Source organism: Lacticaseibacillus hulanensis (assembly GCF_004010095.1).
Taxonomy (GTDB): Bacteria; Bacillota; Bacilli; order Lactobacillales; family Lactobacillaceae; genus Lacticaseibacillus; species Lacticaseibacillus hulanensis.
The window spans coordinates 1-41628 of sequence record NZ_RRYD01000028.1 but is presented as its reverse complement, the minus strand read 5'-3'; the positions used below and the strand labels follow the sequence as shown (position 1 = coordinate 41628).

At 52.1% G+C, this 41628-nt stretch carries 37 protein-coding genes, 1 tRNA gene and 3 pseudogenes; 5 read left to right on the top strand and 36 right to left on the bottom strand.

Features of this window, described 5'->3' with window-relative positions; all coding sequences use genetic code 11:
* Positions 1-212: 212 nt before the first annotated feature.
* The 15 genes and pseudogenes from EKN00_RS08040 to EKN00_RS11095 form a co-directional block, all read right to left on the bottom strand.
* Positions 213-1268 carry a GGDEF domain-containing protein gene (locus EKN00_RS08040; RefSeq protein WP_164848074.1) on the bottom strand — a complete coding sequence of 352 codons (1056 nt, stop codon included), beginning with the start codon at positions 1266-1268 and terminating at the stop codon, positions 213-215.
* A gap of 347 nt (positions 1269-1615) precedes the next feature.
* The gene (locus EKN00_RS08035; protein ID WP_127849618.1) at positions 1616-2158 is read right to left on the bottom strand and encodes a GNAT family N-acetyltransferase; all 543 of its coding nucleotides are present in this window, start codon (positions 2156-2158) and stop codon (positions 1616-1618) included.
* Positions 2159-2313: 155 nt separating this feature from the next.
* Positions 2314-4824: pseudogene (locus EKN00_RS08030) on the bottom strand (M1 family metallopeptidase); the annotation flags it as partial.
* A 349-nt stretch (positions 4825-5173) separates the two neighbouring features.
* Complete coding sequence (locus EKN00_RS08025) at positions 5174-7756, bottom strand: hypothetical protein (protein WP_127849617.1); 2583 nt, start codon at positions 7754-7756, stop codon at positions 5174-5176.
* 18 nt (positions 7757-7774) lie between these two features.
* Positions 7775-8788 (bottom strand): DUF3324 domain-containing protein, encoded by a 1014-nt coding sequence (locus EKN00_RS08020; RefSeq protein ID WP_127849616.1) that lies wholly within the window; start codon positions 8786-8788, stop codon positions 7775-7777.
* A 304-nt stretch (positions 8789-9092) separates the two neighbouring features.
* Positions 9093-9593 (bottom strand): hypothetical protein, encoded by a 501-nt coding sequence (locus EKN00_RS08015; protein WP_127849615.1) that lies wholly within the window; start codon positions 9591-9593, stop codon positions 9093-9095.
* A 59-nt stretch (positions 9594-9652) separates the two neighbouring features.
* Positions 9653-10459 carry an HAD family hydrolase gene (locus tag EKN00_RS08010; protein WP_127849614.1) on the bottom strand — a complete coding sequence of 269 codons (807 nt, stop codon included), beginning with the start codon at positions 10457-10459 and terminating at the stop codon, positions 9653-9655.
* 256 nt (positions 10460-10715) lie between these two features.
* A complete protein-coding gene (locus EKN00_RS08005; RefSeq protein WP_127849613.1) occupies positions 10716-11660 on the bottom strand; it encodes a nucleoside hydrolase in 945 nt (314 codons plus the stop codon).
* Positions 11661-11783: 123 nt separating this feature from the next.
* On the bottom strand, positions 11784-12938 hold the full coding sequence (locus EKN00_RS08000) for a GGDEF domain-containing protein (RefSeq protein WP_127849612.1): 1155 nt from the start codon (positions 12936-12938) through the stop codon (positions 11784-11786).
* Between the two features lie 242 nt (positions 12939-13180).
* Positions 13181-14116: an ATP-binding cassette domain-containing protein gene (locus EKN00_RS07995; protein WP_127849611.1), complete on the bottom strand. Its 936-nt coding sequence runs from the start codon at positions 14114-14116 to the stop codon at positions 13181-13183.
* The gene (locus EKN00_RS07990; RefSeq protein WP_127849610.1) at positions 14113-15198 is read right to left on the bottom strand and encodes an ABC transporter ATP-binding protein; all 1086 of its coding nucleotides are present in this window, start codon (positions 15196-15198) and stop codon (positions 14113-14115) included. Before EKN00_RS07990 ends, EKN00_RS07995 begins: the two co-directional genes overlap by 4 nt.
* 186 nt (positions 15199-15384) lie before the next feature.
* The gene (gene oppC, locus EKN00_RS07985; RefSeq protein ID WP_241559475.1) at positions 15385-16347 is read right to left on the bottom strand and encodes an oligopeptide ABC transporter permease OppC; all 963 of its coding nucleotides are present in this window, start codon (positions 16345-16347) and stop codon (positions 15385-15387) included.
* A 1-nt stretch (position 16348) separates the two neighbouring features.
* A complete protein-coding gene (locus tag EKN00_RS07980; RefSeq protein WP_127849609.1) occupies positions 16349-17845 on the bottom strand; it encodes an ABC transporter permease in 1497 nt (498 codons plus the stop codon).
* Between the two features lie 232 nt (positions 17846-18077).
* Positions 18078-20054, bottom strand: coding sequence for a peptide ABC transporter substrate-binding protein (locus EKN00_RS07975; protein ID WP_206611272.1), 1977 nt, complete (start codon positions 20052-20054; stop codon positions 18078-18080).
* 727 nt (positions 20055-20781) lie between these two features.
* Positions 20782-20904, bottom strand: coding sequence for a hypothetical protein (locus EKN00_RS11095; RefSeq protein ID WP_277749631.1), 123 nt, complete (start codon positions 20902-20904; stop codon positions 20782-20784).
* A gap of 165 nt (positions 20905-21069) precedes the next feature.
* Between EKN00_RS11095 and EKN00_RS07970 the strand changes: the two genes are divergently transcribed.
* Entirely contained in the window at positions 21070-21894 is an 825-nt protein-coding gene (locus EKN00_RS07970; protein ID WP_127849608.1) for an NAD(P)H-hydrate dehydratase, read from the top strand.
* 242 nt (positions 21895-22136) lie between these two features.
* On the opposite strand, the gene EKN00_RS07965 is transcribed toward EKN00_RS07970, so the two are convergent.
* Together EKN00_RS07965 and EKN00_RS07960 are read right to left on the bottom strand one after the other, a co-directional pair.
* On the bottom strand, positions 22137-24203 hold the full coding sequence (locus tag EKN00_RS07965) for a hypothetical protein (protein WP_127849607.1): 2067 nt from the start codon (positions 24201-24203) through the stop codon (positions 22137-22139).
* Positions 24204-24373: 170 nt separating this feature from the next.
* Positions 24374-24457: transfer RNA gene (locus EKN00_RS07960), tRNA-Leu, on the bottom strand.
* A 183-nt stretch (positions 24458-24640) separates the two neighbouring features.
* On the opposite strand from EKN00_RS07960, the gene EKN00_RS07955 reads away from it, so the two are divergent.
* From EKN00_RS07955 to EKN00_RS07945, 3 genes are read left to right on the top strand one after another with little or no spacing between them, the layout of a single operon-like run.
* Positions 24641-25948 carry a Y-family DNA polymerase gene (locus EKN00_RS07955; protein WP_127849606.1) on the top strand — a complete coding sequence of 436 codons (1308 nt, stop codon included), beginning with the start codon at positions 24641-24643 and terminating at the stop codon, positions 25946-25948.
* The gene (locus EKN00_RS07950) at positions 25941-26288 is read left to right on the top strand and encodes an acetyl-CoA carboxylase (protein ID WP_127849605.1); all 348 of its coding nucleotides are present in this window, start codon (positions 25941-25943) and stop codon (positions 26286-26288) included. The genes EKN00_RS07955 and EKN00_RS07950 overlap by 8 nt, the downstream gene beginning before the upstream one ends.
* A complete protein-coding gene (locus tag EKN00_RS07945) occupies positions 26285-26656 on the top strand; it encodes a hypothetical protein (protein WP_127849604.1) in 372 nt (123 codons plus the stop codon). Before EKN00_RS07950 ends, EKN00_RS07945 begins: the two co-directional genes overlap by 4 nt.
* A gap of 58 nt (positions 26657-26714) precedes the next feature.
* Here the strand turns inward: EKN00_RS07945 and EKN00_RS07940 are convergent, their stop codons facing one another.
* Complete coding sequence (locus EKN00_RS07940; RefSeq protein ID WP_127849603.1) at positions 26715-26900, bottom strand: hypothetical protein; 186 nt, start codon at positions 26898-26900, stop codon at positions 26715-26717.
* Positions 26901-27070: 170 nt separating this feature from the next.
* Entirely contained in the window at positions 27071-27892 is an 822-nt protein-coding gene (locus EKN00_RS07935) for a Cof-type HAD-IIB family hydrolase (RefSeq protein ID WP_127849602.1), read from the bottom strand.
* Between the two features lie 281 nt (positions 27893-28173).
* On the opposite strand from EKN00_RS07935, the gene EKN00_RS07930 reads away from it, so the two are divergent.
* Positions 28174-28836, top strand: coding sequence for a histidine phosphatase family protein (locus EKN00_RS07930; RefSeq protein ID WP_127849601.1), 663 nt, complete (start codon positions 28174-28176; stop codon positions 28834-28836).
* An 84-nt stretch (positions 28837-28920) separates the two neighbouring features.
* On the opposite strand, the gene EKN00_RS07925 is transcribed toward EKN00_RS07930, so the two are convergent.
* The 17 genes and pseudogenes from EKN00_RS07925 to EKN00_RS07840 all read right to left on the bottom strand — a co-directional run bounded on the left by EKN00_RS07925 (position 28921) and on the right by EKN00_RS07840 (position 41267).
* The gene (locus tag EKN00_RS07925) at positions 28921-30570 is read right to left on the bottom strand and encodes a phosphoenolpyruvate carboxykinase (ATP) (protein ID WP_127849600.1); all 1650 of its coding nucleotides are present in this window, start codon (positions 30568-30570) and stop codon (positions 28921-28923) included.
* A gap of 296 nt (positions 30571-30866) precedes the next feature.
* Positions 30867-31181, bottom strand: a complete 315-nt coding sequence (locus EKN00_RS07920) for a hypothetical protein (RefSeq protein WP_127849599.1) — start codon at positions 31179-31181, stop codon at positions 30867-30869.
* Between the two features lie 237 nt (positions 31182-31418).
* Positions 31419-32108: a 50S ribosomal protein L1 gene (gene rplA / locus EKN00_RS07915; protein ID WP_127849598.1), complete on the bottom strand. Its 690-nt coding sequence runs from the start codon at positions 32106-32108 to the stop codon at positions 31419-31421.
* Positions 32109-32203: 95 nt separating this feature from the next.
* Positions 32204-32629 (bottom strand): 50S ribosomal protein L11, encoded by a 426-nt coding sequence (rplK, locus tag EKN00_RS07910; RefSeq protein ID WP_127849597.1) that lies wholly within the window; start codon positions 32627-32629, stop codon positions 32204-32206.
* A 221-nt stretch (positions 32630-32850) separates the two neighbouring features.
* Entirely contained in the window at positions 32851-33174 is a 324-nt protein-coding gene (locus tag EKN00_RS07905; RefSeq protein ID WP_127849596.1) for a DMT family transporter, read from the bottom strand.
* A gap of 106 nt (positions 33175-33280) precedes the next feature.
* Complete coding sequence (gene nusG / locus EKN00_RS07900) at positions 33281-33832, bottom strand: transcription termination/antitermination protein NusG (RefSeq protein WP_127849595.1); 552 nt, start codon at positions 33830-33832, stop codon at positions 33281-33283.
* 202 nt (positions 33833-34034) lie between these two features.
* On the bottom strand, positions 34035-34205 hold the full coding sequence (gene secE / locus EKN00_RS07895; protein ID WP_127849594.1) for a preprotein translocase subunit SecE: 171 nt from the start codon (positions 34203-34205) through the stop codon (positions 34035-34037).
* 12 nt (positions 34206-34217) lie between these two features.
* The gene (rpmG, locus tag EKN00_RS07890) at positions 34218-34367 is read right to left on the bottom strand and encodes a 50S ribosomal protein L33 (RefSeq protein WP_127849593.1); all 150 of its coding nucleotides are present in this window, start codon (positions 34365-34367) and stop codon (positions 34218-34220) included.
* Between the two features lie 192 nt (positions 34368-34559).
* The gene (locus EKN00_RS07885; RefSeq protein ID WP_127849592.1) at positions 34560-35111 is read right to left on the bottom strand and encodes a sigma-70 family RNA polymerase sigma factor; all 552 of its coding nucleotides are present in this window, start codon (positions 35109-35111) and stop codon (positions 34560-34562) included.
* 497 nt (positions 35112-35608) lie between these two features.
* Entirely contained in the window at positions 35609-36523 is a 915-nt protein-coding gene (rlmB, locus tag EKN00_RS07880; RefSeq protein ID WP_127849591.1) for a 23S rRNA (guanosine(2251)-2'-O)-methyltransferase RlmB, read from the bottom strand.
* A complete protein-coding gene (locus EKN00_RS07875) occupies positions 36504-36923 on the bottom strand; it encodes a Mini-ribonuclease 3 (RefSeq protein ID WP_127849590.1) in 420 nt (139 codons plus the stop codon). Before EKN00_RS07875 ends, rlmB begins: the two co-directional genes overlap by 20 nt.
* A complete protein-coding gene (cysS, locus tag EKN00_RS07870; RefSeq protein ID WP_127849589.1) occupies positions 36920-38323 on the bottom strand; it encodes a cysteine--tRNA ligase in 1404 nt (467 codons plus the stop codon). The genes EKN00_RS07875 and cysS overlap by 4 nt, the downstream gene beginning before the upstream one ends.
* A gap of 66 nt (positions 38324-38389) precedes the next feature.
* The gene (locus tag EKN00_RS11160; protein ID WP_164848073.1) at positions 38390-38584 is read right to left on the bottom strand and encodes a UDP-N-acetylglucosamine 2-epimerase; all 195 of its coding nucleotides are present in this window, start codon (positions 38582-38584) and stop codon (positions 38390-38392) included.
* An 8-nt stretch (positions 38585-38592) separates the two neighbouring features.
* Positions 38593-38967, bottom strand: a pseudogene (locus EKN00_RS11155) (UDP-N-acetylglucosamine 2-epimerase); the annotation flags it as partial.
* A 145-nt stretch (positions 38968-39112) separates the two neighbouring features.
* A pseudogene (locus EKN00_RS11175) lies at positions 39113-39613 on the bottom strand (phage scaffolding protein).
* A 138-nt stretch (positions 39614-39751) separates the two neighbouring features.
* Positions 39752-39934, bottom strand: a complete 183-nt coding sequence (locus EKN00_RS07845; RefSeq protein WP_127849584.1) for a hypothetical protein — start codon at positions 39932-39934, stop codon at positions 39752-39754.
* Positions 39921-41267 carry a minor capsid protein gene (locus tag EKN00_RS07840; RefSeq protein ID WP_127849583.1) on the bottom strand — a complete coding sequence of 449 codons (1347 nt, stop codon included), beginning with the start codon at positions 41265-41267 and terminating at the stop codon, positions 39921-39923. The genes EKN00_RS07845 and EKN00_RS07840 overlap by 14 nt, the downstream gene beginning before the upstream one ends.
* Positions 41268-41628: the final 361 nt, after the last annotated feature.

The window sequence follows — 41628 nt, the reverse complement described above, 5'->3', positions numbered from 1 at the left end:
AAAATAAAGTGGCGAAGAACAATCCCGTCGGATTACTCTTCGCCACTAAGCTTAGTATGTTTTTAGGTTGAAGACCCGGTTTTTGGGGCTTCAACCGGCCGCACGGAAAATCCCAGCCGCACGGAACGCGCGCCGGCCCCGCCCAGTCGCGGTCCCTAGACCACTCAGTACCCACCAACTCCAAAACCACTTACGCTGCCGGACATCGGACGTTAAACCAGCAGTTGGCCGTGAATCGTAATTGCGTCGCGGCCATTTTCCTTTGAATTGTACAAGTCTTTGTCCGCCCGCCGGTACACTTCGAGGTACCCGCTGTCGTCCTGATCTACATAGTTGCAGCCAATCGAAACTGTCCACTTGATTGAGTTCCCGTCCACCTTTTTCACCTGCTGGCGGATGGTAGCCTGAATTTGCTGACACAAGTGCTGAATGTACTCATCATCATGATCAGCCATTGGGATCAGCAAGCTAAACTCCTCGCCACCAGTCCGGTATGCGCGGCTGCCGTTGTTCTGGTCATGCATTAGTTGCCGCAGTTCCTTGGCCGTCTGTTTGAGAATATCATTTCCCACCAGGTGGCCGTACGTATCGTTAATTCGCTTGAAGTGGTCGACGTCCATGGTCACGAGCACAAATTGCGCGGAAGATTCCTCAAGCTGCGCGTACATCGCTTGCAGGTCCGCACTGAACGCCCGAAAATTGCGCAACGTGGTTAATCCGTCGTGCGTCGCCTGCTTCGTTAGCATCATTTCCCGGCTGTAATCACGCCGCAACCGAATGTTGAACGAATTGACGAGCACCATCTGAATAAGAAACGAAACCAGATTAATCAACCAATCAAACGGCGTCTCCGCCTGACTGGTTAGGCCAATTGTGTACCAGATACTGACGCAGATAACTAGCGCAAACGGGAACGTCAACCAGAAATGGGTCATCAGTGCGTCGCTATACTTGTTCATCGCCAGCGCAAGGGCCAGGACGATGGCAAATGTGAGCCAGCCCTGCCATAGCTGGAAAAAGCCACGTTCCCAGTAGAAAAGCGCAACGGTGCCGGTGATGAACGCCATCCCCACCTTGGAAGGCACGGTCACCGCCATGAAAATAGCCAGAATAATCTGCGCATTTAGGAAAATCCAGTCAAACGAAATTCCGCCAAGCGAATACCCCTTAAACGTAACGACCTCGGTGTGCTGAAAAACGAGGATGGCAAAAACAACGCTGGCAATAACAAAATCAATCTTGGACCGTGCAACCTTGTTGGCACTCATTCTGTCCTCAAGCCACTTGCAGACCGCAATTACTCCCAGGCATAAAAATAGATTGCCTATTTGAAATTCGTAGTACATTTACAACTCCCTGACGGTAAGTAACCGTCATAGTTCCCCATTCATATGTAATTGCGCTATATCAGCCTTTTATAAAAAGACATATTACATATATAGCGCGTTAAGCATTAAATTACAAGCAAAATCCTTAAAATGACACCGGAACGTCAACTACTGCTTCCAATTATGAACTCTGGTCGTGAAAAAGAAACCAGCTTGCTCACGACTAGCTCGTCCAACGCGGGATGAAAGCTCCTGGCAGACAATGCTGCATCAATGCCGCGTTATCCCTAGTTAAAGTTGTAATAGTAATAGATGTCCGCCTTCCCGGCTTGCTGGGTAAAATTATAATCCGCCGTATTCAGGCCGCCAATGACAAAGCCATAGTGCTGGTAAAACCGGTTGGCCCACAGGTTATTATCCTGAGCAATTGTTGTCAGCCCGCGATAGCCGCGCTTTGTGGCCTCGGCCCTTGCTGCATCCAGCAGCGCTGTCGCCACACCGTGGCCGCGCCAAGCCGAATTAACCTTCAGATCATCAAGGTACAGATACTTGTTCCACCGGTCCGCGAAGGTTGCCAGACCTACGCAATCACTCTGGGCAAATGCAGCCAGCGCAAACCCGGCAGCATCGATGTCCCCTAGTTCGTAGTCCTCATCCGGAAAGGTTTGCACCGTTTCCTCTTCGAACATCATCTCGCGATGCGTCCAGCTTCCACTGGTCCGTTCCACCACCATCCGGCCAATCAGGGGAAATGGTTCATTGGGCAGTTTCAGCGCCTGCGCATTTGCGCTCGTCACCCTCTGAATCCGTACTTCATCGTCTTGTTGCATCTTTGTCCTCCTAGCTCAGCGCTGCAAGCCAGAGCCCGCACGGCCCGCGTAAATCCATTCTAGCGCTCAGCATACACGCTGCATCCCCGTAACGCAAAAAAGCCAGCAACTATTCAATTGCCACGTGGCCGCTGAATAGTTACTGGCTAATTTACTTACTTGGCAAGTGCTGCGACTACCGCAGCCTTTTCCGCATTAACAAGGGCGACGCGGCCTTCAATGACCTTCGTGTCCATTGTGATTTCACGACCCAAGCCAGGTACGTCGAGTTTTGGTTCGAAGAATGCCTTGAACTCGTCAAGCCGTTCCTGTGTCCGGAAAACTCTGGACGTAACGGTGATGTAGGTTGGGAATTCCATGTCGCCACCGACCTTAGCTTCGAGCCAAGCCCAGTCATTCCGCAGCCAGTCCCAAGCGGCCTGCTGCGTCTTACTGTTGGCCAGCAAGGAGTAGTACCAACCACGCAGGTCCTGTGGCTTGATGACGTCGGCGTTTTCGAATTCGGCAACCAGTTTTGCCCCGAGCTTTTCGTCCTCGGTGCTGGTGAGTGCCGCACGCAAATTGCTCTTGTAACTTGCATCAGGCGTCTTCACGTAATCTTGCAGCAATTGATCGAACAACTCTTCACTGCCGAAGCTCCGGACTTCATTGGCAAGCACATATGCCCGAACACTAGCAGGCAGGGCTGCTGGGTTGTCCTTCTTGGTCAGGAACAGTTCGTGGGCAGCGGCAACGGAGTCAGGGTTCTTCGCGTAAAGGGTAGCGTTAAGAATGAATGGCCGGGTGAGCTGGTCGTCGTTGGATTCGCCGTCCTTTGCGGTCCAGCCCAGACGAGCAACCTGGTCCTTGCTGAGATTGTCAAACAACTTGCGCAGGTTTGCTTCTTCGTCAGTATCAGGCGTGACGAACTTGCGCAGGGCACCGGCGATTGCGTACAGAGCAGAGTTGGTGACGTAGTGTGTGCTGCTTGCGAAGTTCTTGAGCAGTGGCACGATGTCGCCGTATGAGATCTGCTGACCCTCAGCGAGCAAGCGGAGGTCTTGCAGCGTCTGCAGCTGGGAAATTGCATCGAGCTCGTCGGCACTGGCCAAAATGTCGTCGAGTAGCGTCTGATCGTACTTCACGATGAAGTGCGAGTTGTTCCCCACGTTGAGGCGGAATGGCTTGCCTTCAGTTGCACGCAACTTGGCGTAGTCGCCCAAGGTAATCGTCTTGTCGGACATAATCTTTGGTGCGGCCGCGTAGTTGCTTTCCAGTGGAATCTGCCACTTGCGGTCAACGTCTTTGCCTTCACCGATGAAGAACTGCGTCTGGCTAAGCTTCAGCTGGCCATCTTCAACCGTAGCCGTGACCACTGGGTAACCAGGCTGTTCAAGCCAGTCGTGCATGATGGAACCAATGTCCATTCCGGCAGCTTCACCCAGGGCAGCCCACAAATCGGCACCCTTGGCGTTGTTAAACTTGTGGGCGTCAAAGTAAGCCTTGAGCCCCTTACGCAGTGCATCGTTACCGATGAGGGCCCGCACCATGACGAGCATCCGGGAACCCTTAGCGTAAACAATCGCACCGTCGAAGAGTGAATCGATTTCGGCTGGGTCTTCAACCTCAACGTGCACGGACTGCACGCCATCCGTTGCGTCACGCTGCAATGCGGCAACTGCTTCGGCCGTCTGGAAGGTTTCCCAGATGTTCCAGCTTGGTTCAATTGCGTCAACAGCGACGTATTCCATCATGTTGGCAAAACTTTCGTTGAGCCAGATGTCATCCCACCACTTCATGGTTACGAGGTCCCCGAACCACTGGTGTGCAAGTTCGTGGGCAATAACGGTCGCCACGTACTGCTTTTCTGACAGTGCAGTGTTGTCTGGGTCGAGCAGCAGTGCCGCTTCACGGTAGGTGACCAGGCCCCAGTTTTCCATCGCGCCAGCCGAGAAGTCAGGCAAAGCCAGCTGCCATGAGTGTGGCAATGGGTATGGCATCTGGTAGAAGTCTTCATAGAATTCGATGGAGCGCTTGGCAATGTCCAGCGCGAAGTCGAGTTCCTTAGGTGCGTGGGCCTTGGTGCTGAAGACACCGACCTTCACGCCGCTCTTGGTTTCGGTCTGCTTGCTCTGCATTTCCCCGAAGGCAAAGGCAATGAGGTAGCTGGACATGCGCACGGTGGTATCAAAGTAGTGCACACCATTTTCGGTCCGGATTTCTGGCATGTTCGCCAGAATGGTTTCACCTTCGTGCTCATCGTACTTGATGGCTAAATCAAACGTTGCCTTTGCTTCTGGTTCATCGATGCAAGGGAAAGCCTGACGGGCAGCGGTTGTTTCAAACTGTGTCCCGATCAGTTCCTTCTTCTCACCGTTCACTTCGTAGTAGGACGGGTAGATCCCCATCATCGTGTCCGTGAGCTTGGCGCTGTATGTAATCGTCACGCTCGTTTCGCCAGTTGCTGGCAGTTCAACACGAATGCCTTCAGCGGCAGCGTCTTCGGTAAATGGTACGTCCTTACCGGCAACCTGCACGGACTCGATAGTAAGAAACTTCTGGTGTACCCCGATTGTCTTCGCGGTGGCAACACCATCCATTGTCACCTTCCCCGCAAAGGTGCGGGCTGCACGGTTAATGTCGATGTAGACATTGTAGTGTGCTGGTTTGAATGTATTATAGAAATGTTTTTATTCAGCCATAGTATCCTCCAAGGTTTATAAGATTAATGTCATTATACTCCACAAACTAAACAAGACGCGACATAATGTGTCACGCCGAACGTGCAATGTGTCGCACTTGTCCGCAACCCGAAAGCGTGTGCAGAGTTGTGGGCGAAATTTAATGTTAATCGGACGGACTTTATGCATTATTCACGAATTATGCACTGGAGATTGCAGAAACTGGGCGCTTGCTTCCAGGCTGGTGTTCGTATCCTGGCTACCGCCGCAGAATCTTCATGCGGCGTTTAGCAAAACAGGCCGTGATGAACTCGATTAGTCCATCACGACCTGTTGCTGATTACAACCGATTTTATTATCTAGCCTGGGAAATTTTGGCATTGGTCCCTGCCATCCACAGTAAGCTTGCCGTGTAATCACCAGTTTGCGCACCACTCGCGCCTTGGAACCATAATTTGGCGTCCAGATTGCCGTAACCCAGACTGCCTGCGTTATCCGCCGTCTTCAACAGTTGGACTGGATTACCGTCATCTTTTAGTTGAATCTCATCAGATTGAGCTTTGGCTGCAGGCATCAAGTTTGTCAGTTGCAAAGCCATGCGTGCGGCACTAGTATTGGTTCCGTCGTTGCTTTGCGCAACCAAGTACGACTCATTGGTGTCTCCCGTCTCGTTCGTGTGGGCAAATGGCGAAAGACTGACACTGAGCGCAAAGTTATCCGCACTAGCCCCGGTGTCAAAGGCAACCTGATTGTCTGGGCTACTCATGTCTTCGTGTGGCTTAAGCGGATTGTCCGCGGTATAACCACCCCCGATAACCTTCGCCATGGATGCGGCTTGACCATTTTCCGTGAATGTTAATTGTCGTGGTACATTCAACAAGCCAGCATGGTTTTCGAAGTTAATTTTGACGGGGTTGGAATACCAATGATTACTGCCGGAATTGATTTCTAGTTGGTACTCGGCACCGTTTTGGCGATAGTCGTATGGCACCAAGGAAACCCGGGGATCTCCGTCCCACGTGTGCTGCGTAACTGGAACGTCAGGCAACCCGAAGTCCGATTTTTTGACTGTCTTCCAATTATAGGTTGTACCCTTTGGTAAATCATCAATTGGGCTAGTGAGAGACAGGCTGGAATCCTTATCATCCAGACTTAATGGGTCTTTTTCTGGGTGGAGGGCTGAAACATAGAAGTCAGCGGAGGACTCGGAGTAGGCGGTATAGTACTTGGGAAAAAGCCATCCTTCAGAATAATCATCTTCCGTTATCGCTACCACGTGCCACTTGCCAGAGAAATTATTGATATTTTTATTATCATTATATGTCAGGGTCAAAGTATCATGATTGCCATTGCTACTGTTACGGATAGCGTCGAATGGACTGCCTGCAAAATTATTCGTATCAGTTGCCGGTGCTAGATCTGATTTACCTAAATAGTACCCAGCACCCGGGTGACCATCTTGATAAACATACCAGCCAGTATCATCAATAGATTGATTATCGTGTTTATTTGTCTGAGTTGCCGTCACCGTCATGCTTGTTGTCGTTGCCTCAGCACTTGTGGCATCCACATGGTAATTATCCTTATAGGAACTGGCAAACATGAAGTTCTGATTATTCGAAAAGTTAAGTTGCAGGTTGGGGTCCTTGTATTTCTCCAAAAACGTAGCTGTTTCATTATCCTGTTCTTCTACCTTCTCCGCCTCGTCCTTAACTTCCTGAATTTTCCCATTCAGATCATCAATTGTCGTCGAGGTAGGATCAGCCAAGTAATCTTTGACCCACTCCTCAATCTCAGAGTCATCGACCTTACCACTGGCGATGAGCTTGCTAATATCCTCTGCGGTCAGCGAGCCGATGGTGTGGTCACCGAAACTTGGACCATCTTCGTACACCGTCACCGTTGACCCACCAGTGATTTTGTCGCTGCTCTGGGCGAGCCAAAGCCACTCTTTATCGTCATTGACGGTTGCAACATTTGGGTCAGTAGCGGTGGCATCCCCGTTATTAACCCGCGCGTGAATGCTGTCTTTGGGCAGCGTCCCAGTTCCGGTCACGATTGCGCTATACACTTTCCCGTCCTTGGCCTTAATCGGTGAACTAAAAACGTAAATGTTCTTCACGGTAGGGCTGAGCGTGAGGTGGGTGTTCAGCGTCCCCATTTGAATCTTGTAATAGCCTTGAGCTTTGGTATTAACGAACTGTTCCTTAACATTCAGCTGCTTCATGTCACTCGCATCATCATGCCCGACAAGCCGGCCCCACTGCGCCAGGTGCACCGTAATGGTCAGCTTGCGGTTAAGGGTGAGGCGCCCATTACGGTTTGTGAAGATTTGGTTTGACCCATAGTTATTTGACCCATAGTTAATCGGGAGATAATTCAGGCTTCCCTGCGGATACTTATTGTTGTGAATATCGGTTGCGGTCACCCGTGGGTCTTGCCCGTTAGCATCCTTCACGTCAACAAAAGGGCTGTTTAAATCAAAATAGTTTTCATACCCATCAATCTTAGGCAGTCCATCCGCACTAAACACGATGTCAAAGGCGTTAAATGCGTCCTGATAGTCGGTGCCGAACGCGCTCGTGCTGGCTGCAGCATAACCGATCGCATGAGGATCCATCTCGAACTCGAGCGTGGACTTGTTGGACACGATTGCCATGTTACCCACGTTTTCCAGGTCACTTGCAAGCACATCCGTAAAGGGCACAGACAGCAAATTGCTTGGGTGTTGCTGGGCTGACTGATACAAAATAGAACTAGCCTGGCCGTTGTCGCTTTGCACGTCCTGAACGTCCGGCTTTCCGGTCCAGTTTTGCATCAGTGATTGAAATGAGGAGCTGTCGTCAGCGGTCGCGTGGTTGCTAAAGCCACTTACGACCAGTAGCGCAACCGCGAGTCCCACGAAGATGAAGCTCAGAATCGTCCCTCGATGTTTCATACATTCCCCCAAAAAAGCCTAGCGTCTGTGCCCCTTCTTACGTGGGTGCCGCCGCAATACCAGTACCAACAAGATGATGATAATTACTGCTAAGACCGCGACGAGCCAAATTACCCAAGCCGCAACCTGCGGCCCAGTCTTGAGGTTGGCCACCTTATTCACGCGCCTTGCCGCCTGCCTGCTAACTTTAAACTGCTTGTGCAGGTGCCACATCCGCGTGCCCGATTTTGCCGTCAATTCTAGCCGGTAAGTCCCTGACCTCAGGGCCTTCTTCACCCGCGTCGCGTACACAAAATGCGAGTTCGGCGCCATCGCGTAGTTGGTTTTCTTGCTCGTCAGCAACGGCTCCTTCGCCCCAATGCGGTACACTTTGCTCTCAATTGTCATTTGCCCGAACATCTGTGGCTGGGTATTCTGCACCGTGGCCAGCACCGCCGCCTGTCCGTCCTGCGTGCCCGTCTTGACGCGGGTGAGCCGCAAATCGGGGTGCACGTACGCCGTGCTCGTGCGCACCACAACGGCGGTGTACATGGCAAAACGATTGTTCAGGTTCATCCCCTTGCCCTTGCCCCCGTACGTCTTGAGGTCTTGGGCGTAAAGCGCACCAACAACTTCACCATTCAGCCCGTCCTTAGGTACCTGCAGCTTAACGGCAACGTCCTTCGACTCGTCGGCCGCAAGTGTGTACACCTGACCAGCCGGACCCAGCTGACTCAACGTGTGCTCGGCGGTGCTGTCCGCTTGGGCCCCCGGATTATAAGCCACCTGACCCGCATTCGTCGTGTAAGCGTTGGTTAGCTCCACCCGGATTTTCTTGGCCGAATTCGTCAGGTTCGTCAGCTTAGCGTGCAGTTCCACCGTCGAACCACCAGTGGTGACAATGTCGAAGTATCCAGATTGCTTGCTGCGGGCATCGGTTAACTCCGGGCTGAGCGAAAAGGTCGCTCCCGTTGCCGCTTGCGCCTCCTGCACCGGCGCAATGAGCAGCAGCACAATTAACGCGAATATCCAGCTGCCAATCTTCTTAGACATAAAATCACCCCTAAACCTGCTCCATAAATATCACTAGCATAGCACTTATCATTTGAAAAATGGCGGCCAATTCGTTGCCGTTAAATCAAGCATCCGCCATAAAATTTTGCCATAAATACGGCTTTCAGCGTACCACAATAAACCAATAAAATATATCTCCCCGCGCAGGCGCACACAAAAAGACCAGCCGGAATCACACAAAATGCGTGTTTCCAACTGGTCTTTGGGTTACCTTAGTCTGGTTTATACCTGTGACCTAATCGTGGTCATTTTTATAGTAATAACTTGCCTTGGTAACTTGTGTTTAGTGCCGTCTTGGCCGAATGCCGAAACCGAAGAGTGCACCAGCTGCGGCGAGGAGCGCCATCCCGAATGCTGCACCAGTACCGGAAGCTTCATTACCCATTTGTGGTAATTCGGAACCGGATGCCTTTGCTGCCTTCTTCGCTGCCTTGGCTGCGGACTTGGCCGCCTTGGCATTAGCCTTAGCTGCCTTCTTGCCGTCAGCACCGGTTGTCTTCGCCTCAGCGTCGGCGTTACCAGCATTGTAACCTTCAGTGAAGCCACTGATGTACGCTGCTGACTTGCCGGCCAGGCTCTTAAGCTTCTTCCCAGCTGCACCGTCCTTGTACCCGGCCTTGTAACCAGCCTTCTGATCAGCATCAGCCTTGGCTGGCGTCTTGCCCTTACCCTGAGTCAGGGTCGTGGACGTCGCGTCAACCTTCGTGATAATGAACGTCTGCTTGGTTTCGTTGCCGAATGCGTCGGTTGCGGCAATCGTGATGACATTCTTGCCATCCTTCAATCCAACAAAAAGCCACACTAGCAACCAGGATGATTTCCCGAGCTAGTGTGGCTTCACTTTTACGCGCTTTGTCTTGCAAGCACTTGCTTAATTATCTTCAAAACCCCGTATTCCTGGTTACTACTCGTGTGCAGATTGGTGTATTGCTTCATCTGCGGGTGCGCATTAGCGACGAGGTAGCCATACTTCACGTACTGCAACATTTCCTTGTCGTTGAATGTATCGCCGAACGCCATCATTTCATCGGGCTGCACGTCCATCATTGTACTGATTTTGCGGAGCGCCTCACCCTTATTCACGTACTTCGGAACGATATCAATCCAGCAGTCGGCCGTTACGGCAGCGGAATATTTGGCACCAAACTGCGGATTAATCTGGTCGTTAAAAACCTGCTCGGCGTCGTGATTCGGCAGATACAGCGTTAATTTGTCCGCCTGACCGCTCCACGTGGTCAAATCGTCCATATATCCCATCTTGGTGTAAAAGGCCCGGTACTCATCATCGTACACTTCATCAGCGGTTGCCGCCACCGCCCCATCCAAACCGCAGATGAGCGCGTGCCCGTCGGTTTCGCTTTGCACAAACTGGCACATCGCCAGAATGTCCTCATTGGGCAAGAGGGTCTTGCTGACAATCCGCCTGTGGTCCTTGATGACCGCCCCATTGTCACACACCAGAATCAGGCTGTCCTTATGCTGCGGAAACATTGTCTCCAGCGTGTACAACGGTCGGCCCGACGCAACCACGAACTGAATGTCCGCCTTCGCCATCATCGTGAGGTACCGGTCGAAGTCGGGCGGCAATTCCCCCGCCTCCGTGAGCAACGTGTGATCCATATCCGTTGCAATTAATTTTATTTTGTTCATCCGCCAATCCCCCACACCATTATTTTGTGGTCTGCACGCACATCGCCGTACATTCCCACCTAAATCGACCTCGTCATTATGACATGACCTAATATCACGGTCAATCTGACATAACGGCCATACATAAGCCGTTTAGCGCTTCCATGTATGCACTTAGCGGCAAGCCAAACCCATTAAACAAGTCCCCAGCAACCAGGCCGGAAACTAATTGTTTGATTCTGAATTATCACGCGGGGCCAATTTTGGGCCACGCGAATTATTCCTTCAGCGAAGCCAATTTGGTTAGTAGCACTTCTTGGTACCGCGGCAAATCCACCGCGTTCAGCAGGACCACCGCGTTGTCATCGTCAATCGTCGCATCGCTGCACAGGGTCTCGCCCTGGCCGTCGGTGTTGCTGCAGTCAACATCGACCGTCACGAACTTGCCGCTAAAGAGTTCGGGGTTCGTCAAGAAGATGATGGTCGTCGCATCGTGAATCGCCGTTAGCTGTCCGGCTTCCTCATCTGTGGCACCGGCGTAGAAGTTCAGCATGCGCCAATATGCCTGTTGGATTGCGCCCGGCTGCTGCCGTAGTCCCTGGATTTGGCTTGAGGTCAGGCCACACTTCAGGGTAATGTCGAGCCCACACATGACGATTGGCAGGCCGCTGTGGAACAGAATTTGTGCTGCTTCGGGATCGGCCCAAATATTGAACTCGGCCTTCTCCGTGACGTTGCCGCCGATGGATGAGCCACCCATGAGCACCACGCGTTCAATCCGCGCTTTCACTTCAGGGAACGTCTGCAATAGTAGCGCCATGTCGGTCATTGGCCCGGTTGGCACCAGCGTAATCTTCTCGCCCTCAGGTAGCGCTAGAATTCGGTTGCGCATGTAGAGGAGCCCATTGTCTTCGGTCGCGAGCTGCTTTGTTGTTTCCGGTGCGGTGTAATGTCCCAAGCCAGATTCACCGTGGACTTCCGCTGCGTCTGCCACCTGCTTGATCAGCGGCTTGCGGGCGCCGCGCACCACCGGCACGTCATCCATGTGTAGCAACGCGGACAGCCGCAACGCGTTGCGGGTCACCCGGTCACTGCTCTGGTTACCAGAAACTGCGGAAATCCCCACGACGTTCAATTTATCACCGCTGGCCGCAGCCATCGCAAAGGCCACTGCGTCATCAATTCCGGGGTCGGAATCGAGCCAAATATTTGTTTTCTGCATGTTGCACTTAACCTCCGCGTTTTTGCTCTATCTTGCCATTATACGCAAAGATGGACTTCCGCGCAGGCTTTCATCCAATTAATGGCTGTAGTGAGGCGCCACTGAAGCGGCCTGTCTGTGCAATTAGCGCACCGTGATGCCGCGAATGTTGGCGGCATCGCGGCCACTTTGCTTGGCGTCGTACAGGAATTTATCGACCCGATTGTAAATGTCGAGGTAATTCTTATCCTCAGCAAGCACACGCTCAACCCCGATGGACACCGTGATTTGAAACGTTTTGCCGTCCTCATCGGTAAAGTGCAGGGCCCGCAGTTGTTCGCGCAGGTCGAGCGCAATTCGAGTCGCCCGCTCATCGTTATCGGTCCCGCCCTGAAGCAACAGGCAGAACTCCTCGCCGCCCATGCGGTACACCGTCGTCACGTAATCAAGCGTGTCCGCGTACGCGCGCGTTGCCGTGGCGACACCCTTGAGCACCTTGTTACCAACCAGGTGCCCATACGTATCGTTGATGCTCTTGAAGTGATCCACGTCCAGTTCCATGAGCCAATACTTAACGCCGCGTTCGCGATTTTTTGCGTACAGCTGGGTCAAATCCTTGTTAAAACTGCCGAAGTTTTTCAGCCCCGTCATCCGGTCGCGTTCGGCGTCGTTGCGGAACCGGTCACTAGATTGCCTTAGCCGGATCAACATTAGTGAGTACTCGTACACGGCACTGAACTCAACGACAAGCGCGGATATTTGCCGCAGCCAGAACCACCCATCTTTAGGCGCCGCACCGATGCCCATGTTGACCAAGCAAATAAATCCGTACACCGCCATGAGCCCATACATGAGCGGCCGCTGCCGCCAAAGCTTCGTTCCCTGCCACGTCAGCAGCGCCTGCACCCCAATCACCAGCGCCATAATCCCCAGCCTAACTGGCGTAATTGGTCCAGGCATCCAGAACATGTACCCAATCGTGGCAATGGTCGCCCCGAAGAAGTGCGTCCACGATACCATGAGGAGATTAAAAATAAAGCTAGAAATAATCAGCAGGTTAAAGTAAGTCCAGTGCGAACCAAAAAACGTCGGGGCAAAATGCGCGTCGAGCGTCGACATGATGAACAAGTACGCGACAAACGCCCAGCAAATCGCAATCTGAATCTGGTCGTGCCTGCGCCGCAGTAGTCCGTCCTTCTTCTCGCCAACCCAGTATATCAGCGACAACACCCCAAAATAGACAATGATATTCGTTACCATCGAAAAGATAAACGACAGTGTCAACCATCCATAATGCATAACTCATTCACCTTAATGCCGTCCGGCGAGCACCCAACAAACACGCGTTAATGCTCTGAGACAACAGCCTTCACAATCCCGTTAACCAAAGTCTAGCCGTCATCATAAGCCAGTGCAATATGCCCGCGCAACTTAACGAAATATCGCACAAGCAAAATCGTCAAAGTGTCGTGCGGCCGCCCCGAAGCCAACAAAATAGCTCCGCGGCAGGCCATTTCTGACCTGCCGCGGAGCTATTTAACCTACTTGATAATCTTCTTGTAGTGTTCAGTCTCTTCTTCGTTAGCGTAGATGAAGTGACCTGGCTTGATTTCAACCATCTTCGGCTTGTCGGTTTCGTAGTGGTGCTGGGATGGATCGTAAACCAGCAACTTCTTTTCCCGAGCGAGCTTTGGATCTGGCACTGGCACGGCAGACAGCAGTGCCTGCGTGTATGGGTGCAGTGGGTTGGTGAACAGTTCTTCCGTTGGCGCGATTTCAACAATACGTCCGGAGCGGATAACCGCAATCCGGTCAGAGATGAACCGCACAACGGATAGGTCGTGGGCGATGAACAGGTACGTGGTCCCCTGTTCACGCTGGAACTTCTTTAGCAGGTTCAGCACCTGGGCACGAATGGAAACATCCAGCGCGGAGATTGGTTCGTCAGCCACAACGAGGTCTGGCTGCATTACCAGCGCCCGGGCAATCCCGATACGCTGCCGCTGACCACCAGAGAATTCATGTGGGTAACGGTAGAGGTGTTCTGGCAGCAGCCCAACTTCCTCGATAATCTTGCGCACCTTCGCCTGGCGGTCGTCTTCGTCCTTGTACAGGTGGTAGTTGTACAGGCCTTCAGAGATGATGTAATCAACGGTGGCACGTTCGTTCAGAGACGCTGCGGGGTCTTGGAAAATCATTTGAATTTTCCGTTCAATCTCGTGTTTCTCGTGTGCGGGCATCTTGCCGTTAATCACGTTGCCTTCGAAGTTGATGGTCCCCTTGGTGGTTTTGTTAATCCCCAAGATGGCACTACCAATGGTCGTCTTCCCGGAACCAGATTCACCAACAAGGGAGAAGGTTTCGCCCTTGTAGATGTCAAAGTTGATGTCCCGGGTTGCGACGAATGCATCCTTGCCGCTACCGTAAGTAATTTCTACGTCGCGCAGTGAAATAATTTTTTCGCGTTCATCAGTCACTTTGCGCCACCCCCTACAATATCGGCTGTCTTCACGGCTGTTGTCTGGGCAACCATGCGTTCATGCAAGTTTTGAATCAGCGCCGGCTTCTCAACCTTTGGCGCGCGTGGGTCAAGCAACCACGTCTTCGCGTAATGCGTGTCACTAACCTTGAACATTGGTGGGTCCGCCTTGAAGTCAACCTTCATGGCGTACGGGTCACGGGGTGCGAAGGCATCCCCAACAATGTCATGGTACAAAGATGGTGGAGTTCCCGGAATGGAGAAGAGTTCGCCACCCTTAGTTGCCAATTGTGGCAGAGATGACAGGAGACTCCAAGTGTACGGGTGACGGGGATCGTAGAAAATCTCATCCGTGGTTCCGTACTCGACGATACGACCTGAATACATTACGGCAATCCGGTCAGCGATGGCGGCCACAACACCCAGGTCGTGGGTGATGAAGATGGTGGTGAAGTGGAATTCTTGCGCCAGGTCCCTGATTAAGTCAAGAATCTGCGCCTGAATCGTAACGTCCAGCGCGGTGGTTGGTTCGTCACAAATCAGAATCTTCGGGTGGCAGGCAAGCGCAATCGCGATAACAATCCGCTGACGCATCCCCCCGGAGTATTCGAATGGGTAGTCATTGTAGCGGTTCTCAGCGTTAGGAATCCCGGTGCGGTTCATCAGATCGATGGCCTCCGCCTTGGCTTCCGCTTTGGACTTGCCCTGGTGCTTGATAATTACTTCTGAAATCTGGGACCCGATTGTCTTAATTGGGTCCAGTGAGGTCATTGGTTCCTGGAAAATCGTGGCAATTTCCTTACCACGAATCCCTTCCCAGTCCTTGTCCTTCTTCAGGTTCTCCAGGTGCTGGCCGTTGTATTCAATGGTCCCATTAGGAATGTAACCATTGGATTCCAGCATCCCGGTAAACGTACGGGTTAGTACAGACTTACCAGAACCGGATTCACCAACGATGGCGAGGGTTTCGCCTTCGTAGAGATCCATTGATACATGGTGAATCGCCTTTAGTACTTTCCCACGAACCTTGAAGCTTACGGACAGGTCTCTGACTTTTAAAATTGTTTTTTTATCTGTCATAATATTGCCTTCCTTCTAAGATGCAGCTACAGGAACGGTGTAGATGGCCCGAATGGACTTGGGTCCTAGTCGAGCTCTGCCATCCTGCTTTCTGCGCTTACCACGAGTTTGGCTCTGGCGGAAAACCGCCACCAAAGCCAAACTCACGGTAATGCTCAAAAGCAAACCGGATGGCTCCGCTCTGTCCTACATGTGCGTACGTGGGTCAGTTGCATCGGCCAGGTTTTGCCCGACGATGTACATTGGAATCGTGATGAGTGCCAGTGCTGCCACTGGAAGCCAGAACAGGTAAGGGTAACTTGCCATGTACTGGGAGTAGTCCTGAATCATCCGCCCCAGTGATGGAACGTTCTGCCCGAGCCCAACACCAAGGAAGGACAGGAAGACTTCATAAGAAATGAAGCTTGGCAGTGACAGGGATACTTGCGTCACGATGATACTGGTCAGGTAAGGCAAGATGTTCCGCGTGATAATCTTCGGCGTTGGTGTCCCCAGTGTGCGTGAAGCAATGTTGTATTCACGGTCACGCTGAATCATAACTTGCACACGGATGGAATATGCCGTCCCAATCCAGGACGTGCAGGTCATGGCTACAATTAAGTTCCAGAAACCAGAACCCAGGGTGTAGGACATAACGATGATGATCAGCAGCGTTGGAACGTTAGAAATAACGTTGTAAACTTCGAGCATGATGCGGTCCATCTTCTGGGAAGCACCCCAGAAAGCCCCGACAATCGTCCCGATAACGGTGGTAATCACCGTGGAGATAACCCCGATGGAAATGGAGGTGCGGCCACCAGCCCAGATGGCGTCAAACAGTGACTTACCATCCTTATCCGTCCCGAACCAGTACTTGGCACTTGGCCAGTTGAACCGGGCGGAAAAGTCGTTAATCCCCTTGGTACTTGTCAAACTGTACCCAGAAAACATTGGCTGAATGAAGGACATCAGGATGATGACGGTCATGATGACGAGCATCAAAATCGTAATCTTGTTCGAGAAGAACTTCTTTGCAACCTGTTTCCAGTATGAGTACTTCGGTGTGTCGATAACTTCAGACGCCAGTTCATCGAGACTAACTGGTGCAAAGTCGCTATCGAGGATTTCTACTTCAGGCTGTGCCTGTGCATTCTCTTTTGTCTCTGCCATGTTAATCATCTCCTGACGCAGAAAGCTTAATCCGTGGGTCAACGATGGCCATCAGCAGGTCACCAAGTAATACGGACAGAACCGCAATTACGGTGAAGATGAAGACCAGACCAATAACAACCGTGTTGTTGTGGGCGATAATCGCATCAGGCAGCATCTTCCCCATCCCAGGCATCGCGAAGATTTCTTCGGTCATCGTCGCACCACCAAGGGTGAAGATGATGGATCCGGGAATCCCGTTAACGATAGGAATCGAAGCGTTCTTGAAGATGTGCTTGGTGTAGATTTCACTTTCGTTGAGGCCCTTTGCTTTAGCAAACTTGATGTAATCGGCACTCTGCTGGTCGATGATGTAACGGCGGAACCAGATAATCAGCCCCGTAACGTTCATAATCCCCAGAATAACGGCCGGTGAAATCCACGAGCTGAAGGCCTGTGCCCCGAGCGTTGGGAAGCTGTCGGGCCACTTGAATGCAGCCGCGAACAGGTAGCGGAAGACGTAGATGATGGCCAGCGTTGGTACCGCCGTCATGACCGTCACGAACCCGGTCCCAATCTTGTCGAACAGCTTACCCTTCCGCCGAGCCATGTAGATGGCCATTGGAATTGATAGACCATAAGCAATAATCAGGGCAGCAATCCCGGCGCGGAAGGAAGTTCCGAGCATCGATGGATCTTGAAGTTCAGGCGTGACGTTCACATAGTCGTCGCCGTAAATTTCCTTTTCCATCGAGTCCTGCTTACCGCGTGGCTGGTAGGCCCGCAGGTAAACGTCGTCGGCAGTGTTGTACTTCTTGCCATTCTTCGTGGTGATTTGTTGTGTCTTCTGTTCACCCTGACGGCCACCGATAACCTCAGAAACTGGGTTGCCGGCGTACGTTGGGTAAGAAGTCCCAAGGTTGAACTTAATGATGTTCTGATGGATGTACGGGAAGGAACCGTTGAAGTAGATCTGGTAACGGTACTTGGTCCCGGAACCAACCAGAGCCCAGCCAACGGTAGGATCATGCTGAATCTTCTCGTAGCGTGGCAGGTTCGGATTATTCTTGTCGTGAATCCGCCATGGGTGATCAATCTGAATCATCTTGCCGTAGAAGCGGCCCAGCCGTTCCCAAAGTGGTAATTCCCGCACAGCATAGAAATCCTTGCTAATCTTGTAACGGCGAATGTTGAAGTTGTTCGCCTTAGCCCACTTGTCAAGAATCGCCTTGTTTGCGGCTGTGTGAGCGGTAGTAACACCTGACTTCGGGTATTTCTTCTCAACAGCTGTGACTAAATCCTTTGTGTTCTTAAAGTCAATGTAATTCATCTTTTCGTACCCGTTGTACTCATAATTAAGCAGAGCATCGGGAGTAGACGCTAACTTTTGACTCATCGGATCACCCTTGAACACATCGCGCCGAGGCACCAGGGAGTAGATGATAATAAACGTTAATGTCGTAACGAGAAAGACACTGATAATTGACCGCAGAACACGGAAAAATACGTATTTTTTCATGTGGCTGCTCCTTGTCTGACTTGCTTACAGTTATACCTATAACTTTACCAGTTTCTAAGTGTGACGCAAAGTTATGTCACGCATTTTAATGCAGAAAATTTGTTTTTTCTTGCATCGCGACCATAACAGAAAAAGGACTGATCACATAGCGTGCCAGCCCTTTTTCACACCACTAAATTTTAAGCTTCAATTAGCTCGCATCTTAATCTAGCTTCAAACGAAACTGACCAAACTACTTGTCTTCCTGCTTAGCAATTTCTGCACGCTTAGCAGTCCAAGCCTTCTTAGCCTTGTCGTACTGAGCCTTGGTAACTGGCTTGTCCTGAACCTTGGTGAACTTGAAACGGTATGCACCAAGACCTGATGGTGCGTAAGGGCCAGACTTAGGAACAACCTTGGTTACAGAAGGAGTCCCACCAAGGGAATTGATAGGAATCTGAACCGCGTTGTCAAGCAGCCATGCTTCAGCCTTAGCAAATGCCTTGTTACGAGCGTTTGCGTCAGTCTTGATAGCTTCGGCAGTTGCCAGCATCTTAGCGTACTTGTCAAAGCCAACCTGCTTCTTGATAGCAGCAGATGGGTCCTTGCCCTGAACGTTAGCCGATGCTTCCATCCCGAGGGTCTGGAGCATTGAACCGGTGTCTGGGTTGTAGATTTCGAGGTACGTGGATGGGTCGTCGTAGTCAGGACTCCAACCAGAAGCGTTAGAAATATCGTAGTCAGAAGCAGCACCAGTCGTTGCAGCGTAGGTTGCAGCAAGGTACTTGTCTTCAGAAACAGTCTGAATGTCGATTTCGATATTCTTCTTACCAAGAACAGATTCCAGAGAGTTCTTCAGGGACTTGTCCTGGTTCAGAATGATCGCAGTCTTCTCGTCAGCAGGCAGGTCCAGCTTAACTGGGAAGGAAACACCTTCCTTGGAAAGTTGCTTCTTAGCTTCTGCAAACAACTTCTTGGCCTTGGCCTTGTTGTAGGTTGCATCCTGCTGGTCCTTCAGGTCAACACCCTTGAAGTTTGCTGGGTCGTCCTTAGCGAGGTCCTTCTCAACGAAGGAACCGTAGTCCTTACCATCAGCCTGCACGAAGGTGTATGGCGTCATGGTGTTACGCAGAGACTTGCTTGCACCGGCGTTACCAGTGGACTGAGCGTTGTAAGCGGTCTTGTCGAAGGCAGCCTGGATTGCCAGACGGAAGTCCTTGTTCAGGATTGCCTTGTGCGCATCTTGCTTCTGCTTGTCGGTCTTCTTGGAAGTCAAGTTGAATGAACGACGATTGAAGTTGAAGGTCATGTTGTAAACGGAAGAGTCCTGGTCAGACCAGATGATGTTGTTGCCGTTTTCCTTCTGCACAGTCTTGTACTGAGCAGATGTTGGGTAAACACGTGCGGCAGTGAAGTCACCCTTCTTGAAGGACTTGTACAGACCGTCAGGGTTCGTCCCGTCATTGTAGGTCAACTTAACGCTGCTGAGGTGAACGTTCTTCTTGTCCCAGTAGCTGTCGTTCTTCTTGTACTGCATAACTGACTTAGAGGTGAAGTTGGAAAGAACGAAAGGACCGTTGTAGAGAATCCCATCGGTACCAACCTTACCAAAGTTCTTGCCCTTGGAAGCAAGGAACTTAGCCTGTACTGGGTACATGACCCCGTATGTAAGCTTGGAGTTCCAGTAAGTTTCAGGTGCGTTCAGGGTGTACTGAACGGTGTGGTCGTTCAGTGCCTTAACCCCAACGGTAGAAAAGTCCTTGGTCTTACCGGTTACGTAGTCGTTCAGACCCTTGATGGATCCCTGAACAACGTAAAGCGTTTCAGACTTAGCAGCAACCGCGTGCTTCAGACCAGTAACGAAGTCCTGAGCCTTAACGGTACCGTGGCTGTTACCATTGCTGTCAACCCACTTAACCCCTTTGCGGAGAGTGTAGGTGTATGTCTTGCCGTCCTTGCTGACCTTCCAGGACTTAGCGAGGTCTGGCTTGAGCTCACCGTACTGGTTACGTTCGAGCAAACCATCTTCAAAGTTAGAAAGGTGCTGACTGTTTGTCTGACGGGATGTTACCGTGTAGTCAAAGTTGTCAGGATCGGTGCTATATACATAGGAATAAGTCTTGTCGGCATTGCTTGTGGTGTCGCTTGATGACTTGCTGTTACCGCAAGCTGCAAGCAGAGCTGCACTAGCAACTGCTGCCAGAACTAATCCTTTCTTCTTCATCTTCATATCATAGGCCTCCAACCTGTGGAAAATAATCTTCTTGCTACCGCTGACCGGCTTAAGAAGTTAACTAGATTATACGAAGATTAAAAACCCGTGTCAACGAAAATCGGGTGTTTTTTTGTCCCAAATGGCGAAAAATCTTCACGGTTACGTCACGATACAATGCCTAAACGTCAACGTAGAAGCCGCTTTCTATAACTAAAGTTCGCCCTGCCAATATTGATTACTTTTACCCACATTTTTGGTACCATGTAATTCTCATAATGCTTTCAGGGCCCCTAAACCGCGGAGTGCTGGCTAAGCATCAGCAAAGTTTGCAGATTAGCACTTTTGAAAACAGTGTTTTACACGATTGCTTTCTCATATATCTATCACAAATAGAATAATGCGTGAACACGTGTTTATGTCACGGATGCATTGGTGAAAAAATGAGTGTTACATTTTAATTTCTAAGATTTTAAATTGGATATTTGCCGTTTGTGAGCAAAATTCTTAGCAATTTGGTGAAGACCAATCCAAAAAGCGGACCGACATTGGCTTAAAACGTGTAATTAATTGGCCACTGCTAACCGCCGCACTCAACCAACTTGCGCAATTGTGCGCATGGCTTTGGGGACGCACCGAGCCGGTCCATTTGCTTTTCGGTCGCGCGGCGCGGTAAATTAGCCGCAATCTGGGCAAAAAAATAGCCGCCCGCTGCTGCGGACGACCCCATTATCTACTATTTAATTTACTTGGTTAAAGCTGCAACGGCCTGTTCCACTGTTGAGCCTGTGCCCACGTGGTTACGGTCATTTACGTCAATTGCCATGAACATCTGCTTAGTTAGATCAAGCTGTAATGTGTATTTCATAGTATATACCTCCATCTTCTTAGTTCTTGATGGTCTTAATGGTAGCGAATGTTATTTAGTATACAACTTACGAAACATAAGTCAAGCTTTTGGCCAAACTTTTTTGTTCACGGTTACATGGTTTAACGGTTAGAATAGAGTTAGGGCAAAGAGGAGGTCACGTTGATGCAAACATTTAATGAGCAAGATGCAAGGCGGATCGTTGTTCCGCGCGCAGACAAAGTGCACAAGGGTAGCAACGGCCGCGTCGTCATCGTCGCGGGCAACAAGCAATTCGGCGGTGCCGCAATTATGAGCGCGACTGCCGCCGTTTATTCCGGAGCCGGCTTGACCAGTGTGGCGACCGCCACCGTTAACCACGCGCCCCTGCACGCACAGCTGCCCGAAGCGATGGTCACCAGCTGGACGGCGCCGGAACTGCCTGGATTACTCCGCGGCAGTGACGTCATCGTCGTCGGCCCCGGCCTTGGCGTCGACGCGACCGCGTTCGGCGTGCTGACACTGGTGCTCGCCGCTGCAAAACCGGACACCACGCTCATCCTTGATGGCTCTGCAATTGATATTCTGGCCGTCCACCACGTGCAGGTCGAGCACGCCAAAACCATCTGGACGCCGCACCCCGTCGAACTGGAGCGTCTAGTTCACCTTGCACCGCCAGACCAAACCGACTTAGCCGTGGCCAGCGCCGCGGAGAGTCTGCCCGGCATCCTGGTTGCCAAGGGCGCGCCAACCCGTACATTTTACGGTGATCAGGCCTACGTCAACACGAGCGGTAACCCAGGTATGGCCACAGGTGGCTCTGGGGACACGCTCACGGGGGTTGTCGCCGCGTTTGTAGCCCAGTTCGGCTACAGCCTAGACGTCGTTGCCAGTGCCGTCTGGACCCACAGCAGGGCCGCCGACCTCGTGGTCAAGGAGCAGTATGTGGCCGTGCCGTCAATTGTTGCCCGTCGCATCCCCTTTTTAATGCACGATTTAGCGGTGAACTAACCAAACTGGCTCAGGCAAAACGGAAAACTGCTGCTACTGCGTATTTGATACAGGGCATATTTAAAAATTTGCCCTGTATCAAATACGCAAAATGACGACTTTTCCGTTTTACCTCGAGCACTCACGGGCATTCTTGCCCATCCGCACGCCCTTTTTCATGTCCGGCCAATTAACCACAATCAAACAGGAGCACCATCATGCACGTAACGCGCATGGTGGTGCTCCTGTTTGATTGTTGCAGTTTAGTCTTCAGAAGTGGACTGGTAGGACTGAATCAATTCCTGAACCTTATCCAACTGACTTTCGAAAATCCGGAACTGCTGTTCACCGATCTCTGAGTCCGGCTGGAATGGCTTGTCAACGCGGGTGATGACCACGGTGCGCTGGCGGAAGTCACTGATTGTCCGGTTAGCAAGCCCCTCAATGAGTGGTGCCTGGCTGTCGAGCAACCAGTTGGCAATCGTCGTGGACAGGCCCTTGAGCCGGCTGCGAACCGCCTCAAGCTGCTTGCCACCGAGACCCATTTGCTGCGCCTGAATGATGGTATTGCGCAGGTCAATGGTGTAGTTGTACGCACGTGACATTGGCTTGTCTGGCGTTACCGTTTCCGGCTCCGCCGCCGCAACCATCTCGGCCGCCGCTTCACTGGCCTTGAAGTCACCAATGATGGTCTGTGCTTCTTCCTTCAGGCGCAAAAGCCGCAAGCCGGAGTAGAAGGCAAACCGCCGTGCGTTGCCGATTGGGTCGTCCACCACACCGGTAACGGGGCCAAAGTCGCCAACCTTGTCTTCATCTTCAACGTAGGCAAAGTGCGCAACAAAGTCTGCCAGTTGCAGACCCTTTTGTGCACGGGAATCGCCGTCCGTGATGTGGAATGAGCATGGCTTATTCCCGGACAAGCGGAAGTAGACGCTGAGAAGTTTTTCCATCACGCGCTGTGCTTCTGCAGGCAGCTTGTTGGTACGGTCAATGACAATCTGGAACGAGGTTGCCTTGAGCCCGCCGCGCTGGAGGGTTTCGATGGCGTTAATGATTGCCGAGACGTATGGGAAAATTGCCACCGTGGTGGAATCATCATCCGTCACGGTTATCAGTGATGGTACCGTGGTCGTGCGGAACGCGAACATGCGGATGTCATCATTCTGTGAGCCTTCCAGGATGTTCTTCACGTTGGCAAGATCCTTGCCGGCCGCCTTAACTTCATCCCCAGGGGCCCAACCGAATGGGTACAGGGTCTCGGTGAATTCCTTAAAAGGCATTACCCCAAGATCTGTCGATGCAAGAACCATCCCCACCGTAAATGGCTTTTCGGGAATGCGACCAAACGATTCATCCACGTAAATACGCAGTGGGTTTGGTTCCTTGGCCGGTGTCACCACCGGCGTCTTTGCGCGACTTGGGGCCACGTTTGCGGCCTGCTGCTGCGCACTGTCGGCACTTGCTGCAGGTTGCTCCTTTGGTTCTGGGTTAACCTGCGCAGCACTGGTCTTTGCTTCTGGCTTAGCTTCTGCTAGCTTTGCCGCAGCTGGAGCCGGCTGTTTTGGCGTCTGCTTTACTGCTGGCTTGGCGCTTGCGTCATCTTGTTTGGCGGCATTTTGTTTTTCCGCCTGCTTAGGCGCATTTGCCGCTTTAACTGCCGCCTTGGCGTTCTGCTTTGGCGTGCTGGTTTCCTTAGCTGCTACTTTGGCGTTTTGCTTAGGTGCGCTAGTTTCCTTAGCTGCCTTGGCGTTTTGCTTGCGTGCCGGCTTCTTTGCTGCCTGCTTTGGTGCATCGCTTCCGGCCGCTTTTGACTGCGTGTCAGCCTTTGTGCTGGTCTGCTGCGCCTTTTTAGCGGTCTGCTTGTTGCTGGCTTTAGGCGCCTGCTTTACTGTCTTCTTACCGTTCTTGCTGTCCGTCTTGGTTTCAGCCTGAGCGTTTTGCTTGCTTCCAGTTGCAGTCTTCTTCGCAGCGTTCTTCTTGGTTGCAGCGGGCTTAGCGGCTGCTTCCTTTACGGCTTTACCCTTTGCACCACGTACATGTGGCTTAGCGTCAGCCGCCATGGGTGCGTCGATAATTTTACCAGTCAAATCAGGCTGCTTGCGGGTATTTTGGGCCTGGCTACGTGCGCCTTGTTTTGCCGGTGACTTCTCGTGGTCCGCAACGAACTTCTCAATCCGTTCGCGTGTTGAAATTGATGCACGTGAACGCAATGCGAGGTAGTTCCGGACGGTTGAAGTTGACACACCCCAGGTCTGAGCCAGATTCTGGGCGTTAATGCCATCACGCTGCATGATTGCCTTCAATGTTTCAATGAGAGTTGGCCAATCCATGTGATTAAAACCTCCGATTAATATTAAGTTTGCTGTTGTTGCCGCCGGATTTGGTAAACGCGTAATGCACAAATCACAACCGCACATGCATCATAGTTGTAATTGGACACGTACGCTTTGGTAAAAAAAACGGGGGAAACGTTGATACTCAACGTTTCCCCCGAACTTAGTGCCGCAAACAGGAGTCGAACCTGCACATGGTTACCCATACAGCGACCTGAACACTGCGCGTCTGCCAATTCCGCCATTGCGGCAACAACAGAAGTAAGTATATCAAGAATTCGTGTTTTTGCCAAGTAATTCTGTGACAAAATTTCACAAAAGCGGCACACCGGTAAAAAACTCACCCGAATTTGCGTCAATCCATTGCTTTTACGAACGGGCGTTCGTATAATGAATACGTACAAACGTTCGCTAACCAAATTGGAGGTGCGCACATGCTCGATTACTCTGGTGAACCGCACGGCGTGTTCTTTTTAATTGATAGTAAGTCTTTTTATGCTTCAGTTGAGTGTGTTGCCCGCGGGCTCGACCCGCTGAAGACCCCGCTCGTCGTGATGTCCGAACAGGAAAACACTAACGGCGGATTGATCTTGGCCACCTCACCAGTTGCCAAGAAGGAATTCGGCCTGCAGTCCAACGTCTCCCGGCAGCGGGATTTGCCCCAGTCCGAGGATCTGTTCGTGGTGCCGCCGCGCATGAACCTTTACATACAATGCAACCTAGCCATCAACCGCATCTTCCAGCGTTACGTCGCCCCCGAGGATTTGTGGCCGTACTCAATCGACGAATCCATCCTCGACATCACTAAGTCCTGGCACCTGTTTGGCCAAACCACACTCGACGTTGCCCACCAAATCCAAAAGGCCGTCCACGATGAACTCGGCATCTGGACCACCGTTGGTATTGGCCAAAACCCGGTGCAGGCCAAACTCGCCCTTGATCTGTTTGCCAAGCACAACGATGTAGACCGCACCGGCAGGCTCACCTATGCAACCTTCCCGGACAAAATATGGCCCATCACCGACATGACGAGTGTTTGGAGCATTGCCGACCGCACCGCCGCCCACCTGGCACGGATGAACATTCACTCAATGTACGACCTCGCCCACACCAACCCGTACGCCCTGCGGCAGGAGATGGGACTGGCCGGTGAGCAGCTGTTCGCCCTCGCTTGGGGCATCGACCGTGCACACCCTGCTGCCCCAGTGCGGGTGCACAATCGCTCCATCAGCAATTCGCAGGTACTGCCGCGCGATTACAAGATGCCAGACGAAATCGAACTGGTCATCAAGGAAATCGGCGAACAGGTTGCTTCCCGGCTGCGGCACCACCATTACCAGTGTGGCGTCGTCAATCTCGGCGTCGGTTTTTCTTACGCCAGTGCCGAAGAGGATGGCCGCGGTGGTTTCCACGGCGCCCTGCGCATCGACCCCACGAACACGAACACCGAGATTGTTGCCGCGCTGCTCCAGATTTTCCGCCGCAACTGGGAGAATCAGGCGGTGCGCAACCTCTACGTTAGCTGTGGCCGCATCACCCACGATTCGGGCCAGCAGCTAAGCCTTTTGGACTCCATCACCACCCAGGTTAAGAACGTTGATTTAGAACGGACCGTCGACGAGATTCGCCACCGGTTCGGATTCACCAAGCTAGTTTACGCCGCCAGTAAGGTTCACGGCGGCACCGCCATCGAACGCGCCAGTCTGGTCGGTGGCCATAATGGAGGTAACGCTTATGACTAAAATCAAAAGTCCTGATGAATTGTGCAAGCCGGCCCGCATCATTTTCGACCGCGCCGACGCGCTGTTTGGCCGCCACCGCAACACCCGCTACTGGATTACGGTGGTCAACAACCGGTACGGTCAGCAGTACAATTTCTTCTTCAACACTGTCCCCCGCGGGCGCCGGCACAAATCCGTGCCCCTGCACACGCTGGAGCAATACAACCTGCCACTACTGGAACGTGTCATTGGCGAATTACGCTGTGTGCTAAAGCTCACCTACGAATTCGTGGGCTTCACGGGCATGCGCTGGCCTGAATCTGGACGCGTAATTCAATACCGGCGCGAGGCCGACGAATGAACTACCAGGCGGGGTGGTCGGAGCAGCTCGTCCAAGATTATTTTGCCCACCAGTACCGTGACCGCGGCATGACCAAGTGGCAGGGTTACTACCTATCCGACCACACCAGCGCGTTGAACAAAGCCAAACAAGCCGCCGCAGTCACCTACCCGCCGCGCCCGCAGCAAAGCCCCGAGCAAATCGGCGTCATCCTGGCCGACGCCTTCGCAAACAGCCACCCGGTTGCTATTCAGTTGACCTCAATCGCGCCAAACGGTGAATACGGGCCCGACATCCTCGGGTTGGTGCGTGGGTACACCGACACGGACGTGGTCATCGGCAGCAGCCGCATTGATCTGGAAACAATCAGGAATGTGCGCGTGCTGTGACGCGGCAGCATTCCGCCACGCCACACCGGCGCACGGCAGGCCCGCGTGTAACCGCCGCTCATTTTTTTCGTTGCAGCAGGCGCCACTCATTCACCATTGTGTAGATTAGAAGCATCGGCAGGAACCAGTCCCACCACGTTGTGTGTCGTGTCACCAGCGCCCGCAAGAGCAATGCAATGCTGAAAGTTAGGCCCACTGCGAGCACCCCGAAAATCACCCAGAGAATCAACCTGCTTCGTGCCATCCGTCAGTCCTCCAATCTCGTTGCCGTTTCTTTAAGCATAGCATGTTGGCCAACGCGAATGGGCAGGATTGACATCGCCGCGAGATATTTCCCGGGCAATACCCGGCCCAATTCTAAAAGAAGAAGACCAACCTGCACCGCTTCTGCGGCCCAGGTTGGTCTTCTTTTAGTTACTTATCCAAAATGAACTTGTGAATTGCCTCGGCAACTCCGGTCTGGTAGTTGGCGGCCGTGACGTACTTGGCTAGTGCCTTAACGTCGGGAATCCCGTTGCTGACCGAAACCGGCATCCCCACAACCTTGAGCATCGGAATGTCGTTGGCGTTATCCCCAAAGGCCATGATTTCATCCGGCTTGATGCCGAGCTTGTCCGCCAGCTGCAGGGTCGCACTCCCCTTGTTCACGCCGTGGTGGTTGAACTCACCGTAACGGGCGGACGAATAGGTCAGGTCCACCTTGTCCCCCATCACCGCTTTGACCTCTTCAGCAACGCGGTGCCGAATATCAATGTCTGGGTTCATGAAGATGACCTTCATGATGTGCTTGTGGGCAAAACGGGTGAAGTCGGTGTCCGGCATCTTGTTGTAGACCACACCGCGACTTGCAACATAGTCCAAATCATCGGGACGTTCGTTGTAAATGTACAGATGATTCAGCGTGTACACGTGCACGTCGACTTCCGGGTGCGTCGCTAGAATGTCAAAAATCTGTTTGGCATCAGCGTACGGCATTTGGCCGGTCGCAAGGACCTGATTGTCCTTGTTTTCAATCACCGCACCACCGTTATATGAGATGACGTACTGGCCCGGCTGCTGGTAGGTACCAATAGCCTTAAGCAATTCCTGCACGGACGCAAAGCCGCGTCCGGTGTTCGGCACAAACTTAATGCCACGCGCCACCACCTCACGAATGGCGGCCGCGTTTTCTGGGGAAATACTCCCATCGGCCCGGACCAGCGTTTCGTCCAGGTCACTAACTAACAATTTATACATGGAAAATCCCCCTAATATCTTAACGTCCAGCGCAACTTCGGCTGTTGCGCCGTGCGTTTCAGTGCAGCTCATATGCACCAATGTCCAATGCCTAGATTACCATACTTTGCAAGTAAGCGTTTTTGGTTATGCTGTTTTTTTACCTAAACGGGTCACAAATTGTTAAATAATTGGCCATTTGGTCCGCGTTATTCCCGGCCAATAATAATTTTGTTTGCCAGTCACAAATGGTACGATAGTGGTAGCAATTATTTCGGCAAGATCAAAGGAGCATCACTGTAATGGAACCAATTACTGTTTATCTCGTTCGTCACGGTCAAACTCTGCTCAACCGGTACAATAAAATGCAGGGTTGGTGTGACTCACCGCTCACGACTAAGGGGATTGAGGACGCCAAGCGCACGGGCGAAAAGCTTGCGCGCACCGAATTCAGCCACGCATATTGCAGCGACACCATGCGCGCGCAGAACACGGTCAAGTACATCCTGGCCGCGAACGTTTACGCCAAAACCACCCCACTGACCGTCACCCCCAACTTCCGCGAACAGTGCTACGGCTCGTTCGAAGGAGCCGATTCCGCGAACACGTGGTACATGGTCGGCATGCCGCACGGTGGCCACCGAACCTTTAGCGCCATCATCAGTGCACTAGGCGTCGATGCGTCCAAGGACCTCATGCACGAAACCGATCCGTTCCACGACGCCGAGGATGCCCGCACCTACTGGACCCGCCTCATGCACGGATTCGCCGAACTGCGCCGGGACAACCCAAACGGCGGCCGCGTCCTGATGGTCAGCCACGGCACGACCATCCGCAGCATCGTCGACAAATTCGGGAAGCAGGACGGCTTTGTCGTGACCGAAAGCCCGAAGAACGGCTCAATTAGCAAAATCGAACTGAATGATTCCGGCATTAAGGTGCTCAGTTACAACCAGATGCCATAACAAAATAAGGTACCCAGCGCGTAAACGCTAGGTACCTTATTTTATTGCCCCAACTACCCGCCTGCACGCATCGAGCATCAGGATTTAGTTAAGCTCCCCAATTAGGTCGAGCAGGGTTGATTCAGCTTCAACCGGCAGTGCGTTGTAACCGTCCAGTTCCGTTTTCTGCTTCTGCACGAACTGCAAACGGTCGTGCATCCGCGCGCGCAGGCGGTCAACGTAATCCTTGTCGGTAAAGTCGACCGGGTAGTCTGGCAAATCAAGGTATTCAAGGTTGTTGACCTGCCCAAACGGCTTGAACGCCGCCTGATTTTCCACAATTTTTTCAATTGACCCTAGCGTCACCCCTGGGGTAACCTTCACGCCATTGAAAAAGCCCGTGTTCAGAATGTAACAATTAATCTTCCCGCCCGCAAACATGGTGCGGAAGTCGGCGTAGTCCTCGCCCAGTGGGTAGCAGCGGAACGGGTTAGCAAACGGCTCAATCACGAGCGCGTTCATGTCCACCTTCCCGACCAAGTTCTCGGCGGTGGACCGCTTGGTGGCCAGCGTTGCGCCAAACACAGCGGCCAGCGTTGGGTCGGTAATCTTGAGCACTGGCGGCAATGTGTCGTCCTTCATAATCCAGAAGACCGCGTTCAGTGGTTCCGCCAGGTGGTCCACCCGGTTCGGTGTCAGGAAGCGGGACTTGATTGCGCGTCCGTTATTGTTCCGCACTTCCTGGGTCACAATCACCTTTTGCCCCTTGTCATCCAGCGTCACCCCCACGTTTTGCGCCGTGAGGAAGTAGTTCAGCGCCGGGTCACTCGGCGCGTAATCGGCCGTCTTGTCAAAGTAGGCCGGTTCGAGTGCCGTTGTGGTCCCGGACTGGCGGTTAATCACGAAGGCGTCGTCGTGCAGAACGTCCACGATGTACTTGCCCGCGTGCTTGGCCAGCGTGATTGTGGACTTGCCGGAGCCGGACAGACCAAACGCCGCCATCGTGAATTTGCGGTCGCCCAGGTCGTAGCGTTTCATCCCGCCGTGGCAGGCCGTGAAGCCATTGCGGTGCGCGGTCGCCCACGCCAGCGTGAGGGTGGACTTCTTCAGCTCGCCGAAATAGCGCAGACCAAGAATTGCCGCAACGTTGTGGTCGGGGTCAAACAACGCGAGCCCATTGGGGAAGTCCGGCGATGACCAATCAGGATCAGCGTAAATGTAAATGTCGTTTTCCGGGAGCGGGTTACTGTGGGCGTAACGCTCGAGCACCGTGTTCGTGGCAATCTGGAAGTTAAGCAGGTATGAATAGAAGTTGGCCGCGTAGTCCTGGTTCAGCATCAGGTGTGCCGACACGGAGAACTCCTTGTCGAGCCCAACCACAACGTCGCCAGTGTAAAACTGCCGCCGTGTCCCGGCAAAGACTGCCTCGCGCAGAACATCCCCGTAGTACTTGGCGTCGATGCCCGGTTGCCCGATGATGCGCCTTGCAGCCGCAGTCCGGCCAACAACCCGGCCGTCATTGGCCACGAGGACCTTAGCGTCGGCGGGAAGCCCCAGCTCGTCGGTGTGCGCCACGGGCATGTCCGTGGTCACCACGCCAGGGGCCTTGCGTGCATTGGCATACGCAGTCGCTAAATCACCGATATGCACCACGTTGTTGCCATAAAACGCCGACTCCACTATCACTTTGAAGTTCGAAAACAACCGGTTGTTTGGCCCGATTGCCGTCCGCGCAAACTCACGTGTAGTTGCCATATCCATTCCTCCTCAGGCCCGCGCCGTGACTCATCATAATGCGCTGACGACGCACGCTAATCTAGTTTGTCTCCTCTTCACTACTTGAACCCGCCCCGAATAATAAACTTTGGGTATATATTAAGTTTAGCGACTAAATGTATGCGCTGTCAAACCCAATATGCCGCCATTTTGGCACATTGGGTAAAATGCCCAAGCAAACTTGCGGACGAGCACCCCACCGCGCAGTTTTACGCACTTGCAGGCAAAAAAATTGACCCGCCCTCGCACTTACTGCAAAGGTGGGTCAATCTTGTTTAGGCAATCAGCTTCTCGCTGGCCTTCTGGGTTGGGATGTGCCGAATTTCGAATCCGGTCACAGGGAAGCCGCTCTCGCGCAGGCCCTGGTGTAACTCGTGGTCGTCGAACTTCTTGGCGTCAGCAACTTCTAGCAACAAAATATTGTGCTCGGGGTTCCAGCACCACTTACCCATCTTGGCCAGCTTAGCGTCGTTTTCGGGATCAAATTCGCTATAATCTGCATCACTGTAAAAGATTATGCGCACGAATTCGCCATTATCGTCCTTCTTAGCGCTCTTAAAGAAACTTTCAACTTCGGTCTTGTCACTCATATCTGTGCCTCCAAATTAATTTACAAAAAATTCAAAATAGGCATCAGAATGGCGCAAGCAGATGCTGTCTTGACTGCGTGTTCCGGTACATGTCTATCTTAGTGCCGCCCGGAGACTAAGTCAAAATAAGAACGAAATGATTGGTGTCTTGACAGTTGTGGCGCCGCCCGCGCCGGTAATTCCGGCGAAAAAAAAGAAGCGGCAAACCCGCTTGGGGCTTGCTGCTTCAGTTTTTAATTATAACTTGTTTGCATCAACTGCGACACCAGGGCCGAACGTAGAAGTTACGGTCAGGCTCTTGATGTACTGACCCTTAACGGATGCAGGACGAACCTTGTTCAGGATGTCGTTCAGTGTGGTGAAGTTTTCGAGCAACTTTGCAGTGTCGAAGCTTACCTTACCGATTGGTGCGTGAATGATACCAGCCTTGTCGACACGGTAGGTCACTTGACCAGCCTTGATGTCGTTAACAGCCTTGGTAACGTCCATCGTAACCGTACCGGTCTTAGGGTTTGGCATCAAACCTTTAGGACCGAGGACACGACCGAGACGACCAACCTTAGCCATCATAGGTGGGGTAGCAACGGCAACGTCGAAGTCCATCCAACCGTCAGAAATCTTCTGAACGAGGTCGTCTGCACCAACAACGTCTGCACCAGCTGCTTCAGCCTGCTTTGCCTGTTCGCCCTGAGCGAAGACAATCACACGCTGAGTCTTACCGGTACCGTTAGGAAGGACAACAGCACCACGGAGCTGCTGGTCAGCCTTCTTTGGGTCAAGAGAGAGACGGTATGCTACTTCAACCGTTTCGTCAAACTTAGCGAAGCTAGCCTTCTTTACGAGTTCCAAAGCTTCCTCTGGAGCGTAGGTTGCGGTCTTGTCGACCAACTTGGCTGCTTCAATGTACTTTTTACCTTTTTTAGCCATTCTGGGTTTTCCTCCTTGCAAATGTGGTCAGCGGGAAACTTATTCCCTTCCACTCTGATTGTGACGGTTTTCACCGTCCATCCGGATAGCTGGGTTTAGCCTTCGACAACGAAGCCCATGGACCGAGCAGTCCCTTCAACCATGCGCATAGCAGCTTCTACGCTACCAGCGTTAAGGTCTTGCATCTTCGTTTCAGCGATCTGCTGAACCTGAGCCTTGGTTACCGTAGCAACCTTCTTGGTGTTTGGTTCACCAGAGCCGTGTTCTACGCCAGCGGCCTTCTTCAAGAGAACAGCTGCTGGAGGAGTCTTGGTTACAAATTCGAAAGAACGGTCTTCGAATACGGTGATCACAACAGGGATAATCATGCCGACCTGATCTGCAGTCCGAGCGTTGAAATCCTTGGTGAAGCCCATGATGTTAATCCCGGCCTGCCCAAGAGCAGGACCAACTGGAGGAGCAGGAGTTGCTTTCCCAGCAGGGATCTGAAGCTTAACAATGTTTGCTACTTTTTTAGCCACGAGACATTACCTCCTTAGTCCGTGATGTGGTTAGATGACCATCATTTTTGGTCTCCCACATTGTATGCAAAAACATACCTGTATAACTTAGCATAAATTACCCCGATTTACAACCAGCCCCCGCGCCAATTTTTCATGGAAACTCACGCGTGCCTGTGCTTGTTCACGGCGCGGCGGCCAGCAACGTGCGGCGTCAGGTGCCAGTATTTTCCGGGTAATGTTTAGTTGCCACTGGTCATTTTAATGCCAACAATGCTCACCAGCAATAATGCCACGAAAAACAAGGTGGCCGGGTTCAACTGCTCACGGAACAACACGACCCCCGCGAGCACCGCCCCCACCGCACCAATACCGGTCCAGACTGGGTAGGCGATGGCCAGGTCAATCTTCGTCGTCGCCCGCGCCAACAAGATGAAGCTCGCCAGCATCCCGGCCACTGTGGCAATTGTGGCCGGCACATTCGTAAACCCGTTGCTGACCTTCATGAACGAGGACCACACCACCTCAAACAGCCCCGCAATCACTAACATTATCCACGCGTACATCTTCGTCCTCCATTAAAATCCTCAGTAACTAAAAAAACAGCACCCACTGCCATTTCGACTAGACCTAACGAAATGATAATGAATGCTGCATGCCCGGTGGCACTAATTAAATTTTTTCTGCCTGATCAAAATCAAGTTCAGCGGCTGTTTCGCGACCGAACATCTCGATGTTAACCCGCATCTTGAAGTGCTCGTGATCGACTTCGGTCACCTTACCGGTCGTCCCGGAGAAGGCCCCGTCAACAATCTTCACGGTTTCGCCAACTTCGAAGTCAACGTCTGAGTGGCGTGTTTCCATCCCGATCTCGCGCAGAATCTTGGCGATTTCTTCGGGCAGAAGTGGTGCGGGCTTGCTCCCGGCACCGTGACTACCAACAAATCCGGTCACTTGAGGGGTGTTACGCACAACGAACCATGATTCGTCGGTCATAACCATCTCGACAAGCACGTAACCAGGATAGGTCTTTTCCTTTTCGACCTTATCCTTACCGTTTTTCACGGTGTGCTGTTCTTCTTCAGGCACGATTACGCGGAAAATGTAATCGTCCATCCCCATTGAGCTTGCCCGGGATTCCAGGTTTGCTTTAACCTTGTTTTCGTAACCGGAGTATGTGTGCAGCACGTACCACTGCTTCTCAGCTGATTCCATATTGGCCATCCTTTCAGTCTTTAGCGCAAAATAAAAAACCTCTACCCAAACGGCATCGGTCCCATCTGCAAGAAGTATATCATACTTACGCGTGAGTGACACCTTGTTTTTACAACACCGAATCAGGCGTGGAACTTAGCCGCAATCCGGCAAATCACCGCACAAAAAAAGGCCTCGACGCGTTGTCGAACCCTCTCATGCTTAGTTGTAATTAGAAAATGAACTTGTTTAGTAGTGCAATCAATACCCAATCAACAAGTGCAAAGTAAACCGCGAACAGGATGGAGGTGAGCACAACGGTACTCGTGTCCCGACGTGTTTCCTTACCGGTTGGCCAGGTGACCAATTTCATTTCGTCAATAACACTCTTTAAGAACTTCACGTTTACCCCTCCTTACTTAGTTTCGCGGTGGCTCGTTACCTTGCCGCAGTACTTACAATATTTATTGAGCGTCAGCCGTTCTGTGCGCTTCTTACTTTCAGGGATGAAATAATTCCGCTGACCGCACACGCTGCAGGCTAACGCCACTTTCTTGACACTCATGGCGGTCCTCCTAATTCTTGGAGCGATGACCCAGCGGCCAGGCTCTACTTCGGGTGGATTCTCCACCTAATCTCGTAGTAGTTTACCATTTTCGCCGCCAATGAACAAGGTCTAAGTGCCAATTATCCCGTATGTGTGTGCACCGCAGTCATAAATGTCTCAAGTAACATTGAGGCAATGAATTCCAAGCGGTTACTGCTTCTGTGCCTCCAGGTAAGCGCGCAGCTTAACCCGGGCCCGTGCTAGTGCGCGAGCGTGATTGTGAGTTTGCTGCGCATTGCCATGAACGTGCGCCAGCAATGCTTGAGCCTCAGCGCTGGAAAGAGTTTTGAAGAAATTGTTTAGGTCTGCACGGGTCAGACACTGATCCTCGACGGACGGCGCGTTGGTCGCATTACTAACTAGGAACTGGTCAATGTCCGTTCCGCTTGCCCCAATTTGAATTGCCTTGCCCTCACCCGCCCGTTTTTGCGTCGTGTGCTTACGCAGGATACTGATGAAGTGACGGCGAAGGATTAAATGATAGTATGAACCAAACTTCGAGCCCTGACTGGGATCATAGCAATTTAGACACTTACACATTGCGCATTTTGCCTCCTGAAGCCAATCATCGTGGCTAAAACCAGCCACCTGGAATTGACGAATCTGTCCAAGTGCAACTGGCTTGTATTTTTCGAACAACTGAACGAAAGCATCCGTATCGTACCGAGCACGTGCAATCAGCGCTAGCATGTCTTCTGGCACTTAACTCACCTCTTAAGAATTCAGATTGCGGCAAGCCCGCCAGTCATGCTTGGTAAGCTTTACCGCTGCATTGAATATAAAATGAGCGGCAATATTAAACTAGCGAACACACAGTTGCCCTCCTTGAAAAGGCAGAGAAAACGGTTTCTGACGGGAAATGGTGCACCAGGCTAACCAAGAATGATTTAAACTTAGCGCGCAAATCCGCAGCACCGCGGCATTCTATATCATTTTTTGCAACTTCATTTGTCAGAATTTGTTGTATCAATTTTAATTAGCTATCCATTAGATTTTTACGATAGCTCCGCGGTGCAGGAGTTGGCAGCCAAGTCTGGTCTGGGTTTCCCTGTGAACTCTGCGGTGCGGCGGCTGCACCGGTCTTCGCCACACATGCAAAAAAGACCCGCTACGGAAAGCAAAATTTCCGGCGAGTCTAGGTAGTGCATATTCAGTTCGTCGCCCGCAAGAGTTAACGGTGCGAGCTAGGTTTTAGGTTGTTACTGCTGCCGCGAGGTGAAGGCTTGGTACATCAGTACCCCGGCAGCGACGCTCGCGTTCAGGCTTTGAACATGCCCGACCATTGGGATGGAAATTGTGGCGTCCATTAATTTGGCCACGCCCGGAGAAATCCCCTTGCCTTCGTTCCCAATAACAAGGCCAACCGATCCCTTTGCGTTCCACTTACGGTAGTCTTGACCTTCCATTGCGGTCCCGAAGATCCACACGCCGCGCTCTTTCAGCTGGCGAATTGTGGCTGCCAGGTTGGTAACCCGCGCCACGGGAACGTGTTCAATTGCCCCGGTACTAACCTTGGCCACCGTGCTGGTCAAACCAACGGCGCGGTGCTTCGGAATGATAATACCGTCAACACCAACCGCATCCGCCGTCCGCAAGATTGAGCCCAAGTTGTGGGGGTCTTCAAGGTTGTCTAGGATGAGGAAGAACGGGTCGCTTTCCTTCTTGGCGGCATGATCGAACAGGTCGTCAATTGTCGCGTAGGCGTAGGGTGACATTGCAAGCATGACCCCTTGGTGGTTACCGCCGTCACTCAGCAAATCCAGTTTGGACTTGGGTACCTGGCTCTGGACAATCTTTTTGGTCTGAGCGGTCTTCACAATGTCGTGAATCTGGTCACCCTTAAGCTCGGACTGCACGAACAACTTGTTAATGGTTGCCGCGCTACCCTCGCGCAGGGCTTCTTGCACCGCGTGCCGGCCAAAAATAAACTCGGTATCGGTTTCTTCGGCACTATCATCAAACGCCTGTTTTGGCTGCTGACTTACCTTGCCGCGGTTAGGTTTGCGCCCGCGATTGTCCCGGTCACCTTGAAACTTGCGGCCACCACCGCGCCGTTTATCATCGCCATCAGCACGACTTGGATGCTTGTCTTGCCTATTGTTCCAGTTTGCCATGCCCAGTTCCTCCATTTTCTACGTACTCAATGCACCAGTGCGCTAGTTCCGCAACCCGATCGGTGCGGCCCAGCATTTGCAGGGTACCAAAGAGTGCTTCAAAGCCCGTACTAATTCGGTACGTGACCACATCTGTGTTCTTAGCGTGCGTGTAGCTCTTGGCGTTGCGGCCGTGCTTGTACATGGCCCACTCGTCGTCGCTGAGAATCCCGCCTTGCTCCATCCCGTCGATTAGCGCGGCCTGGGCTTTAGCGGAAACAAAGTTCTTCGCGGCTTTTTGCAGCTGGGCGGGCTTGGTGATTCCCCGCTCAAGCATGCGCGTGCGGATGAACACTTCATACACAGCATCCCCCAGGTAAGCTAGGGCAACACCGTTTAACATTTCTGGATTAACACTCATGCGCGGCGCCACCTCGTTCCCTGCGCGGTATCTTCAAGCACAATGCCCTGTGCGGTCAGTTCATCACGAATCCGGTCGCTTGTCGCCCAGTCCTTTGCGGCCCGTGCGGCATCGCGCGCCTTAATCTGTGCGTCAACATCCGCATCTGGCAGTTGTTCCTCAAACGTGAGGCCAAAAATCTTGAGCCAAGCATCGAACTTGGTCAGCATTGCCTTCACCGTTTCGGTCTGCACTTCATCCCGGCTGCTGTATTCGTTCATCAACTTGGTCAGGTCAAACAACGTTGTCAGCCCATTTTGAACGTTAATGTCATCATCCATTGCGGCCACAAACCGTGCCTCAAGCTCGTCAAGCTGCTGGTCCACTGCCTGGTCGCTGCCCGGCGTAGAACCGTCCAGGCGGAAGCTCAGCGCCTCACGCGCGATGCGCAGGCGGCTCACGCTTGTTTCGGCCTCGGCCAGGTTGCTCTCGGTGTACCCAATCGGCTTGCGGTACTGCGTTGTTGCCATGAAGAACCGCAGCACTTGCGGGTCGACGGTCTTGATGATGTCGTGCACGGTCACAAAGTTGCCCAGTGACTTGCTCATCTTCTGCTCATCGTCGCCCACGGTCACAAACCCGTTGTGCATCCAGTAGTTAACGAACTTCTTGCCGGTCTTGGCCTCACTCTGAGCAATTTCATTCTGGTGGTGCGGGAACTCCAGGTCCTGACCACCGCCGTGAATATCAATGGTGTCGCCCAGCAGCTTGGTGCTCATCACGGAACACTCAATGTGCCAGCCCGGCCGGCCGGGGCCAAACGGAGCATCCCAGTAGATTTCGCCCGGCTTGGCTTTCTTCCACAGGGCAAAATCGATTGGGTCTTCCTTGCGCGCGGTTTCGGCATCAGCCACGTGCTTGCTTGCGCCCTGTTCGAGTTCATCGATGTTCTTGTTGGCCAGCGCCCCGTAATTCTTCGCCTTGCGTGCCCGGAAGTACACGTCGCCGTCGCTGGCGTACGCGTACCCCTTACTCATCAAGTCCTGGATGAAGTCGATGATGTCCGGAATCATTTCACTTGCCCGCGGGTTCACGGTTGCTGGTTCGATGCCCAGTGCCTTCGTGTCCTCCATGAACGCGTCGATGTATTGCTGTGCAAGGTCAAGGGGCGCAACCCCCTCCTCCTTTGCGCGGTTAATAATCTTGTCGTCCACGTCGGTAAAGTTGGAGACATAGGTCACCTTATACCCGCGATATTCAAAGTAGCGGCGAATCGTGTCAAAGGCAATTGCTGAACGTGCATTCCCGATATGAATGTAGTTATAAACGGTCGGGCCACACACGTACATGTGAATTTCGCCAGGAACAATTGGCGTGAATTCTTCCTTCGTCCGCGTAAGGGTGTTGTAGATTTTTAACACAGTCGAACCTCCTTGGTCTTAATGGCACATTTTTCAATTTTGTGCCGGATTAATCATATTTGCGGTCTAAATCTCAAATGGTTGCGGTGCGTTCTTCCTGAGGCCGAAGCTGTAGGCAATTGCATCCAAAATGCGCTCGGCGGCAAAACCGTCCCCGTAAGGATTTTTGGCCCCGGCCATTTTGGCGTAGGCGTCCGCATCATCAAGCAATTCTATCATGCTGCTGGAAACCACGTCGGGGTCGGTCCCGACTAAGCGCAACGTGCCCGCCGTAATCCCGCCTCAACGTGGCCGATTTTGGCCTGGTGGTAGAAGGCTGAGATGCTGGCGGCGAAGGTCGTTGTGGTATCCCCGTGCACGAGCACGATATCGGGCTTTTCCTTCTCCATGATGTCGCCGAGTCCGAGTAAGACGTTACTCGTAATCTGATCCAGGGTCTGCCGCTGCTTCATGATGTTCAAATCGTAATCCGGCTTGATGCGGAATATCGAAAGAACCTGATCGAGCATTTGCCGGTGCTGCGCCGTGACCACGGTGACGGGCGTAAATTCCGTATCTCGTTTTGCCAGTGCTTGAACCACCGGCGCCATCTTTATGGCTTCCGGACGGGTGCCAAATACCGTCATCACTTTGATTTTACTCATACACTAACCTCCAAGGCTAACTGACTGGTTTAATGCAAGTATACCAGCGATTAATCAGGACAACAAAAAATACCAACTCTTTCCCTTTTTTGTCAGGGCCACCAGGTGCTCCACCTGTCTTGTCCGTATGTGGGTCAATCATGGCTTAGGCCGAATCTGGGGTCCCAGGTTCACCACCAGCTGGCGTGTAGTTGGACTTGGTGCCCTGGTCAAACAGGTATCCGTCGCTCTTACGCAGTGCCTCAATCTGCTCGCTGAGGTCGGGCGCATTGCCGGCATCATCGAGCTTGAGCGCGCCCTTTGGGAGTAGCGCCATAGCGGCCTTAGGGTTTCACACCTTAGCAGCAGTCCACTGGTTAGTAACGGCACTCTCCAGCTTGAAGCTAGTGAGCTTCCCATTTGCCTCATCCAACTGTTTGCTCAGGTCATCAGCCTGACCGGCCTTCTTTTCGAGCGCCTTAATCTGTTTCTGGGCATCCTCCAGCTTGGCCGCTGTATCGGTACTGCCTGCAGTCTTGTCTGACAGGTCCTGGCTGAGCTTGCTGTTAGCATCACGCAGCTTCTGAGTTGCCTGGCCATGTGCAGCCATCACCTTGTCAATCTGTTCGTCTGTGAGTCCGAGATTCTTTAATTCTTCACGGTTCATGATTAAGTCCTTTCTCCCTAACGCAATTTTTTACGTGGGGCGACCACGATCGGGTACAAAAAATAGACCTTTTAACGCCATGTCTAGGGCGAGATTATTCATTTTGGGCAAAAGAAAACACCCACCGATTGGTGAGTGCTATGCGTCGAACTGATTTTCCCGCTCGAAGCGTTCAAGATCAAGATACGATTGATATGCTTCCTGTGCTTCTTTTGGGGCATCATCAACGAGCTGTAAAAGCCCTGATTTATCTCTCTGATACCAGCCATCAGCTTTTTTCTTAATCCATTCTGGATGTCTCAATAATTTAAGTGCCTGCATCAGATTGATTCACCCCTTTCAGGTAAGTATTCATCGCAGTACGCCATTGCGACGGCCGCCCAATGTTGGCAAGCGTGAATAGCTCAGCAAAAGCTTCGCTATCGTTCTTAGTTGCATATACGGAAGGAAGCAACGACGGCTTCACCGTTTTGCCAGTCTGCTTTTCATAGATAGTATATATCTTCCGAGTTTCGTCAGCAATAAATTTCTCTCGGCTAATTATTGAATCCGGGTTACGCTGCTGGTATTGATTCCATAACTCATTGTGAAAGATATGACCCATTTCGTGGATGATTGGATATTTTCTGTACTGTGAAGGCTTTATATTCACAAAGTCTTCCTTGCCAGATTCCATATATTTTTTTAGCAAAGTTTCAGACTGATAGTGTGCCGGGTTCAGGTGAATAGTCTTATCTTCTGACCGAGATGTTGCACCAATGATGTTGGACCGTCCAAAGAATGTTGTCTCGTCATAAATGAGATTTAATTTATTTCCGTTGAAGGCACGCTTTAAAAATGGATTGCTTGCAATAACGTGCTCTGCAGCCTGCGAAGTGTAAGCTTGAATGTTTTTTGGAACTGGCACACTCGCAGCAACCTTGGGCTCAGCAACGTGATCTTGTTTCGTGAGCAAATCATAACCGTTCTTCCACTCATCGAAGCTGATCCCGTCAACCATTTTCTTCTTGCCAGTTGTAGGATCCTTGCTCCATCGCTTGCCTACTTCGGGCATGCCCTCGAACCAGGCCGCCGTTGTGCACCGACAGTATGGATGAATGGGCGGATAATTTGCCCCAGACACCTTCTCGCTGACCTTGTAATGTTCCATGTCCATATGGCCGCACGTCTCACACGTCCGGCTTTCCAGCGTGGCCATGTACTCGTACCACTCGACGTCTGTGTCCTGGTATGACTTGAAGGTGGCCTCTTCGGTCACGTGGGCCATCTCGGTCTGGATGAGCCGATGCAAGTTGGACTCTTGCAGCTGCTTATTGGTTGCAGCCACACGCTTAGCAATCTTGCGAGGATTCTCGCCAAGGATTAACCCTTGTACCAGATTGCTCACCAGCATTTCAGGGAATTGGTTACCCATCGTGCCCCAGATGCGCTGGCTAAAGTCACCACCCTGCCAGGGCTTGGACACTGCCATCTTGACCGCGTCCTCGTTGTAGTTGGCCCAGCTGACCTGGTTACCCGACACGGACTCATTGAGATAAGTCGCGTGCTCGTAAGCGTCCATGTAGCGGTGCACCATTGCCTCAGACATGCTATCAGTCAGCTCTGGGATGACTGGAGACACCTGCTGCACAATCTGCCGCTGTAGCTCCTGCAATCGGGCCACCTGCTGCTTGATGTAGACCAGGTCCAGCTCATCGTCATAACCGCAATCATTTGATTAACAGCGTCGAGCTGACTAAACATCTCCTGCTCGTACTGCATTCCTGACCGCTCACTTGCCGCTTTCAATTCGACGTATCGCCGTTGCCAGTAATCTCGCCTATCGATCACCTACGCTATCCTGAAAACTATGGGTCTAAGATTTTTGGTGTTGATTAAATTCAACACTGAGAAGCTTAGGCCTGTTTTTTTGCAAAAAAAGAACACCTAGTCCCCCAAGCGTTATACTTTACAGCGACCAAACCAAAAGCAAAGGCAGGGAAATTAGATGTCCAAGACTGATATTACACTAGAAG

Coding starts and splice junctions, on each gene's coding strand:
- EKN00_RS08040 (WP_164848074.1), bottom strand. CDS start 1,268: ATGAGTGCCAACAAGGTTGCACGGTCCAAGATTGATTTTGTTATTGCC.
- EKN00_RS08035 (WP_127849618.1), bottom strand. CDS start 2,158: ATGCAACAAGACGATGAAGTACGGATTCAGAGGGTGACGAGCGCAAAT.
- EKN00_RS08025 (WP_127849617.1), bottom strand. CDS start 7,756: ATGAAACATCGAGGGACGATTCTGAGCTTCATCTTCGTGGGACTCGCG.
- EKN00_RS08020 (WP_127849616.1), bottom strand. CDS start 8,788: ATGTCTAAGAAGATTGGCAGCTGGATATTCGCGTTAATTGTGCTGCTG.
- EKN00_RS08010 (WP_127849614.1), bottom strand. CDS start 10,459: ATGAACAAAATAAAATTAATTGCAACGGATATGGATCACACGTTGCTC.
- EKN00_RS08005 (WP_127849613.1), bottom strand. CDS start 11,660: ATGCAGAAAACAAATATTTGGCTCGATTCCGACCCCGGAATTGATGAC.
- EKN00_RS08000 (WP_127849612.1), bottom strand. CDS start 12,938: ATGCATTATGGATGGTTGACACTGTCGTTTATCTTTTCGATGGTAACG.
- EKN00_RS07990 (WP_127849610.1), bottom strand. CDS start 15,198: ATGACAGATAAAAAAACAATTTTAAAAGTCAGAGACCTGTCCGTAAGC.
- oppC (WP_241559475.1), bottom strand. CDS start 16,347: ATGGCAGAGACAAAAGAGAATGCACAGGCACAGCCTGAAGTAGAAATC.
- EKN00_RS07980 (WP_127849609.1), bottom strand. CDS start 17,845: ATGAAAAAATACGTATTTTTCCGTGTTCTGCGGTCAATTATCAGTGTC.
- EKN00_RS07975 (WP_206611272.1), bottom strand. CDS start 20,054: ATGAAGATGAAGAAGAAAGGATTAGTTCTGGCAGCAGTTGCTAGTGCA.
- EKN00_RS11095 (WP_277749631.1), bottom strand. CDS start 20,904: ATGAAATACACATTACAGCTTGATCTAACTAAGCAGATGTTCATGGCA.
- EKN00_RS07970 (WP_127849608.1), top strand. CDS start 21,070: ATGCAAACATTTAATGAGCAAGATGCAAGGCGGATCGTTGTTCCGCGC.
- EKN00_RS07965 (WP_127849607.1), bottom strand. CDS start 24,203: ATGGATTGGCCAACTCTCATTGAAACATTGAAGGCAATCATGCAGCGT.
- EKN00_RS07955 (WP_127849606.1), top strand. CDS start 24,641: ATGCTCGATTACTCTGGTGAACCGCACGGCGTGTTCTTTTTAATTGAT.
- EKN00_RS07950 (WP_127849605.1), top strand. CDS start 25,941: ATGACTAAAATCAAAAGTCCTGATGAATTGTGCAAGCCGGCCCGCATC.
- EKN00_RS07945 (WP_127849604.1), top strand. CDS start 26,285: ATGAACTACCAGGCGGGGTGGTCGGAGCAGCTCGTCCAAGATTATTTT.
- EKN00_RS07940 (WP_127849603.1), bottom strand. CDS start 26,900: ATGGCACGAAGCAGGTTGATTCTCTGGGTGATTTTCGGGGTGCTCGCA.
- EKN00_RS07935 (WP_127849602.1), bottom strand. CDS start 27,892: ATGTATAAATTGTTAGTTAGTGACCTGGACGAAACGCTGGTCCGGGCC.
- EKN00_RS07930 (WP_127849601.1), top strand. CDS start 28,174: ATGGAACCAATTACTGTTTATCTCGTTCGTCACGGTCAAACTCTGCTC.
- EKN00_RS07925 (WP_127849600.1), bottom strand. CDS start 30,570: ATGGCAACTACACGTGAGTTTGCGCGGACGGCAATCGGGCCAAACAAC.
- EKN00_RS07920 (WP_127849599.1), bottom strand. CDS start 31,181: ATGAGTGACAAGACCGAAGTTGAAAGTTTCTTTAAGAGCGCTAAGAAG.
- rplA (WP_127849598.1), bottom strand. CDS start 32,108: ATGGCTAAAAAAGGTAAAAAGTACATTGAAGCAGCCAAGTTGGTCGAC.
- EKN00_RS07905 (WP_127849596.1), bottom strand. CDS start 33,174: ATGTACGCGTGGATAATGTTAGTGATTGCGGGGCTGTTTGAGGTGGTG.
- nusG (WP_127849595.1), bottom strand. CDS start 33,832: ATGGCCAATATGGAATCAGCTGAGAAGCAGTGGTACGTGCTGCACACA.
- rpmG (WP_127849593.1), bottom strand. CDS start 34,367: ATGAGTGTCAAGAAAGTGGCGTTAGCCTGCAGCGTGTGCGGTCAGCGG.
- rlmB (WP_127849591.1), bottom strand. CDS start 36,523: ATGGCAAACTGGAACAATAGGCAAGACAAGCATCCAAGTCGTGCTGAT.
- EKN00_RS07875 (WP_127849590.1), bottom strand. CDS start 36,923: ATGAGTGTTAATCCAGAAATGTTAAACGGTGTTGCCCTAGCTTACCTG.
- EKN00_RS07845 (WP_127849584.1), bottom strand. CDS start 39,934: ATGCAGGCACTTAAATTATTGAGACATCCAGAATGGATTAAGAAAAAA.